Raw genomic sequence first — 57,288 nt, forward strand, 5'->3', positions numbered from 1 at the left:
CAGAAGTCTATTAGGACTGCTCCTAATTTCTTACGAAGGTCGCCCGCGCGCCTCTCGGCTCGCAAACTCCCCCCAACAACCCCTGAGTTTTAAAGAGAAAGCCGAGTCCTTAGGCGTAACTTGCTTTAACTTCCTGTTGTTCCTGCCGACCTCTATGGTGGCGAGACAGCCATTATAGCCATAATTTATGACGCAGCAAGTATTTTTGAAAACTTTTATTCTTTAATCCAGCGCCAGAAAAAAAAGCAACTTAAAAACACAAAAGCATCTTTATAAGCTATTGATATTTAATATTTTTAAATTCACTTAACGCCACCGCTTCCTAAAGCCAACTCATGTAAACCTTGCGAAAAGGAGAGGTTAGCTTGAAATTTCAACATATTATTCAACAGACTAGGGTCGCCAAGCGAGTGCCGGATATCACCGACGCGAGCCTCAGAGTATTCGGCTGGAGGAGCCGTCGCAAAGATTTCGCGATAAATAGATAAAACGTCGTTCAAAGAAACTCCAAGACCGGTGCAAACATTATATCTTCCACTGACGACAGGGTGACCCAGTAAAGCTTGGCCATTCGCACGCGCAACATCTCGTACTGAGATAAAATCTCGAGTCTGTCCGCCATCGCCATAAACAGTCACCGGCAAGCCACGCTGAAATCGGTCGGTAAAAATCGATAGCACCCCTGAATAGGGCGACTTAGGGTCCTGGCGTGGACCGTAGACGTTAAAGTAGCGTAAACATATGGCTTCTAAGCCAAAGCTGGCGGCATACCCTAAGAGCATCACCTCAGCAGCTAGTTTAGCGGCTGCATAGGGAGATTGTGGTTGCGGTGCGGCCGATTCTCGGTTGGGCAGGGTAGCGGCTGAGCCGTACACCGCAGCCGAGGAGGCAAAGACTAGGCGCTTACAGTCAAACTCTAAACAAAGCCGGGCAATCCGCTCGGCGATGACTAGATTCAAGTGGCAGTTAAGGCCTGGATCACGGAAGCTTTCGGGGACACTCACTAAAGCAGCCAGATGCAGCACACCCGAAAAATGATACTGTGCAAACAAGGCACGCATCGCCGCTTCATCCCCAGCATCGGCAAGCACCCACTCGAAATTCGGCGAACTGCGTGCGTTCGCGAGATTCTCCAAATGACCTGTCCGTAAATTGTCGATCCCAATCACGGCATGTCCTTGACCAAGCAACCATTCGACAGAATGGCTACCAATAAAACCGGCTGCACCAGTGACTAAATAATTTGAGGCCATCGACCGCCCTCCAGCCGCTATAGGCAAATATCAAGATGATGTCTGTCGTGTCAGGGCCGTTTACAATAACGGCTCATGCATAACCGTACAATCGCCACTGCACGCTCCAAACTATTCAGTTGGCGCTTCTTGGGACCCGCCTACTGGCTCATCTGGCTGGGGCTGGGCCTCATGAAAATCATGGCAGCCCTGCCATTTCACTGGCAAGTGGCTGCTGGTAAACAAATTGGCCGATTACTGGGAAAAATCGCGCAGCGGCGGCGCCGGATTGCTGCTATCAACCTTGAATTATGCTTTCCAGCACTATCCCCGAACGAACGGGCTGTCCTGCTGGATGAGCATTTTATGGCCCTGGGCGTTGGTTTATTTGAAACGGCCATGGCTTGGTGGGCTTCAGATAAAAAATTGCAGTCCTTAGCACGGGTTGAAGGTGTCGAACACCTCACACACGCTTTAGCGCGTGGCCGTGGGGTTATTCTATTGACGGGGCATTTCACCCTGCTAGAGCTGGGTGCGCGCTTCATCACTTGGCACCATCCGTTTCATGCAATGTATCGATCCCATAAAAATCGGCTTTATGAAATGGTGATGCGTCGTGAACGCGAGCGGCGCTCTGGCTTGCCACCGCTGCCGCACGAAGATCTTCGAGGGCTGTTACGCGCTTTGAAAAAAGGGCGTGCCGTCTGGTACGCTCCTGATCAGAATCACGGCATCCGTAACAGTGTTTTTGTTCCCTTCTTCGGCGTGACCGCTTGTACGGTAATGGCCACTTCGCGGCTAGCCACGATGAGCGGAGCGGCGGTGGTACCTTATTTTCCCAAACGCTTACCCGGAACTGCCGGTTACGAAATCACTATTTTACCGGCCTTAACGGATTTCCCCAGCGGCGACGTGGAAGCCGATACCCGGCGGATCAATACACTGTTGGAAGATTATATCCGGCAAGCGCCTGAGCAATACTTCTGGGTACACCGTCGTTTCAAAACCCAACCACCCGGCAAGACCAGTCCATACTGATAGATCCGTCCTGCCCTCATGTCTGAGCCTGTTCATCTCCCCACCAATCCCACCATTCGCCGTATCCTGATCATCAAATGGAGCGCTATGGGGGATGTGATCATTGCGACCGCGTTGTTTGAGGATATCGCTCAGGCATTTCCCAACCAGGAGATTCACCTCAATACCTTACCAGCCTGGGAAAAACTTTTTCTAGGAGATCCGCGATTTCAGCGAGTTTTCGCTATCAAGCTGCGTGACTCGCGCCATCCGCTCGCTGCCATGCGCCAATGGCTTCATGAAGTGCGCCAAGGCCACTACGATCTGATTATTGATCTCCAGTCGAATGATCGCTCCCGAATCTTGCTCACCCTACTTGAGTTAAGCGGCGTGCGAGTCCCCTATCGGATCGGCAATAATCGACAATGGCCTTACAATATCTTTCCAGAAACATTTCCGCGCTCCACCCACATTTTGACCCGAATGCGTGCCGCCTTACAGGCTGGGGGTATTCCTACCGCAACACCACGACCTGTTTTGCACATCGCAGGCCATCATCGTGAGCGTGCCCGACAACTTCTTGCCACGCATAACTTGCAGCCGAACCGTTATGCGATTTTTCTGCCGGGCTGTAATCCTCATGGGTACCTCAAACGCTGGGGAGCAACGCGCTACGCTACGCTGGCAAATCGGCTACATCACGAGGGAATAGAGCGTATCGCGTTGATCGGCGGTCCCGATGAAATCGAAGAATGTGCGCAGATCACTGCGTTATGTGGTTCCTGGTTAGTGAATCTTTGTGGCCAAACTCAGATTCTTGATATACCACCGTTATGCGAGACGGCGCGCTTCATCGTTGCGAATGATACCGGTACCGCTCACCTAGCTGCCGTGACGACCACGCCAATGACGGTTCTCTGCGGGCCGACTGACCCGAACCGAGTCAAGCCGCTGGGAGACAACGTGACCGCCCTACAAGCAGATTTACCGTGCCGCAACTGCTATTTTAAAAACTGCACTCACCACACTTGTATGGCGATGATCACGCCCGCGCTCGTGTTACGCCACCTACAGCAGACGGTATAGCCAACAGCCTTTAATCCAGCCATCACGCTACCACGCGGCTCTCAGGTCTCTTCGCCAGTACCGGGTTGATATTCGCCTGGTAGGGGTGGAGCATCATCAGGTAACAAGCCCTTGCCGTATTTTGCGAACTGATAATGTTCGTACAGCTTGGCGTATTTGAGAAAAACGTAAAAAGCGGCGATCACCGAGTTGATCAAGCCGGCCCAACCATTTAGAAAGTTACGCTTAAAGAGATAACTACGGATAAAAAAAAGCGGGGGATAAACGATCATGATTAACCGGATTCCCCAGCGGTGTTTCCGTACCTTGTCCGCTACTAAACCACTTGAGTAAGCATTGATCTTTTCAACCTTGGTATGGATATTGGTCTCACCATAATGGTACAGCGGCGAGCTAAGCCGAGTGACGCTACCTTGAATTTTGGGTGCAGCGTGAATCGGCATGTCGTCGATGAGGCCTTTGCGTTTATCAAACAAGCGCAAGTAATAATTCATTCGCGTGCCAGGATGGTACATGCGCCAAAACATTTGTTCCTGGCGTGGCATCTCATAACCATCCGCCACTGGTCCATCCGCAAGAACTTGACGTAACTCCTTTTGCAAGTCAGGCGACAACGCCTCATCCGCATCAAGGAGTAGCACCCAATCATGAGTCGTTGCCGTCAAAGCACTCTGTTTCTGCGGACCATAGCCGATGAACATCTGCTGTGAAATCAATGCGCCATAGCGGCGCGCAACCACAAGCGTATCATCGGTGCTGAACGAATCCAGCACGATGATCTCGTCCGCCCACTTGACGCTCTCCAGACAGGCGGGCAAAGTGCGGCCATTATTGTAAGTGGTGACAAACACTGAAAGCGGCTTATTGGCCATGTAACAACCTAAAGCTCACGCTAATCTGAGCATATTGAGCACCTCTTTCCTCCACGACCTGGCACGACATCGCTTTGCGATAACTCTAGATTGGTTTGGCATGTCCAACGATTCTGCTTGCAACGAGGCCAGCTCGATCAACACCATTCCTTCGGCCCATGTGATCGGCGGTCGGCTGCTGGGTGGTGCCGAGCTTTTTTATGCACGCCTAGTCAACGCTCTGCATCAGCGAGGCCACACTACGCTAGCAATCACCCATCCCGATAGTCTGATCCTCAACGCGCTTTCTCCGGAAATTTCTCGCGCCCCCATACCTATGCGTGGGATTTGGGATCTATGGTCCCGTTGGCAAATCTGCAAAGTAATTCAGCAGTATCGCCCAGAAATCGTGCAAACTTACATGGGACGAGCGACCCGGTTAACGCATTTGCCGGACTATAAACACTGCGTCCATGTCGCCCGGTTAGGAGGTTACTATAACCTCACGGGTTACCGCCACGCCCATGCTTGGATTGGTAATACCCAAGGAATCTGCGACTACCTAATCCGCAACGGCCTGCCCGCCCAACGGGTGTTTCACATCGGTAATTTCATTCTGCCGCGCCAACCCAGTCCAGCAGAGGTACTCATGCACCGCCGCCAAGAACTGGGGGTTCCGAACCATGCCTTGCTGATCGTCGCGGTAGGTCGTTTGCATCCGGTCAAAGGGTTTGAGGATCTAATCACTGCGTTTGCTACGCTACCCACCACGCTCGCTGGGCAGCCCATCTATCTGGCCATCATTGGCGATGGCCCGCTCAAGCGACAACTCAAGCACTTGTGTGGGCAATTAGGCTTGGCTGAGCGCGTGCGTTGGACCGGTTGGCAACAGGATGCTGGCCTCTTCCAGGAATTAGCTGACTTAATCATTTGCCCTTCGCGACATGAACCCTTGGGCAACGTTATCCTCGAAGCGTGGGCTTGGCGCCGCCCGGTTCTGGCGACCCGCACGGTGGGCCTAGTGGAAATTGCGGCACATCAAGAAGATGCTTGGTTAGTCCCGGTTTCCGATCCTGCCGCCCTAGCAGCAGCCATGCAACTGCTACTGACGGATGCCTTGTTGCGGGATTATCTCGCAGCCAACGGTTATCGAAAAGTGCATACCGCTTATAGTGAACAGACCATAGTCAGCGCTTACCTCGATCTATACCACCACCTCCTAGGGAAATGATGCGTCCGAATCAAGCTTTTTAGCAGGCACTTCCCTGGAAGGATCACTCAAGTAAAGCAACCCTCCGAGACAAACAAACAGATAGGAAAAGTGCCGCGATGTGTAAGAGAAACTTAGCATCGCAGTCCCTAAGATCGCCAGAGCGGCGGCCAACAGCACACCAGCCCGTTCCCGGTCCTGCGGTATCAGATAGACCCACCGGCGAACCAGCCGCCAAAAAACCATACTGATGAGCGCCAACAAGCTTCCTGCCCCCAAAATGCCCGTCTCATACCAGGCATCCAGGACAAAATTGTGTAAATGCTGAACGCGCTTTTGGACACCCCCTAACTCGAAGCTGAGCGTTTCTGTAGCGTAGCGGCCATTACCCAACCCCACACCGAGCCAAGGTCGTTCTGGAGGATGCGCCAGTGCTTGCCGCCACAAGGCAGATCGACCAGACGTAAAGGCGTTCAGAGGATGCTGGGGATCTAGGTCCGATCTACGGAACAACCCAGCGTCGGCAACAATGATGATAGTTAACACGACAGCAGCCAACGCAATCAGCCAGCGAAGACGCCAGCCGAGCAGGATCTTACCGAACACGAGCAGTGCGATAACGACCCCCAAAAATGCGGCCCGCCCCCCGGAAATAACCACATAGGCCAACACGGCAGCGACAGATCCCGCCATCCCCAAGTAACGTCGAGAGCCAGCACAGTGCCACCAGAACCAACTCAGCAAGAACGGCAACAGAAATGGCAATTCATCTTCACGCAGTTGGATTCTCGGGTCAAATGGCTGACCGGACCATTCGAACCCGTAGTAGCACAGCGTGATAGACAACCCGGCCAGCGTCAGGCTTCCAAACAGAGCAATGCTATCCAATAAGCGATCAGGCGTGTTGGCAGGTTCCCATAGCGCCACTTGTACTAGCAATAGGGCGAGGCTTGGCGCTAGAAATCCGGCCCAGACTTTCAGGCCCTCCTTGGGATCGACCGCCATGGGGATTCCCAGGAGAAAAATGGCCAACATGGCCACATATAACAGCGTGGTCGTCACATCCAACCGTCGTGCGCAACCCCATAAGCTGAGCAATCCCCAAAGACCGTAAATGCTGGCGAGTACATTAAACAGGGCGCGGCCTCCGAGTTGCGTTAGCGGCAAAACCGCAATCAAAAGCCAACCCCACCTTAAGAAAAACACCGCCAACGCGGTCACAGTCCGTCTTGTATAATGGCTTCCTGTCACTTTCGCTCAGCCTCCATACGTGCCATCATGAGCTTAGATACTCCTGTTTCGCCCGGTGAATTTCTAGACAAACTCACCATTCTGGAAATCAAAGCGGAGCGGATAGAATCCGCCACCAAGCTAACTAACATCCGCCACGAGCTGGCGCTGCTAAGGACCATTTGGTCTGCTTCACGTTACGGTGCAGCAGATCTTGGCGATTTAGCGCGCGAATTGAAAACCGTCAATGAAGCGTTATGGGATATTGAAGATAAAATCCGCCTTAAGGAAGCGATCAGCGCCTTCGATACCGAATTTATTGAGCTGGCCCGCGCGGTCTATCTGACCAATGACCGGCGATCAGCCCTCAAGCGCAGCGTAAACATCCTGTTGGATTCACCTCTACTTGAGGAAAAATCTTATGCCGACTACACGACTCCATTAATAAAAATTGGCCCTCATTAGCCGACTAACAGGCGGGCTGCGCGTTGCACGACGACTTCAACCGCAATTCCTGCCATATTTCGGGAATGATAATCGCACCCTCGCCCGTCACCCGGTGCAATAACATGGATAAAGGGTGAGTAGGACAAGGGTGGCGAACTACCGAATAAACCTAACGCATTGATGCCTAACGCAGCCGCCACATTTAAGAATCCAGTATCATTACCGATATAGAGCCGAGTGCAACTGATCAAGGCGGCAGTTTCGGCAACGGTAAGATCAACGCCATTGAGGATACTCCCTCCGGCGTCTCGTACTTTAGCCTCGATCTGAGTTGCGAGCGAAGCCTCGCGCGGGCCACCGCCGATCAGGATCGGTGATCCCCAGCCGCGCCGATTAATCTCACCGGCAAGTGCCACAAAATTTGCCTCACCCCATTGCTTCCAGGACTCGCTACTCCCGATTCCAAGCGCAATCCAAGGCTGAGGTAGGTGTGCGAATCGGCTGGTAATTTCCTGGCGTTTCTGTATATCAAGACAAAGCTTTTCGTCACCAGCGATTCGGGAAATACCATAGAGATCTAGCAGGGTATTGGCTTTCGTGATCGGATGATCATAGCGGTACTTTGAGGGCAGACCGGGTTTTTTTAGCCATAACCGTTGCGCGCCGAAGCCATAGCCGAAGCGCTCCACAATACCAGCCAGCCAAGCCAACAGGGCGTAACGGGCGCTGTCATGCAACAGCCAAACTTGGCGATAGTCACCACTTCGCAACAAAGCCACCAGGCGCCTAGTACCCATCCAACCCGAATGCAGCCCAGCATCGCGCTCCAGCCATAAAATTCTCCTCACGCTAGAATCTGCCCCCAACAACTGATCAGCACGCGAACGTGGCTTGGCTAGCACATCAATCTGCCCGTCCACAGCAGTTCGCGCCAGGGCATGAATATGTGGTAAGTGCCACACCATATCGCCGATACCCGGTAACGGTTGAATCAGCAATGTTCGTCCCAAAGATGCCAGTTTCATCGGTCGATTATGTTTCGTTAGAAGCCCATCCGCTCATCTGATCCGAGATCATCCGCAAGCAGTGACTGGGTTACTGGTTGATCCGTTAGGTTCATGTTCCGATTGTAACCAGCAATCCTGATAACTGTATGTACTCAATCCAGCTATCATAGCCGCGTCGCCAATCCAGGCGGCGATTCGCGGAGTTCAAAGATATCATGTGCGGGATCGCCGGCTACTACCTGAAAGCACCCAATGGCCATCACGCACGCCTAACAGAAATGGCCCAGCGGCTGGCGCACCGAGGTCCTGATGGCCAGGGTTTTTACAGAGGCGAACGGGTAGGACTCGCACATACGCGACTTTCTATCATTGATCTCGCGGCGGGCGCACAACCCCTTTACAACGAAGATCATAGCCTTTGCCTGGTAGCCAACGGCGAAATCTACAATGCTTTGGAGTTGCGCGAGGAACTGGAGAGGTTAGGCCATCATTTTGCTACTCACTCCGATTCCGAAGTAATTCTGCACGCTTACGAAAGTTGGGGCGAGGATTTTCTCAATCACCTATTGGGGATGTTCGCCTTTGCCCTGCATGACTTGGCAAGTCAGCAACTGCTACTGGTTCGGGATCGGCTGGGCATTAAGCCGCTTTACTTCTCGCTTGACCGGGAAGGGTTGAGTTTCGCCTCAGAGCCGAAAGCGCTGTTGCCCTCATTGACTCGCCCCGAAGTCGATCCAATCGGCCTCGCCCAATATTTGCAAAACAATTTTACCTGCGCTCCCTACACCTTATTAGCGGGCGTTCGCAAAATTGGGCCAGGAGAATTGATAAAAATAGGTTCAGATGGCCTCTTGCACCAACGCCGCTACTGGTCACCCCTACACACGACACCGCTGGATTTATCCTGTAGCGAAGCCCTGGAATATTTTGACCATCTGATTGAACAGGTTATCAAAATTCATTTGCGCAGCGATGTGCCTTTTGGGCTTTTCCTTTCTGGTGGCGTCGATTCTTCCCTCCTGGCAGCGATGATTTCACGCCATACTCAGGAACCTTTGCGGACTTTCTCTATTGGTTTTCCAGGCACCTCAGTTCATAACGAGCTGGCGGCGGCAGCGGCGGTTGCCGCTCAAATCGGCGCCCACCACACAGCCTATGAAGTAAACGCCGAAGATCTGCTGGAATGCTTACCCCATACTGTATGGGCTGCTGATGATCTTACCGCCGACTATGCCAACTTGCCGGTCTCTTTGCTTGCCGAGCGTGCGAGTGCAGAACTTAAGGTGATTTTTTCCGGCGAAGGCGGAGATGAAATCTTTGCCGGGTACGGTCGCTACCGTGTACTCCCGCTCAAACGATTATTAGCTACGCTGAGAAATCCCGGTACAGGCGGTTTCCGCACCACGGGCTTATTTTCCAGTGAGGCCGCGCGCTTATTCAAACCTGAGCTGCTAGAAGCGATGGACCACTGGCGGACACCCTTCGCCCACGCCTGGAATGAGCCACCTGCGAGCTGGACCCGACTGATGCGAATGCAATATGTCGATCTAAGGACCTGGTTGCCGGATGATCTGCTGATTAAGGCTGATCGGATGCTGATGGCCTGGGGTTTGGAAGGGCGAGTTCCTTTTCTTGACCATCGCCTGGTTGAATTCGGTCTCGGCCTGCCGGATTCCCTGAAAATCGAAGGCCGAACCGGTAAACGCTTGCTGCGGCTATGGGGCGAACGCTTTTTTTCCAAAGCACATCTTTGGAGTCGCAAGAAAGGTTTTACCGTCCCGATCAGAGATTGGCTTCAAGGCCAAAGGTTAGATAAATTATCTCAATCTTTGGCAGTTTCACCCGGTATCGCTGCTTGGTTCGAGGCGGATGCTGTCCGCTGCTTGATCAAACGCCAACAACAGCGTGGAGATCGGAGCGGATCGCTTTGGGCCTTGTTCAACTTCGCCCTCTGGCACCGCCTCGTCATCGAAGATAACAGCAGTATAGAACCTCCTAGTTGCCAAGACCCGTTTAGCTATTTCTGCTGACAAGTAAGTCAGATTTTTTGGCAAAAGGCTGAGCCAGACCCTAACAAAAAGCCGACGGGATTACCGTCGGCTTTTTGAGCAAGCAAAAAACGAGTGGCTATGGCGTTGCTGCTGCCTTAGTCGGTTGCACGGTAATCTGGAGGGTCTCGCTGCGGACCTCCGGACCAACGGTAGAGAAATAGAAATCCACGCTGCCATCTGTAGGCAGATCGCTGACTTTCAAAACAGCTTGTACATAACCGTTAGCGCCACTCGCTAAAGGTGTTGGAACCACTGACGCGGTGGGCGTATGCAAATTGGCGACGGCGCGTGCCTGAACCGCAGTGGTCTTTGCAGTATCCAAAGTACTCGCCAAAGCCTTTTGCGTGGCGCATTTTGTCGGATTTCTCTCTACAGGTGTGGGATTATCAGCCGATTGCACGATTAAATCACAGACCCCCGGATTGGCGGCAACGAACACATCAAATGCTACTTGTGCTTTAGCCATCGCTTCTTCCGCAGCAATCGCGCTCGCTTCCGAGGGATCGTTAATCACGACATCCACATTAATCGGAACACCCGGAACAGGGGTACGCACCAGTTTGCCTCCCGACTGCACACCACCATCTAGCAGTTGGAGAGTGATAGGCAATTCAAGCGTACCACCAGCATCCATATTGTGAGTCACTTTAACGACTGGTGGCCATGTTGCATCGCCGACGGTAGGTTGAACCTGCGAGACTAATTCCACAGGCTTAATAAGCGCCAAGATGCTGCCATCGGGAGTTCCCAAATACCAGTGACTCAGCACCGCGCCGACCTTACCACCGGCTGCTTCAGCGGCTACCATGAACCGTCTACCGACCTGGCTGGCCGGATAATTCATAGTTGTGCTAGCCACCCCATTTGCGTCAGTAGATACCGTAACTTCACCGGTACCGAAATTCGCGACATTGCCCTTGTAAGGCGGGCAACCAACCGTATACCAAACATTGGCACCCACATTCTGGCTAACCTGGTTGAATGGGGCATTGACGAAAAGTTTGTTCCCTGCCCGTCCGGTAATCACTCTGCTACCGACGTGATATTCCAAACGGCTTTCCTTGGCAAGAACACTTTCCGGGTCCTGCAACATCAACAAGCACAGTGGATCGGCAATCGCATACGACACGCCATTCGGTACCACAAATGGATTCAGCGTATCTGCGGCGATCCGTTTGGCCACTCGATTAGGAGCAAGAAACTCGACATCCCCTTCTTTCGGATCGCCTGTATAACCAGTAATTGCGAATTGACCATGCCCTTGATCCGGATAGCGGTTTTGTAGCATGTCCAACGGACCATCGATCAAACGGAAGGTAATCGGCGTACCTGCAGGTGGTGGATTACCGAAAGGATCGGCAGCGACAACGGAAACAACGCGGTTATAGACCCCATTCCATACCGTATCACAGGTTTGGCTACCGCATAGACTTCCAGTAATCAAGACCAGATTATTTTGGCGGACAAATACAGCATCAGCTAATGGTCCAGTAAAATTTAGCGACGCAATTTGCCCCGTCCCAATCGCCACCATAGCATAACTGGTAATCGCCATTTGGATGCCGTTATCGACATTGTTATCACGGCGATCAGCAGTTGCTGAAATCAGGACGGTACCAGGTAACGCACCACTGTGAAAGGCTAGCGTAGCCACACCACCCACCAAGTCGGCGAAAACGCTGGCTCCTTCCTGTGCATTACCCTTGGAATCAGTGGCGCTTAACCATTCACCACCATTTGGGCGATTGGAGAGCATCTCCACCCGCAGCGTATGCCCAGCACCGGTCTTAATCGGTTGACCGAAATCATCTTGCACAAAAATCTGAAATAACTTGGAAGTATTCTGGGTTATATCACCAGTGGTACCGATTGGATTGTTCTGGATATAAACTGGCGACCTATCCATGACAAATTTGACGACTCCGGGAGTGCCGCTATTGATAGTTCCAGTACCACCAACTACTTGAATCGTCACATTGGCGCTGGCCACCTGCTGCGTAACCGGGTCCTGTACTGTCGCAGTTAAAACTACTGTTCCAGGGGTACTTTCAGAATGATAATGGGCAGTTACCACACCAGTGGTATTCTCAAAAGTTAAACTGCGAAAGGCTATATCTGCAGGTACTGTGGGAGGACAGGTTGCCCCTGTTGGACATTTCTGATGTTCTGCTTTTCCATCCAAATAGTAGAGCGCGCCACTTGGAAGGCCTGATGAAATAGTGATCGCTATATTAGGTGCAGCATAGAGTTTACCGTTTTTTTTGGTAATGACGGTTACAGTATTTGTATACGTCCCACCAATACTGGGACCGACATTAAAAATATTGGCGGGTAAGGTTGTTTTGTCGGCTGTTATCTCGATAGTGACTGTGGAATTAGGGCTAAAAAAACCACCGGCGCTAGCAGGCCCAGCCCACCAACCAATAGAAACCCCCATCAGCAAAGCAAAGGTCAAAAACCTTTTCATTAAATCCTCACAAAATATTCGCATGGTTTTCAGTCTCCCACGATATTCAAAGCATTCGGTCAACGCTCGGCAACAGCACCATTTTTTAGGATCTGCGGAGTTACGAAAATCAACAACTCGCGTTTGGTGTCACCTTTCTTCGTGTTCTTAAAAAGATACCCTAACAGGGGGACATCACCCAACAACGGCACTTTGCTGACGTTAGTGGTTTTCGTTTGTTCAAATACACCACCTAAAACGACGGTCTCACCGTTATTGACCATGACTTGAGTCGAAACTTCGCGCTTATCAATACTTGCGGATTGCACCCCACTCACTGTTACTAGCGCCCCTTCCTCATCCTTGGACACCAATAGATCCATACGAACACGGTCATCTGGTGTAATCTGTGGTGTCACTTCGAGCTTAAGGAATGCATCCTTCCACTCAATCTTGGTGCCCTGTTGACTTACGGTCGAATAAGGAATCTGACGGCCTTGCAGGATGGTAGCTTTCTTCAAGTCTGCGGTCACCACTTTCGGGTTGGAGACCACTTCACCTTGACCTTCCGCCTGCAAAGCCGACAACTCTAAATCAACCAGATAGTCGGATCTCAAGATCGCGAAAGCTAAGCTAGTACCGCCAGCAGGCAAATTTACGCCAATCCGATCTGCCAAGCCCGGCACTGAAACCGGGAATGGCTGGCCATTACTGCTCAAGTTGCTAACGGCACTGTTCACCATCGTATTAGTGGCAGTGGTGGTACCACTCACCGCATTGATACCACTACCAGCTTGCTGAACGCCACTCACGCCAAACTTTGCTCCCAAATTCCGGCTAAAATCGTCACTAGCGATAACCACACGGGAATCAATCAACACCTGCCGGGTAGGCATATCGAGTTTAGTTACCAAATCGCGAACTTCAGCCAGTTTATCAGGTACATCCTTGACGATCAGGCTATTGGTCCGTTCATCGGCCACTACATCGCCACGCGGTGATAGAACGCTTTGTTCTTGAGTCTTGTCACCACTTTTCCTCTTCAGCAGCTGGGCTATGTCTCCAGCCTTCGCGTAATTAACTTGGATGATCTCAGTACGCAACGGGATCAACTCTTGCACTGTCTTATGCGATTCCAGGTCGAGCTTCTCGCGGGCAGCCACCTCTTCGGTGGGAGCAATATAGACCACGTTACCGTTTTGCCGCATGGCCAAGCCCTTCGTGCGTAAGATAATGTCCAGAGCTTGATCCCAAGGAACATTTTGTAAGCGTAAGGTGAGATTGCCCTTCACGCTGTCACTGACCACAATGTTGAGACCGGTAAAATCCGCCAGGATCTGTAAGATCGCCCGCACTTCGATATCTTGAAAATTCAGCGACAATAGATCCCCCTTGTATTTCTTTTTAGAAGGATCGAACATCGTTTCCTTTTCTTCCGCTTCCGCTGTCTTCTGTGGCGGGCGTACTTCAATTACATAGAGGTCATTGGCTTGATAGGCTAGGTACTCAAATGGCGGGTTGGGTTGGATATTAAGCCGCGCATTATTACCACGATTGAGAGCCTCAACGACTTTCACTGGAGTAGCGAAATCGGTCACATCCAGTCGCCGTTGTTGGCCACGCGGTAGCGCCGCGCCCTGAAAATCGGCCAAAATCTGGTTACCTTCCTGACGAACATCCACCGCAATACCGGGATTGGAAAGTTTGACGGTTATTACCCCTTGTCCAGCCGGCCCACGCCGGAAGTTGACATCCCCAATATTGCGTGGAGTCACCACCGGGGCCTCCACCCGACGCGTTGCTGCCGCCGCTGCCACCGAGGCGGCCGGCGTAGCTGCTGGGGTCTTGGCGACTGTCGTACCAGCATTATCCAACGTCAGCAAGACAGCACTACCTTGAATCTGCACGTTATAATTAACCAAGCGTGCCAAGTTCAGTGAAGCGCGGGTACGGTCCCCCCCTTCGAGAACACTAATCTTATCGGCCACGCCCACATTGATAGACTGTTGGCGAGATTTCAAGCCGTTACTAACACCGATAAAATCCAATACGACCCGAGCCGGATCGTTAATGGTAAAGCTGCTCGGAGGGCCTTTGGGTGGTTCCGATAACCGAAACTTGACCTGTAGCCGATTCCCTGCCAAGGGGCTGATATCCACTCCCTGCAATATGGGCTGGTTGCCGGGCACATCGGCGGCGACCGCCAACGAAGTCCATCCCCCTAAATCTACCAACCCTAAAACCAGGGCCACCCTCTGCAAGCATCGCAGCAACCACCGATTCCCCGACCACCGGTGATGCTGGCCTTCGCTTATGGACCTGCTCGTCATCGCACTTCCCCCTCAATTATTGGGTAAGCGACAGGAACGCATCCCGTTCCTGCCAGCGTCCGGGCCCATCCGGAACGATCTCCTTCAAATCCACCCGCTGCTCCGTAATATTGAGAATCTTGCCGTGATTGGTACCCAAGTAATTATTTTTCTGGACCCTATGCACCACCCCATCTGGAGCAAGAACCAGTCCCCACAACTCCTTAGCACCTCCCATTCGAAAGGTACCCATCATTTTGAGAGAGCCTAGCGAGTACTTTTCCAACTCCTCGCGAACCCGGTTTGGATCAGGCCTAATACCATTATAATTGCCCACCCGTGCCGCCGCTTCCTGAGTAATCTCTAGTTCCTCTTCCTGCGCGAAAGGCGCAATTATAAAGGGATCCTTGATACCCTGTGCAGTATAAGCAAACGGAGTATACGGCTTGATTTCAGGTGGCGGATCGGGTTTTCTGATCGGTGTTTCTCGTTTGGTCTTTTCTACAAACTGCTGTACATCGGTCAAATCCTGCTGTGCGCAACCTGACAAAACCACCAGAGCCGCTATCACTCGGAAAACGCCACGCGAGATGCTGGAATCCAGACGAAAATACGCGCTCATTTTTTGCCGCCTCCCGTTCCTTGGCCCTTTCCTTGCTGCCCGCCGCCAACCGCTCCACCCCCTTCTTCCATGTAGCGATAGGTTTGTAAAGTAGCCTGAATATTCAACTGCCCCGGATTTTGCCCTTTTCCAGTTTTAGGGTCCTTAGAGGATGGAGCAGCAGTAAATATCGCATTATCTAAAGTAACAATACGAGGTAAAGCAGCCACCCCACTTACAAATGCACCGAACTGATGATAACTACCTTTGGCCTTAATCGTGATCGGTTTGGCCGCATAAAAATCTCGCGGTTGTTCATTTTCTGGCTTAAACAGATCAAATTCCAAACCATTCCTTTTGCCCGTATCAGATATATTTTCCAGTAGCTCCGGCATCTCAGTGCCAGTAGGCAACTGACCTAACATGACCTGCAAATCACTTTCGAGCTGCTTGAGCTGAGAGCGGAATGACTCGAGATTAGCGGCAACCCTCTGTTTTTCGGTAAATTCCTGTCGAAGCTGTTGCTCTTCTTGAGTAATCTTGTCCAGTTGCACAAGTTGATCGCTAACGAAAAAATAGTAACCGGCTCCTAACACGGCTGCCATAATCAAAACAGCCAGTATCAATTTACCGACTAGCGGCCAATCGCCTGCTTCCCGCAAATCGATATCATTAAGATTAATCTGGGAAAGATTCATGTCTTACCTCCCGCAACAGCTTTTTCTGCATCCAACTTAAGCGGAAGGATTAGATCGAACACACGCGCTTGGATGTTATTCACATTTCGGGTCTCAATCACCTGTAAGGCTGGCTCACCAAATAATTCAGAATTTCGAATAGTGCGCATGAAATCCGAAATCACATTATCGGACTTAGCCATTCCCTTCAGGACTATCTGATTATTAGACGTTTTGAATTCTGTTAAATAAATATCTTGTGGAACTAACCTCACTAACTTATCCAGCATCCGCACCATGCCGGGCCGGCTGGTTTGTAGCTTTTGAATAACACTCAACCGTTCCACAAGCCGGTTTTTGGTTTTTTGCAGTTCTTGCAATTCCTCAGCTGCTTTTTTAAGACGGGCAATTTCACCACGCAGATAGTCGTTGCGCTCCTGTTGGAACGTAATGCGCCGATCAATCTCGGTATACACCAAGAAACCAATCCCTATCGCGACTAGGGCCGCTGCGATCAGCATGGAAGCTAACGCACGCTGTCGCTGGGCGCGACGCGCCTCTCGCCAAGGCAACAAATTGATGCGGGTCATGTCAGTCGAAGCTCCTTAGAGCGAGCCCCCCAGCAACTGCCAGCATCGGCGCATCACGCAATAGAGCGCTACTGTTAACCTTTGCGGCACTCCCCATGCTCTTAAATGGGCTAGCAACAACTGTCGCTATTCCAAGCACATCGCCTACTACCCGATCCAGTCCCACGATCATGGCACCCCCACCCACTAAAACAATTGTATCTACATTATAGTGGCCTGACACAAACTGATCAGAGGAAAAAAAGAATTGCAGCCCATGGCCGATTTGTTCAGCGAGCATCTGCTTGAAGGGTTCTAAGATGGTGGCAGCGAACTCATCATCGGTTTGGCCCGTACGCTTCATCTGCTCAGCCTGGTCTCGGGGCAGGCCATAGGATTCAGCAATCCGAAGAGTCAACTGATCGGAGCCGAAGTTTTGTTCACGAGCAAAAATGACTCGGCCTCCCTGGAGAACGTACAAATTCGTAATATTAGTGCCAATGTCGACCAATGCCGTGAGACCTTCGCGCGCCTTGGTCAGGCTGATCTGCCCCCCTTCCCCGCCACTCTTTGGCAAACTATCCGCAATCAAGCGAAATAAGTTTTCCAGTGCATAGACCTCAACATCGACGATGACCGGAATCAGGCCAGCCTCTTTAAGCGCGGCCTCGCGTGTGTCCACATTTTCTTTGCGGGAGGCCACCAGCATCACATCCTGCATGTCTCTATTACTTTGAGACGGCCCCTTCACGTCGAAATCCAGATACACCTCTTCAATCGGATAAGGAATATACTGAGATGCCTCGATAGGCATGTTAACTTCAATATCGCTTTCCTTGAACTCCAGCGGCATCGGCACAGCACGGGTGATCACGCTTGACGTGGGCACGGCGACGGCGGCTCGGCGTAGGCGAGTTCCGGATCGGCGCCAAGCCTTTTTAATCACCTCGGCCATTTCCCCCGGATCGGCGATATTCCGATCTTCCATCATACCTTCACCCAACGGTTCAATGGCGAAAGCTTCGACACGAAACCGTGGACCAGAACGGCTCAGTTCGATCAGCTTGACCGCCGAAGGACTGATGTCGATACCCAAAACGGGTTCCTTACGCTTGAACAGAGCCAATTTCGCATCCTCAACTAGTTCAGACTGGACGAACCAAAGGTACCGTATGAATATAGCAAACAACGACCCACATACGTCGGGAAGTTTCACACCATTTTGATGATAATGCGCGACGACCGCATACCATTCGGGGATAGCTGCCCCTTTCTGCCAAGCGCACCGATGCGGGATGGTCGCTGTACCCTTCACGAACCGCCCACACTCCGCCCTGGATATGATCATGGCCCGCCGTTATCACGACCACCATCGACTTAAGATTTTGCTTACTCAGGAATGCGCCCGACTCATGGCTGAAGAAGGCATCAAGGATTTTGGGGTCGCCAAACGCAAGGCCGCGCTACGGTTAGGCGTATCGGATAAAGCCGCCCTACCAGATAACGTTCAGATCCAACAAGCCCTAATCGACTACCAGCGGTTTTTTCACGCGGCCGGCCACGAAATACATTTGCGTAGCTTGCGGCAAACCGCGCTGGAGGCAATGCGCTTCCTCGCAAGATTTCGCCCCAAGTTAGTTGGCTCCGTGTTGATCGGCACCGCCGGCCCGCACACTGACATTCAACTCCACCTGTTTGCCGATACGCCAAAAGATGTTTTGATGTTTCTCATGGATCATGGCATCCCCCTGGAAAGCGCTACACGCCGCCTCAAAGCGAACAACGGTGTCTATGCTTCACGTCCGGTGTTTCGCTTTACGGCTGATGATACATGCATTGAACTTACGGTCTTCGGGCTGCTGGACGAACGCGAGGCACCACGCAGCCCGGTCGATGGCCGACCTCTACGGCGTGCTAACTCCTCTGAAGTACTAGGGCTATTAGGCACCAACCTAGCCCAAGGCAGTTCATAATGCTATCACTACAAAGAAGCCAAGTCCGCTTGATAGGTCGCTTTTGCTCACGCTTCGGCCTGGTTCTTCGGATGGGTTTTCACGAAATGTTTTAGCACTAACTTTAGCTTTAAAGCCCTATCGGGGTGTCCGTGGCGTCGAGCCTCCTCAATATCCTCCAGGATAATACGTTTAATCATCGGGATACCCTCCTGTGTATGCACCAGATAACTACCCATTTCCAATGCCGCCATTTCTGGCAACCGCTCGTGCCGCGCGATAGCATCAATTTCATCTTCAGTGAGATCGCTTAGCTCCATGCAATCTTGATAGGTCAACATGATGTTTGCTCCTACGGTCTGGACCGGTGCTGGATGTACACCCTGTCCAAGAAGATAAGTGGACAACCTCATCATCCTGGATAACAATACTCACTGTAAGGTTAAACTGGTTAAGAACGTCCAACGAGAATAATCCGCATCGCTCATGCGCTTATTTTGACACTTTCCATAACTTATGTGAAAGAACATCTGTAGGGGTTGATCATAGGGGTTTGCCCCTATTTACGACCTTCCGCCGGTTTCGTTATTTTGCGATCATGATGATTTTCAACAATCGTTCCACAAATCCAAGCTGCTTCGATTAACGAACTAGCTCTATCGTAAGCCAATACATTTGGCGGGTGTGCATCCACTATAAATTTTATTCAAAAAATTAGCCGCGAAGATGGCGGGGAGCACTGAACCACCATAGAATCGAGGGTCGGATCACCACCACCCGACCAAAGCGCGCCAGCGCGTGCCTTGACCAGCACACTCGATAACCCATAAAGAAAACTCCCTAAAATCTTCGCGGCTGACCTCATTGCGTAGTTTGCCCATCAGAGCACTTCCAGGGATTTTGAGCCGCGATCTTGCCAGTAAAATCTACCGAAAAATGGCCTTTATCACCGATAGCGCCCACTCCAACAGCAATCCGCCTTCGCCTTGCGTCGGAATCTGTACTATCAACCCCCAAACCCAACTCTGTGATGGCTGTCTGCGAACCTTGGATGAAATCGCGGCATGGTGGGATTACAATCCCGCACAAAAACAGGTCGTACTGGATGACGTAGCAAATCGCTTAGCGCATCTGATGGACGGCACTTATTTTGACTGACCGCGAGAGTTGTTCTGGAGAATACGATGCCCCTCTCCACCCCCGCTGCCCGACAGTTACTCCACAATCGCGTCGTTCAATGCTGGGGTTACCAGCGCGAAGACGGCCTGTGGGACATCGAAGGCCGGATGATCGACACGAAAACCTACGCTTTTCCCAACGAGGATCGCGGCGGGCAAATTCAACCCGGTGAGCCGCTGCACGATATGTGGATTCGGCTAACCGTCGATCCACAATTTCGAATTCACGACATCGAAGCTTGCACCGACAGTTCGCCGTTTAGCCTCTGCCCCACGATCACCCGTCGCTATCGGCTGCTGATCGGTGAGCGTATCGGGCCGGGCTGGTCGCTCAAATTACGAGAATTATTCGCCGGGTTAAACGGCTGCACCCACATGACTGAATTGCTGGGTCCGGTCGCTACCACCATGTTTCAGACCGTATACGGCAAGCGTTACGATGAAGATGAGGCCAAAGCGGCAGAAGATCGCGCACCGCCGCCGGTTCTGAACACCTGCCACGCTTTGGCTAGCGACAGCCCGGTGGTCAAAACACGCTGGCCACAGGCTTATACCGGCTCTGAGGGTGAATCACCGTTAAAAAGCCCACAGCTTTTAGATGACTGCATCACCTAAAAGCAAAGCGGGTCACTCAGAAAAATCTCAAAGTTCTGGTTTTGGATCGCGTGCTAACAGACTCTCCACCGCTCGCCGGGGATCTTGAGCATGGTGCAGAACCCGGTCAACCTGTTCGGCGATAGGCATTTCCACCCCATACTGTTGGGCTAGCCGTACCGTCTCCCGCGCCGTTACCACGCCTTCGACCACTTGGCCAATAGCTATCAGCGCCGCTGCGGCGGTCTCACCACGGCCAATGGCCAATCCGAAGCGGCGGTTGCGTGATTGATCATCCGTGCACGTCAAGACCAGATCGCCAATGCCGGCCAGTCCCATAAAGGTTTCTCGCTGGCCACCGACCGCCAAACCCAGGCGTGCCATTTCCGCCAAACCCCGTGTAATCAAGGCAGCCCGGGCGTTAGCGCCAAACCCCAAGCCATCGGCGATTCCAGCAGCAATGGCTAACACATTCTTAATCGCTCCACCCAACTCGACGCCGATGACATCAATGCTGGTATAGGCGCGCAAATTAGAGCCGTGCAATAAAGCCGCCACTTGACGGGCATACCTATAGTCCCGTGCGGCTACCGTGACAGCGGTCGGTAAACCGAGCGCCACTTCACGAGCGAAACTAGGGCCGGAGATCACTGCCGCCGGCCAACCCTGGCCTAATATTTGCTCAGTCACTTCGTGTAGAAAACGACCCGTACCATGCTCAAGACCTTTGGTCGCCCAAGCAAACCCACCGGCGCTTGACCGGTAGGGTCGTAGCTGGGCAAGGGTTTCTCCATAGGCTTGGCTGGGAACCGCAGCAATCACCAGGTCCGATCCGGTCAGTGTTGCAGCCAGATCGGCTGTGGCACTCAGCGTCACGGGCAAGGGAATCCCCGGCAGATAACGCCGGTTTTCCCGAAACTCAACCAGAGGGGCAACTTCCTTCGGATCGTGGCCCCACAAGCGTACTGTATGCCCATTGCGCGCCAATAACAGTCCCAGCGCGGTACCCCAGGAACCCACTCCCAGGACAGCGACTGTCGCGGCGGTGGTCATGCGTCAATGCGGTGCCGCTGCACCGCCCGCAGTCGCCGCTTGCTGCTGTTGTAGCCGCTGCATGTACAGGCCATCAAAATTGATCGGATTGAGCAACACCCCCGGAAATCCACCTTTGGTGACCAACGAGCTTAGCTCTTCACGAGCGAAAGGAAACAGGATATTTGGGCAAAATGCGTGCAGCATGTGGCCCATTTGTCCATCCTCGAAACCGCGTAAAGTAAATAAACCGGCCTGCTGCACTTCGGCCAAATAGGCGGTGCGCTCACCAAGCTTGGAGGTGATAGTGACGGTCAGCACAACTTCAAATATATCCTGGGTCACTGGGGCCGCTCCCGTGTCCAGTCGTACTTCGGTCTGCGGTTGCCATTGCTCGGTAAAAATCGCTGGAGAATTTGGCGTTTCCAGAGATACATCCTTGAGATAAATCTTCTGAATATCGAAATGCTGGGAAACCTGCGATTGCTCGGTCATGCGGAACGCCTTAAATTAGGTAATCATCATTTTTGAGGTAGGGCAGGCAAGAAAAACCTGACTGGTCGATCATTTTACAGGGCAGATCGCCAGTCTGCCCAACAATCCACTCGTAACGTAAGCTACAGCACACTACGAGCAAAATTCCCAGCACCGTAGCGCTACTTCTTGCGGGTGACCGGCAGATGAGCATCAAGCCAAGCGGTCAACCCTCCGCTCAAGCTGTAAACATTCGCAATCCCGTTCTTTCGCAACAAAGCGCTCGCCGATTCCGAAGTATTCCCGCTACGGCAGTAAACGATGATCGGCCTATCGCCGGCCTTGCTGAGTTCGCCCAGCCGTCCAGTGAGCGCAGCCAAGGGGATATGGTGAGCCTGTGGAATGTGGCTTTCCTTGTAATCAGCGCTTTCCCGCACATCCACGATCCAGGCGTCTTGATCGTTAAGTAGACGCAGCGCCTCAGCAGCGTTAAGTGTTTTAACACCACGGATTTTCCGTAGAATCTCCCCCCCCAGCAACATACCGATGACAGCAAACAACGCGAGAAACAGCAGCCAATTCTGCCCGGCAAACTCAACGAAATCGTTCATAGTTTTCCTTAACGATGCGTTTGAGAGGCAGGATATTCAGGTAGATCCGCAGCTCGTTTGATCCCAAGCTTCCACAAGATCATCTCTGCCGGGCAGAACTGAGTGAAACCGCTTTGAAACAAGTTTAGCCCGACGAATCCGGCAAGCCAAAGCCAATGGCTGCTATGGTAGAGCGGACTGGCCGACACACCCAACAGAAGCGATAACAAGATGAAAGAACCGGCCATAATCCGGATGATCCTTTCGCTGTGCATGAACGACCTCAACTAGGTAGTTTTGGATAGTAGGGAATTAAACTGACCGCTGTTGACCTTAGCGAACTAGACTGCGGCAAGCTCATTCAATCGCGGGCACAAAAAACCTCTCGCATCATACCGATTAGGCGCAGCATACGGACATCACCCATCCGATAATAAACTCGATTGGCGTCTTTTCGGGAGATGAGAATACCTTTGTCGCGCAGAATGGCAAGATGCTGAGAAATATTGCTTTGCGAGGTTCCAACCTCCTCGACAATTTCCTGCACACTGACCTCCTGATCGCCCAAAGTACAAAGAATTTTCAGCCGTAGTGGGTGCGACATCGCCTTGAGCGAGCGAGAAGCCCGCTCAATATCTCCCTGATGGATCATCAAAAAGGTCGTGGGAATAACGCCAACATCGACCGCCTCTCTCGCCATGCCCCCTCCATGCATGTTGGTATTATGAATGACATAACGTTGATCTTTCCAACCCGAATATTAGTATAGACTAATATAACGATAGTGCGAACTTGCGAGCGGTGCCGACTGGCACAATCGGCTAGCGCAGCGTATTATTTCAGAGGAATTTCTATAACATTTAACCCTATCCGCGCGCCGCCACAGTTCGCGGCCCAGGAAAACGGTCGATTACCGCTCTCAACCCGATAACAACAAAAGCCGCTTTGCAATCAGGAGGCATTCTTCGATGTACAAAATCGTGCTCGTCCGTCACGGCGAAAGCCAGTGGAACCTTGAAAACCGCTTCACCGGCTGGGTTGACGTTGACCTTTCGGAAAAAGGCCGCGAGGAGGCGAAAAAAGGCGGTCTGGCTCTTAAAAAAGAAGGGTACATTTTTGATATCGTGTTCACTTCGGTGCTCAAGCGCGCAATCCATACCTCATTGATCGTGCTGGATGAACTCGATCTGGCCTGGATTCCAGTGCAGCGCAGTTGGCGGCTCAATGAACGCCACTACGGCGCTTTAGCCGGCCTCAACAAATCAGAAACCGCCGCCAAGCATGGCGAGGAACAGGTCAAGATCTGGCGACGCAGCTTCGACATTCCGCCTCCGGCACTGGCTGCGGACGATCCAGGACATCCGTCCAAAGATCCACGTTATGCCGAGCTTGATGCGCGCGTGTTGCCCTCGACTGAAAGCCTGAAAACCACCATCGACCGGGTATTACCCTTCTGGCACGATGCCGTGGTTCCCGCAATCCGTTCCGGTAAGCGTGTGCTGATCGCCGCCCACGGCAACAGCCTGCGTGCCCTGGTTAAGTATCTTGATAACATACCTGACGACGAGATTGTCGGGTTAAATATTCCTACCGCCGTACCGCTGGTGTACGAGCTTGATGAAAACCTGCGGCCTATCAAGAATTACTACCTCGCCGATCCCGAAGAACTGAAGAAGTTGATGGATGCTGTTGCCAATCAGGGCAAGGCTAAATAAAACTCCTTTCCAACCGCTCCCTGCCCCGACGCTTTTCATGTCATTCAGCGCCGGGGCGGGCGCGGTCTCTCAATAAACTATCTCTCGAATGTTCTGGCCAAATTGCATTTTTTAGGCCAAACCCGTTGTCTTATTTGAACGATTAAATAAGGTTGTCGTATCTCCCCTCGCCGCATTGAAAGGATTTTTGGAGTGAAGATGAGCGTTGCAAACCGGTACGGTCTGGCGCTGGCCTTAAGTTTTCTGGCAGGCTTCTCGCTGACGGCCGTGCATACTGTCTGGGCCGATAAAGAAGTCCCCCAGGAAAACGGCAAGCTACCGTTAGATGAGCTGCGGGCGTTTACCGGCGTACTCGATGCCGTTAAGCAGGACTATGTGGAGCCGGTCAAGGATAAGGTTCTCTTGGAAAATGCCATCCGTGGCATGTTAAGCAACCTGGACCCCCACTCCGCTTTTCTGGATACCGAGGCGTTTCAGGATTTACAGGTAGGCACCTCTGGCGAATTCGGCGGCTTGGGCATTGAAGTCGGCCAGGAAGACGGCTTTATCAAGGTCATCGCCCCCATCGACGATACTCCGGCCCAACGGGCCGGCATCCGCGCGGGTGATCTCATCATCCGGCTGGATGACACCTCGGTCAAAGGGATGGGCTTATCCGATGCCATTCAACGTATGCGCGGCAAACCCAATACGGCCATCACCTTGACCGTCGTGCGGGAAGGCGTGCGAAAGCCGCTGAAATTCAAGCTGGTTCGTGAAGTAATCCAGGTCAAGAGCGTCAAAAGCCGCCTGCTGGAACCAGGATTTGCGTATCTGCGGGTTACACAATTCCAAGCCAAAACCGCTCAGAGCCTGCAACAGGAATTGCGCACACTCGAACAACAAAATAAAGCCCCCTTAAAAGGTCTGGTGCTTGATCTGCGTAACAACCCCGGCGGTGTTTTGAACGGTGCCGTGGATGTCGCTGACGATTTCCTGGAAGACGGACTGATTGTCGAAACCAAAGGGCGCGGCAACGGTTCTGACCAGAGCTTTAAAGCTACGCCGGGTGATCTGCTAAAAAACGCACCGATGGTGGTCTTAGTGAATGGGGGTTCAGCTTCAGCATCGGAAATTGTCGCCGGTGCCCTGCAAGATCATCACAGAGCGCTCATCTTGGGCGAACGCACCTTCGGTAAAGGATCGGTGCAAACCATCTTGCCCTTGGGCAATGGCACGGCCGTCAAGCTGACGACTGCACGCTATTACACCCCCAGCGGTCGCTCAATCCAGGCCGCTGGCATTGAACCCGACATTAAGCTCAAAGCCCTTAAAGTCGGTAACGGAGACGGTACGGATTCCGATTTCATCAAAGAGTCCGACTTGAGCGGCCATTTGCAAAACGACCGCACCGACCGTATTGAAAAAACGCCATCGGAAACGCCATCGGAAGCGCCAGCCAGCGCCGACAGCAGCTTAGCCCAAAATGATTATCAACTTTATGAAGCCCTCAACCTACTGAAAGGCATGACGCTTATCCAAAACCGTAAGAGCGGCTGATCCCTGTAAAGGAGCAAACCTCATGGCGACTGTTCTCGTCCCGTTGGCCCAAGGCTGTGAAGAGTTGGAGGCTGTCACGATCATCGACTTGCTGCGGCGCGCCAACGTGACTGTGGTCGTAGCCGGCCTGGAAGCAGGCCCGGTGACCGCCTCGCGTGGTGTGGTCCTAGTCCCTGATATGCCACTCGATGCGGTATTGGACCGAGATTTCGATTTGGTGGTGCTACCGGGCGGCTTGGGTGGCGCCCAAAGACTGGAAGCCGATCAACGCATTGCAGCCTTGCTGCGGCGGCAAACCGAACAGGGACGGTATGTCGGTGCCATCTGTGCCGCGCCCAAGGTTCTGGCCAGCGCCGGCTTGCTCAATTATCGAGAAGCGACTGCCTATCCGGGTATTCTGGACGGGCAGACCGAAATACGTCTCAGCAGCGCCGCCGTGGTGCGCGATGGCACCTTCATCACATCACGCGGTCCCGGCACGGCGATGGATTTCGCCTTGGCACTGATTGATCTGCTCTGTGGACGCAAGGCCCGCGATGAGGTTGAAGCCGCTTTACAGCGATCCTGACGCTTTCCTTGACCAGTCAGCAGGAAGCAATTAGGCATCCTTCGGCCAAGCGGCGAGCAAGAGACCGGCGCCAACCCCACCCAGCAGCCATGCCAGCAGCGGAGTATGCCAAGGGTTGGTCGGCAGGCCCAGATCGGGGCCTAGCAGCACAGCGGCGCTAATCACAAGCGCCGCTCCCACCACCGCATGAAAATTGCGCCGATTTGCTCGTCGCACTTCCTGGCGCAATTGTTCCATCTCTTGCTTGTGAAGCCGTAGGGCCAGATCACCGGTATTGGCCTTACGCAGCAAACCATAGACCAGATTCGGCAGATCCGGCGTCTGATCGGCCCAGCGCGGGATGTAATACTTGATGCGTCTGAGAACCGACCATGGCCCTACCCGATCACGCATCCAGCTTTCCAAAAAAGGCTTTGCGGTTTTCCACAAATCCAGATCGGGGTCCAGTTGGCGCCCTAACCCTTCAATATTCAATAAGGTTTTTTGCAACAACACCAGTTGCGGCTGCACTTCCATGTTAAAACGCCGGGCAGTTTGAAACAGCGTCAGCAAGAACCCCCCGAAGGAAATATCCTTGAGGGGCCGGTCGAAAATTGGCTCCGAGACGGTACGAATAGCCGATTCAAACTCATCGACCCGGGTTGCGGCCGGAACCCAACCGGATTCGATATGCAGCTCCGCTACCCGCCGGTAGTCACGCTGAAAAAACGCCAGGAAATTATCGGCCAGATAGTGCTGGTCGGTTGGACTTAAGGTACCGATGATGCCGAAATCCACAGCGATATAGCGCGGATCGGATGGGTCTTCGGCATTGATGAAAATGTTGCCGGGATGCATGTCGGCATGAAAAAAACTATCGCGAAACACCTGAGTGAAGAAAACGACGACACCCCGTTCCGATAGCTTTTTCATATCGACGCCACGGCGCCGCAACTCAGTGATATCACCAACCGGAATGCCGTAAATCCGCTCCATGACCAGGACGTTACGCCGGGTTTCCGGCCAGAACACCTCCGGTACGTAGAGGATCGGTGAATCTTGAAAGTTGTGGCGCAACTGGCTGGCGTTGGCGGCTTCACGGACCAAATCCAGCTCGTCGAAAATAGTTTTTTCATACTCAGCGACCACTTCGACCGGTCGCAATCGGCGGCCTTCCTTCCAGTAACGCTGGGCCAGATTGGCGATGATGTACAAAAGATCGATATCGCGGCGAATGATTTTTTCAATACCCGGCCGTAAGACCTTGACCACGACATCTTGCCCCTCCCGCAAGCGGGCGGCATGTACCTGGGCGATGGAGGCTGACGCCAGCGGCTCGAAGCTGAAGTGATCGAAAACCACTTCGAGCGGATGGCCATAGGCTTTTTCAATAATAGCGCGGGCTTGCTCACCGGGAAATGGCGGTACCCGGTCTTGCAATCTGGCTAATTCGAGCGCGATGTCGTCGGGAAGCAAATCGCGGCGGGTGGATAACATTTGGCCGAATTTGACAAAAATCGGTCCCAAATCTTCCAGCGCAAGCCGAATGCGGGCAGCGTGTGAAAGAGGCAATGGCTGGCGGGGTAACCAGTTCCAAGGCAACAGATGGCGCAGAAAACCGACCGGCCGGAACAGGTGGGTAGCAAAAACGATCTCGTCGAGGCCGTGGCGAACCAACACCCGATTAATATGCAGCAACCGCAATAATTGGGCGGGACCAAACATCTATTTTTGTACCTCGCAGGAGGGTCGTCTTAGCCCAACCCGCCAGGGGCCAGACGTTGGCGTAAGCGTTCAACCCGTACCGCCAACCGATCAGCATCCTCTCGCAAGATATCCACATCGTGCAAAAACCGCTCGACCACATGGCTTGGCGGCAAGGCACCCAGTTCATGCTGGAGATATTCGGTACTGTTGGCTGACACCACCGCAGATACTCGACGGCCCCAACCCCGCAAGCTGCGCCAGACATTGCCTAACTGATGGGCGATGGGATCACCGAATCGTTTGGCAAGCTGCTCCTCCCAATCGATATCCAAACGGGCTAACAACAGTTGCACTTCTCGCGCTACATCGCTATTACCTTCGACCTTGATCTGACGGCTATCCTGCAAGGATTGACGGCGCCACTGCCGAAGCAGCGCCAGAGGCGTGCCGCGAATCCATACCACAGCAGTACCCTCATCGTCATCCATCACCCGGACGCCTTCCGCCGCAAACCGTAGATAAAACCGCTGCTCCAACCCTTCCACCTCAACAGCGACGGTTTTACCATCCAAGGCAGCCAGCCGTGATGCGCTGTCGGGGTCAAGCCGCAAAACCTGGTTCAGCGCAGATTCCAAACCGGTAACGATGACAGGCGATATCATGTGACTATCCTCAAGATAAGCCATCCGATCCGTTTCGGTTTTGCAAGCAGAAGGTCAGGTTTTGAAACTTAGAATTTATAACCGCGATGTACTGCGACAATGCCGCCGGTCAGATTGAAGTACTGACAGCGTTCGAAACCCGCTGTCTCCATCATGCCGCGCAGCGTTTCCTGATCGGGATGCATACGAATGGATTCAGCCAGATAGCGGTAACTGTCGGCATCGTTGGCCACCAGCTTGCCAAGAATCGGCAACAAGGAGAATGAGTATAGATCATAAGCAGGTTTCAAACCGGGCGCGACCGGCTGAGAGAATTCCAGGATCACCACTCGCCCACCCGGTTTGAGCGCCGCATACATTGCAGCTAACGCCCGATCCTTGTAGGTGACGTTGCGTAACCCGAATCCGATGGTGATGCAGTCAAAGCTTTGATCAGGAAATGGCAACGTTTCCGCATCAGCCTGCACGTAAGCGATATTGCTGACCGCACCAGCATCGACCAACCGCCGCCGCCCTTCGACCAACATCGTCGCGTTGATATCGGAGAGTACAATGAAACCCGTCGATCCCAGCAGCGGTAACAACCGGGCCGTCAAATCGCCGGTACCGCCTGCCAAGTCCAGGACTCGCTCACCGGCACGAACACCACTCAAACGCACGGCGAAACGCTTCCATAGCCGATGGACGCCCAGCGACATCAAGTCGTTCATCAAATCGTACTTGTCAGCGACGGAATCGAAGACATCAGCCACCTTGCGGGCTTTTTCGGCGGCGGCCACCTTTTGGTAACCAAAATGCGTGGTTTCAGATTGTTCCATGCGATTCAGCGATCTCGTTGCGACAGGTCGTCAAAATCAAGCTTGGCGCTGATAACCCGCCTCGGCGAGTCGGCGCAGGTAATCTTGCCAGTTGCTTTCCTGCTCTGTACCCAACTCATGCAATACGTTCCAGGAATACAGACCGGTCGAATGGCCATCATCGAACACCAGCTTGACGGCATAATTGCCCACCGGTTCGATGGCGCTAATATTTACCTTTTCCTTGCCGGTCACTAAGGTCGCCGTGCTTGGACCGTGACCCCGTACCTCAGCCGACGGTGAAAACACCCGTAAATACTCGCATGGCAACTCAAAGTGAGTCCCATCTTCAAAAGCGACTTCCAACACACGGGATGCTTGATGCAATTTGATTTCGGTTGGGCGAATGCTCATCGCTGATCCTTACAAGATATAGCGGGTCAGATCTTCATCTTTAACCAGCTCGCCTAAATGGCCATCGACATAAGCGCGGTCCACAGTGACGGTCTGGCCAGCGCGGTCGGGCGCTTCAAAGGAAATGACTTCCAGCAGACGCTCCATGACGGTGTGCAAGCGCCGCGCACCGATATTCTCGGTGCGCTCGTTGACGTGGCAGGCGATCTCAGCGATACGCTGCACTCCATCGGCGGCAAATTCCAGTTTCACTGCCTCGGTTTCCAGCAGCGCTGCGTATTGCTCAGTCAGCGACGCATCGGGTTCAGTCAAAATCCGCACGAAATCCTCGCTACTCAGCGCGCTCAGTTCCACGCGGATCGGTAAACGGCCTTGCAACTCAGGAATGAGATCGGAAGGTTTAGCCAGGTGAAATGCACCCGAGGCGATGAACAGGATGTGATCACTGCGCACCATGCCGTACTTGGTGGAGATGGTGCAACCTTCGACCAATGGCAGCAGATCGCGCTGGACGCCTTCGCGTGATACGTCAGGACCACCATATTCGCCGCGCTTGGCGACTTTATCAATTTCGTCGATGAAGACAATCCCGTTTTGCTCGACCGCCGCCAGCGCCTTTAACTTGAGTTCTTCCTCATTGACCATCTTCGCCGCTTCTTCCTCCTGAAGCAGTTTCAGCGCATCCTTGACCTTGAGTTTGCGGCTGCGAGTACGGTTGCTGGTCAGATTCTGAAACAGGCTTTGCAACTGATTGGTCATCTCCTCCATACCGGGCGGCGCCATGATCTCCACGCCCACGGGTCGAACTGCCACCTCGATTTCGATTTCCCGATCATCCAGATCACCTTTGAGTAGCCGTTCGCGCATCTTTTGCCGAGTCACGGAGTGATCCGCTGGCGGTGGCTCGTTAGCAAACCCGACCGTGCGGGGCCGCGGCAGCAGCGTGTCCAGCACTCGTTCGAAGGCGGCTTCCTCAGCCCGATGGCGCACCTTCTGCATTTCCTCCTCGCGGACCATCTTCACCGCACCATCCATCAGGTCGCGGATGATGGATTCGACATCCCGGCCGACATAACCGACCTCAGTGAATTTGGTCGCCTCAACCTTGATAAACGGTGCATTGGCCAGTTTGGCCAGCCGCCGGGCGATTTCGGTCTTGCCCACGCCGGTCGGGCCAATCATCAGGATATTTTTGGGGGTGATTTCGTTACGCAGATCAGCCTCTACCCGCATCCGCCGCCAACGGTTGCGCAAGGCAATAGCCACAGCGCGTTTGGCAGCGTCTTGGCCGATGATGTGTTTATCCAACTCTTGGGCAATTTCCCGAGGGGTCATATCTGACATGGAGCAGCTACCGTCTGGGCAGGAGGCGAAAACAGCACGGTGGGCGCACCCATCCCGAAGATCAGATTATGCGCCCGCCAATTCTTCAAAGGTCAGGTTCTCGTTGGTGTATATGCAGATGCTGGCCGCGATTTTCAAGGCTTGCTCGACAATAGCGCGCGCATCCAGTTCGGTATGCTCCAGCAACGCCTGAGCAGCAGCTTGCGCGTAACTCCCGCCGGAACCAATCGCCGCCAGATTCCGTTCCGGCTCAATCACGTCGCCATTGCCCGACAAGATGAGAGTGGTCCCCCCATCGGCGACGATCAATAAAGCCTCCAGCCGGCGCAACATCCGGTCCGTACGCCAATCTTTCGCCATCTCAACGGCGGCCCGGGTCAGATTACCGCCGTGCTTCTCCAGTTTGCCTTCGAAGCGCTCAAACAAGGTAAAAGCGTCCGCAGTACCGCCCGCAAAACCGGCAATCACCTTGTTCTGATACAAACGCCGCACCTTGCGGGCGTTGCCCTTCATAACGGTATTGCCCAACGTCACTTGGCCATCACCGCCGATCACGACCCGACCGTTACGGCGCACGGCCAATACCGTGGTGCCATGCATGGATTCCATAGAATGCCTCATCAGTTACAACGGATTGTACACGATAAATTGCTAGGGATTGTGGGCGGCGCTATCTGCCGGAACTAGACAAAAAGAAGCCCCGGTTACAAGGGGGAGTGAAACCGGGGCGAATAGTGTTATCCGGTTTTGCCAACCGGACATAGCCCGCTCAGGGAGGGAAGCGGACAGGCGTAAGGGCTTACGCTTATCACGTAAGATGGGGATGGTTTTAAAAAGTTCAATGGGCCTCAAGGCATCGCAAGAAATCAAAGTCGCTGCGCATACAAGTCATGCTCATCGGCAGCTTCAATATGCACGTTGGCAAACTCACCCACCGGCAGATCAACACCTTGCTCGATATACACCACGCCATCAATCTCCGGCGCATCAGCGCTCGACCGGGCAATGGCCGTGCCATCAGCGTCAATCTCGTCAACCAGCACGCTGAGAGTACGGCCAATTTTGCGGTGCAGACACTCGGCGCTGATGGTGGCTTGCAATTCCATTAATCTAGCCTGCCGCTCCTGCTTGATCTCCTCAGGAACCGGATCAGGCAACTGGTTTGCCGGCGCTCCGGCCACCGGCGAATAAGTAAAACAGCCGACCCGATCCAATTGCGCCTCGGCCAGAAAAGCCAGCAACCGCTCAAAATCGGCCTCCGTTTCTCCCGGAAAACCGACGATGAAGGTACTGCGCAAAGCCAGTTCAGGGCATATCGACCGCCAGTGCTGGATTCGTTTCAGACTATTCTCGGTATTGGCCGGCCGTTTCATGGCCTTCAAAACGCGCGGGCTGGCGTGCTGGAGCGGCACGTCAAGATACGGCAACAGCTTACCCTCCGCCATCAGCGGTATCAGCTCATCAACATGGGGGTACGGATAAACATAATGCAAGCGCACCCATACACCCAGCTCACTGAGCGCGGCGGCCAGCGGGGTTAACCGAGTCTTGAGCGGTCGGCCGTGCCAAAAACCCGTCCGGTAACGGACATCCACCCCATAGGCACTGGTATCTTGAGAAACAACCAGTAATTCCTTAACCCCGGCCCGGACGAGTGTTTCCGCTTCCCGCAGAACATCGCCGACCGGTCGGCTGACCAGATCGCCCCGCAGTTGCGGGATAATGCAGAACGTGCAACGGTGATTACAGCCTTCAGAGATTTTTAGATACGCATAATGGCGCGGCGTTAACTTGATACCCTGCGGCGGCACCAGATCCAGGAAGGGATCATGCGGCCGGGGAAGATGGGTGTGAATCGCTGCTAGTACCTCCGAACAAGCATGTGGCCCAGTTACCGCCAGCACCGTCGGATGCAGGTCGCGCACGAGCGTACCTTTCGCACCCAAACAACCGGTGACGATTACTTTTCCATTCTCGGCGAGCGCTTCGCCGATGGCATCCAGCGACTCGGCCACCGCCGCATCGATAAAACCGCAGGTATTGACCACCACCAAATCGGCCGCTTCATAAGTCGGCACCACACCATAACCTTCAGCCCGTAGCTGAGTGAGAATCTGTTCGGAATCCACCAGCGCCTTGGGGCAACCGAGGCTGACAAAGCCGATCTTGGGTTCTTGACTCACTGTGATGTCCTACACGTTGCCGTATCCCAGGCCCATTAGGCCCAACAGCGAAAAACAAACATGAATTTCTGGATGTACGCTTGCCGGCGAATCCCGAAACTCGGTATATTATATGGTTTATCGGCTCATCAGACATGGGTCCCGGACGCTGATCAAGCGTATCACGGCCAAGCTAATGGCATCATTGGGAAGATTTGGCAGCTATGAAAAAAGGTATTCATCCCGAGTATCGTGAAGTCGTATTTCAGGACATTTCCACCGATTTCACGTTCCTCACCCGCTCTACCATCCATACCAAGGATAAGATTCAGTGGAACGACGGTAAGGAATATCCACTGGTCAAGGTGGAAGTTTCTAGCCACTCGCATCCCTTTTATACCGGTAAACAGAAAATCGTCGATACGGCCGGGCGCGTGGACCGTTTCCGCCGCAAATACGGATTGCGCTGATCGCCGGCTTATCTCTGGATCACCATCACCTCTGCAAACGGCATCAAGCGAAGCGTTGCCGCCAAGCTCATGGGCCTTTTGCTTCAGCGCGCTCTAGAAGCTCCCGAACATAGCGGATCGGAATGGCGTAAGTGATGCCGCTCGGTTTCTCCAAGGCGGCTTCCTTACTTTGCTGGACGAACACCTTGTTCACCACGCCGAGGACGCGCCCAGTGCGAGGCTCGTACAAGGGGCTACCGCTGTTGCCAGGATAAGCTGTGGCATCTAGTTGAAGCACGTCATAAGGCTCTTGGCGCAGGCGTTGGAGCGTGGCGTTGTCTAAGCGGGCCGCTCCGGCGGCCGGTATCGCAACCGGTGCAATGGCGGAAACGATTCCGGTATGAGTAACCGGAAAAAGTCCCAGCACGACCCCCAGCGGAAACCCGGTAAACGCGATATCCTGGCCTTCGCGTGCGGGTCCACCCAGCATTACGGGGGGTAAAGGGGCGCCTTCCACTTTCAGCAAAGCCAGATCATGGACTGGATCAATGGCGACGCGCGTGGCCGCGCGTGACTCAATCTGCTTGCCACGGCTAATGAAAACCGCCAACGTTTCCTTACCCTGCGGATCAAGCAGATCCGGCAATCCATGAGCGTTAGTGACGACATGCCGCCCCTGGCCGACCACAAACCCGGTGGCAAGAAACTGGGCTGCGGGTTGCCGTGTCGGCTGGACAGTCCCAATGCCAACCACGCTGGCCTTGAGCTTACTAAGCACATCCGGTAACTCGGCTGCCTGAACAGATCCGGCGAGGAGGACAGCAGCCAACCCAAGCACTGCCCTCAGCCGCGCATGACAAGAATCAAACCAGTGCCTCAACACAGCCAACCGACTCAATCGATTAAATATAGCTAACGGCAATGATCTCATAACTCTTGAGACCACCCGGCGTTCGTACCTCAACCACGTCACCGACCGACTTGCCGATTAGCGCACGGGCAATGGGCGAGCTGAAGGAAATCTTCCGCTCCTTGATGTCGGCCTCGTCCTCACCAACGATCTGATAGCGACTTTCTTCTCCGCTATCTTCATCGCTAAGCGACACGGTAGAGCCAAACACCACCTTGTCCGACGCTGCTAACGTGGTGACATCAATGATCTGTGCGTTCGCCAATTTGGACTCAATATCGGCGATACGCCCTTCGGCAAAACTCTGCTGCTCACGAGCCGCATGATATTCGGCGTTCTCTTTCAAATCACCGTGGCTGCGCGCTTCGGCGATAGCCGCAGTAATGCGTGGCCGCGCCACCGCTTTCAATTCGTGCAGTTCCGCCCGCAATTTGGCGGCGCCAGAGGTCGTCATCGGTACTCTCATACTCATGCTTGCAATTCTCGGTGCAGATCCTGAAGACAGCTCACGCTTTCATTGTCGATTTCGCGTAGCGCCTGACAAGTCGCCCGCGCGGCGGCCAGGGTCGTGGTATAGCTGACCTTGTGCATCAATGCCTCGCGGCGGATAGAAAACGAATCGGCGATGGCCTGCTTCCCTTCGGTCGTATTGACGATCAGTTGAACCTGTTCGTTTTTGATCATATCGACGATATGCGGCCGACCTTCGCCCACTTTGTGGACGGTTTCACACCGCAAACCCTCGGCACGCAAGGCAGCGGCTGTACCTTTTGTGGCAATCAGGCCAAACCCAAGGCGTTCCAGTTCACGGGCGATCTCCACCGCTTTGGCTTTATCGGCATCACGGACGCTGATAAACGCCTGACCACCGCGCGGTAACTGATCACCAGCCCCCAACTGGGCCTTGGCAAAGGCTTCCCCAAAACTGCGGCCCACGCCCATCACTTCGCCGGTGGATTTCATTTCTGGACCCAGCAACGGATCGACGCCGGGGAACTTGACAAAGGGAAACACGGCTTCCTTGACCGCATAATAGGTCGGAATGACCTCGCCGGAAATGCCTTGCGCCGCCAGCGACCGCCCGACCATGCAGCGAGCGGCAATCTTAGCCAACGGCCGGCCGGTCGCCTTGGACACATAAGGCACGGTGCGGGAAGCGCGCGGATTGACTTCCAAGACAAAAATATCATCGCCCTGGATGGCAAACTGGGTGTTCATCAAACCGACGACGCCCAATTCCAACGCCATAGCGCGCACCTGTTCCCGCAAGCGGTCTTGAATAGCCGGGCTGAGCGAATAGGGCGGCAGGGAACAAGCGGAATCGCCCGAATGCACACCCGCTTCCTCAATATGCTCCATGATGCCACCGATGATGACCTCGCGCCCATCGCAGAGCGCATCCACATCGACCTCGACTGCATCATTGAGAAAGCGATCCAGCAAAACCGGTGAATCGTTGGAGACCTGGACCGCTTCGCGCATATAGCGGCGCAAATCTTCCTCAGCGTGGACAATTTCCATGGCGCGGCCACCCAGCACGTAAGACGGCCGCACCACCAGCGGATAACCGATCTCCCGCGCCAAGCGCACCGCTTCTTCCGGCTCGCGGGCCGTGCGATTGGGTGGCTGCCGCAAACCGAGCCGGTCGATCATCTGCTGGAATCGTTCGCGATCCTCGGCCCGGTCGATAGCCTCCGGACTGGTGCCAATGATGGGTACTCCCGCCGCTTCCAGTGGCCGCGCCAGCTTGAGTGGTGTTTGCCCACCATATTGCACGATAACGCCCTGTGGCTTTTCCTTACGCACGATCTCCAGCACGTCTTCCAGCGTCAGCGGTTCGAAATAGAGCCGGTCGGAAGTATCGAAATCGGTGGACACCGTTTCCGGGTTGCAATTGACCATGATGGTTTCATAGCCGTCTTCGCGCAACGCCAGCGCGGCATGAACGCAGCAGTAATCGAATTCAATGCCTTGGCCGATACGATTGGGACCGCCACCCAAAACCATGACCTTCCGGCGTTCCGTTGGCTCAGCCTCGCATTCTTCCTCATAAGTGGAATACAGATACGCCGTACTGGTGGCGAATTCGGCGGCGCAAGAATCAACCCGTTTGTAAACCGGATGGATAGCCAGCGCCTCACGCAAGCGGCGCACCTCAGCTTCGACAATACCGGTCAAAGTGGCTAACCGGCTGTCGGAAAATCCTTTGCGCTTAAGAAAATAGAGCCGTTCCCGATCCTGCAAAGCGGCTGGACCCGACACACGCACGTCACCGGCAATCTGTACCAATTCCTCGATCTGTGCCAAAAACCAGGGATCGATCCAAGTCAATTCGTAGAGGGATTCCACCGAATACCCAAGCCGCAGCGCTTCGGCCACGAACCAGATCCGCCGAGGACCGGGAACCCCAAGTTCCTGCTTGAGCAACGTATGCGGGTCGGGATGTTCAGCATCCAGGATTTCGGTAAAGCCATCAACGCCAATCTCCAAACCTCGCAGTGCTTTCTGAATCGATTCCTGAAAGGTGCGGCCAATGGCCATCACCTCACCGACGGATTTCATCTGCGTGGTCAGGCGCGGGTCAGCTTGTGGAAACTTTTCGAAATTAAAGCGCGGTACTTTGGTGACCACGTAATCGATGCTTGGCTCAAACGACGCTGGGGTACGCCCGCCGGTGATTTCATTGCGCAACTCGTCGAGGGTATAACCGACCGCCAGTTTGGCGGCGACCTTAGCGATAGGGAAGCCGGTGGCCTTGGACGCCAGCGCTGACGAGCGGGATACGCGCGGATTCATCTCAATGACTACCATGCGCCCATCATCAGGGTTGATGGCGAATTGGACGTTAGACCCACCGGTATCCACGCCGATTTTGCGCAGCACCGCCAGCGAGGCATTGCGCAGAATTTGATATTCCTTGTCCGTTAGAGTCTGGGCGGGAGCGACCGTGATGGAATCGCCAGTATGCACGCCCATTGGGTCGAGGTTCTCGATAGAACATACGATGATGCAATTGTCGGCCCGGTCACGAACCACTTCCATCTCAAACTCTTTCCAGCCCAGCACGGATTCTTCGAGCAGGATCTCGCTGACCGGCGATAAATCAAGGCCCCGTTCGACGATGGCCACCAATTCTTCACGGTTATAGGCGATCCCTCCCCCACTGCCGCCCAAGGTAAACGAAGGTCGGATGATGGTCGGAAAGCCAACCTCGGCCTGCTGAGCTAAGGCTTCTTCCAGGGTGTGAGCGATGACTGAGCGTGGCGTTTGCAGGTCGATCTGGTGCATGGCTTTGCGGAAACGGTCACGATCCTCAGCCATATCGATAGCATCGGGGGAAGCGCCGATCATTTCCACTCCATACTGCGCTAGCACCCCATGACGGAATAAATCCAAAGCGCAATTCAGCGCAGTCTGGCCACCCATGGTTGGCAACAAAGCCTGCGGGCGCTCGCGGGCGATAATCCGGGCCACTGTCTGCCAATGAATCGGCTCAATGTAGATGGCATCAGCCGTATCAGGATCGGTCATGATCGTCGCCGGATTGGAGTTCACCAGGATCACCCGGTAGCCCTCTTCCCGTAACGCCTTGCAAGCTTGCGCGCCGGAGTAATCGAACTCGCACGCTTGGCCGATCACGATAGGACCGGCGCCGATGATCAAAATGCTGCGTAAATCGGTGCGCTTAGGCATACGGTATCCTGCAAAAGAAGGCCACGCGCGGTAACCGACGGCTTAGGCGAGGCCCGTTGGCCGCCGTGCTGCCATCAACGCGATAAAGTGGTCAAACAGTGGGGCGACATCGTGCGGGCCGGGGCTGGCTTCGGGGTGACCCTGAAAGCTGAAAGCCGGCCGATCCGTGCGGGTAATGCCCTGCAATGAACCATCGAATAGCGAACGATGCGTCGGCCGCAGATTGGACGGTAATGTAGCCTCATCGACCGCAAAGCCGTGATTTTGGCTGCTGATCATGACCTGGCCACTGTGTAAATCCAGGACCGGATGATTGCCACCATGATGACCAAACTTCATCTTGATGGTGCGCGCGCCGCTGGCCAACCCTAAGAGTTGATGACCCAGACAGATACCGAAAATCGGCAACCCGCTCTCAAGCAACTCTCGAATAGCAGTAATCGCATAGACGCACGGTTCAGGATCACCGGGGCCGTTGGAGAGAAAAATCCCGTCTGGTCGCAGTGCCAAGGTCGCGCGGGCGGGCGTTTGGGCCGGCACCACGGTGAGCCGGCAACCACGCGCCACCAGCATCCGCAGAATATTGCGCTTCACCCCATAATCGTAGGCGACGACGTGATAGCGTGACTCCAGCGCGGGCGAGAAGCGATTGGTAGCGAGTTCCCAGACACCTTCGTTCCAGGTATAAGGCTCATCTGCGCTGACCACCTGCGCCAGATCCATGCCCTTTAGGCCAGGAAACTCGCGCGCCAGGTGCACAGCCTCTTTGGCATCCAGAGCATCACCGGCCACCAGGCAGCCGCCCAACGCACCCTTTTCACGAAGCAATCGGGTCAAACGGCGCGTGTCGATATCAGCAATAGCGACCAAACCCACATCGGCGAGATAGCGCTCAAGGGATTTTTGGTTGCGCCAGTTGCTGGCGGTGCGCGGACAATCTCTCACCACCAAACCGCTGGCATGAATGCGCGATGCTTCTTCATCACCGGAGTTGGTGCCGACGTTACCGATATGGGGATAGGTCAACGTGACGATCTGCCGACAGTAGGAAGGGTCGGTCAAAATTTCCTGATAACCGGTGATCGAGGTATTGAAAACGACTTCGCCCTGGACGCAGCCATCGGCACCGATGGACTCACCCTTAAACAGACTACCGTCTTCCAGGGCCAGAAGGGCGGATTTCCTCAAGAGAACCTCCAAGATCGCCACACATAAGAAAGGAGCGGTGGCAATCCGCTCCTCTGAGGTAGCGCAAACGGATCTATCTAACTGGAGTTAGCAGTCTATCAAATCGCGCCGCGCCGCTCTAGCCACGTCAAGAAGGTTGGAGAAAACGGAATTCTCAACGCAAACCCAAAACATCCTGCATATCGAACAGGCCAGGAGGGCGCCCAGCCAACCACGTAGCGGCCTGCACCGCCCCTTTGGCGAAGGTCATCCGGCTGGTGGCACGATGGGTGATTTCGATGCGCTCCCCTACATCGGCGAACAGGGCCGTGTGTTCACCAACGATGTCGCCGGCCCGCACGGTCGCGAAGCCGATGGTTGAACGCTCGCGCTCACCGGTGGTCCCTTGTCGGCCATAGACCGCGCACTCCTGCAAATCGCGGCCCAACGCTTTGGCGATCACTTGGCCCATGGCCAGAGCGGTGCCAGAAGGTGCGTCCACTTTATGTCGGTGATGCGCCTCAATGATTTCGATATCAGCGCTATCACCCAAAACCCTTGCTGTCAGTTCCAGCAACTTGAAGCAAAGGTTAACACCAATGCTCATATTCGGGGCGAACACAATCGGAATCCGCTTGGCAGCGAGGGCAATTTCCGCTTTTTGTTCGGCGGAAAAACCCGTGGTACCGATGACCATGGCCTTACCCGCCGCTTGGCAGAGAGCCAAGTACGCCAATGTCGCCGCCGGTCGGGTAAAATCAACCAATACGTCGAACTGTTCCGTTAGCGGAGACAAATCAGTACTTAACGGTACATTTAACCGACCAATGCCGGCTAACTCGCCGGCATCCGCCCCGATAAAGGGACTGTTCTTCGCCTCCGCAGCGGCAGTACACCGAACCTGAGCGGATTGATTACAGGCCTCCAGCAAATGCCGACCCATACGGCCAGCAGCACCGGTGATTGCGACGCCAATCATGGTAACTCTCTCATGTCACAGTCGAGCAGATCCGCTGTTCGGGGTGGCTGTGATCTGCGGGCTTAAATAAATGCGTCTGACAACAATGCGCTGGGAAAAAGAAAGGGTTACGCAATCACGTAACCCAGATGTATTCTTGGAGCGGGTGATGGGAATCGAACCCACGCCATCAGCTTGGGAAGCTGAGGTTCTACCATTGAACTACACCCGCCGCACAAGCCTGCTTATATTTACTCAATAAAACTCATAAGCAAGCGACGCCATTATCCTAACCACAAAACAGGCTCGGAGCAAGGCTCAATTGCGCTGAATAAATTAGGCCAACCTAAATCATTCAGGGATTCGGAAAGACTCTTGATTAGCGCCATTCTCGACAGCCTGCTTAAGCCAGCCCGGCTTTTTGCCGTGGCCGGTCCAGGTTTGTTCTGGATTAGCGGGATTGCGGTACTTGGGCTTTCCGGTAGATTTGCGCTTACGTCCGGTGTATTGCAAAATATCTTCAGGGTTCATTCCAAGCTGGCTGGCTTTAGCGATCCACTCGTTGCGAGTTGTTTCGATCTCATCAACTTTCTTGTATTCGATTTCGTCCTCGGCTCTACTGATTAGTGCTTGGAGTTGTTCGATGGTCGATGATTTGATGATGTCTTCAATAGAATTGCTCATAGTCTCATTATGCCGTATCGATGTTTGTTTGGAATATTCGTGATGAACATCACTGTGGTATTGTAGGGCATTCCTTTTGATATTCGCAATTATTTTGCAATTTTCGTAGCTTCGATTAGCTTGACCAAATGATGCAGCCACTCGCGCAAACGGCCAGGCAAATTGGCCGTTAATCGCCTCAGCCGTTTCAGCTAATGCCAAATCTGCACAAAATCGACTTAAAAAGCTTGTTTGCTACGAATTTTTATTATTTAACGCATTAAAATTTATGGAATTTTAATCAGTTAAATGCAAGCATCTTGACCACAAGCGCATTATTTAAATTATTCTCTAGAGAATATCAATTCACAGAATCCAGGCAAAGTTACCACATGCCCCCTACTCTTGATAATTCCCATATCCCAACGCATTCGATAGGCCACGTCAAAAGTTTCGTGCGCCGGGAAGGCCGCATCACGACAGGACAGGAACGCGCCATCAAAGAATTATGGCAGCGATTCGGGGTGGACATCACTTCTCCATTCGATCCACAACGGCTGTTTGGGCGTCATGCGCCGCTCGTCTTAGAAATCGGTTTTGGGGATGGCGAAGCGTTAGCAACCACCTGCCTCACCCACCCGGAAATGGATTTTCTCGGTATAGAGGTCCATCGGCCAGGATTGGGCCACCTCTTATTAAGGGCATTTGGGATGGAATTGACTAACCTGCGCGTTATTCATTGCGATGCTGTCGAGGTACTGGAGCGCTATCTGCCGGATGAATCGTTGGATCGGGTGCAAATTTTTTTCCCTGATCCTTGGCCCAAACTCCGCCATCACAAACGCCGTCTTATCCAGCCCACTTTTGTTTCAGCGGTCACCAAAAAACTTAAACCGCATGGGCAGTTGCATATAGCCACCGATTGCGATAGCTACGCATATTCTATTCTCGCTATCCTGACCGCTACCACCGAATTGGAAAATACAGCCACCGACGGTGGTTTTGCCAGGGGACCAGCTTATCGACCCATGACAAAATTTGAACGACGCTGTAAACATGCGGGGCGCCCCGTCTGGGAGATACGCTTTGCAAAATGTGCTTAATAGCCAGATCGACAGCCCGCCAAGGGTTTGCAGAAGGCCATGTCCTGCCTGATACCCAATAGTGCATCACAGCCAACGCCCGATACGAAAGACTTGAAAATAGGCCGACAGCTATTCGAGCGATCCCCACTTGAGCACCAAAATTTTTAGCGGCCTGTAGAATAAAGGGATGAAAAAGCCCTACACTTCCTAAAAAATCCTTTTTACCTTCTATCATCAGGATTCAACGCAGTTTTTCCTCAGCGAATCCCCGCCTCTGCCGCTGAGGCTCAGCACAAGACGTCGATATTCCTTACGAGAACGCTAGCAGGCTACTTATTTTTTGCCCAGAATATCGGTTTATGCGTTCGTTTTTTCGAACCCGATGAACGGCGATGATTGCAAACGGCGCTGGGCGATAGGCCCGAATGATAGCTGTGATGAGGTCAAATCAATGTTTTTAAGCAAAAAATTTCGTACCCTTTGGATGGAAAGACCACTTGCCTGGCTTTTAGGGGCACTTTTGGGGCTTACGGTGGCACCCGTCTTTGGACAAGAGAGTTCGGGATCATTTTGGCCGCCTGAAGTGGCCGCCCGTTCCGCCGTGCTGATGAATGCCACCACAGGCGAGCTTTTGTTTGCAAAAGAACCTCATCTCCGTTTACCCCCGGCTAGTACCACCAAGGTGCTAACCGCCATGCTGGCCCTGGAACGCCTCGATCCTAATTCCCGACTGCAAGCAAGCGAGCAAGCGGCCAGTGCCGCTCCCAGTCGAATCGGACTCCATGCTGGGGAAACCGCATCAACCCAAGATCTCCTGTATGGCCTGTTGCTCAAATCCGGCAACGATGCTGCCGAAACACTCGCAGAGGCGGCGGGCGGTTCGATTTACGGATTTGCCGACATGATGAATGCCAAAGCCTGGCAAATCGGTGCCCGCGACAGCCACTTCATGAATCCTCACGGCTTGCCGGATGAGTCTCATTACTCGACTGCGTATGACTTGGCGCTCATCTTCCGTCATGCCATGAACTATCCGATGTTCGCCGATATCGTGCGCACTCGCAGCGCGACCCTGCGTGTCGAATCCAGCCAGGGCACCTATGGGGACTTACGGCTGATACCCGTCTTGAATCACAACCGGCTCTTAGCCTCTTACGAGGGCACCCGGGGCGGTAAAACCGGTTTCACCTTGAAGGCTCGGCGCTGTTTTGTCGGTGAAGTGGATCGCGGTGGTACTCGTCTGATCGTGGCCATTCTGAATAGCCCCAATAGTAATACGCTCTGGGCAGATGCCCGCACGCTGCTCGATTATGGCTTTGCTCATTACGGCTTAGCACCAGCACCCCTACAACCTGATGACGAACCCAGGCCCATTCTGGTCGAACGCGCACCGGTCACGACCCCGGCTTCCTGGCGGGTCGCTACTGCCCAAGCCTCCGAAGAGGATGACATATTCGAACCTGTCACAGCGCGTAGACCAGCAGCCCCTGTGGCGTCAAGCCGCTTCATTACGGCTCGCCGCGATCCTGTAGCCTTAGCGGAGCTTGATCGTCCCACCCCCATCCGGCCCGCAACCAAGGATGATACGCTGGAAGCGCCGCACAGCGCTCAACCCACGTTGGCGGCAAATTCTGCCACCATCGTTCAGCGTACCCCCGCCCCTGTACCACGCTTAGAACCGCTGAACAAGCCTCAGTTGGCTCTTGAGGATGAGTCTCCAGAACCAATGACGGTACAACACCAACCAGAGCTGGCCCGTGCCACTATTGTCCGGCGTACTCCGGTCCCCAAATCTCGACTGGAGCGGGTGGATACGGCTGATCTGGCGTTTGCGGAGGATGCACCGAAAATAGCCTCAACCCAGCAGCCTGTAGCCTCTGGGGCACCTATCGTTGATCGTCCAGCGGTCAGGCTCGTCAGCCAGCCAGCCAGGGCGCGGGTTACGATAACGGAAGACCGGCCCGTCCTTCCCCGCAACAAACCCAAAGCGCTCGTAGAATCGCCGAAAGGCACTTCCACCAGTAAAACCGCACTTAAAACGAAGCCGATGGAATCGGTCGCTGCTAGATCGCCTATGGTTGTAAAACCGTCCTCACTACCAGGAAAGAAAGTCACTGAGACTCTATCGGCGAACAAACCAACTTTAGCGGCCAGCAACTCCAAACCGTCCCCTGCCAAAGGACCTAACGGCCTCAAACCCAGCAAGCCTGAAAAAGTAACAGCAGCGCCTGTCAGCAAACCGGAAAAACCTGTGGTCAGCAGCAAAGTGATCGCGCGCCTGGATTCTCCTCCTGTTGCTAAGCCTGCACAGAAAAATCCTAAACGGCGTATCTGAGCGGGAGCTGACAACCCGCCAACCTAAAATAGAAAAGGCGATTCATCCGAATCGCCTTTTTCGCGTTTGACCGGCAAACCTTTTGAGGCAGCCCACAAAAGCGTTAATCCTTAACTGTACTGCATTACTGGCGTTCGCTTAAAACAGGCACAGTGCGCCGCGAATTGCCAATGTAGAGCTGACGCGGCCGACCGATTTTCTGGTCTTTTTCGGTAATCATCTCAATCCAGTGGCTAATCCAGCCGGCAGCGCGCGCAATCGCGAACATGACCGTAAACATCTCGACTGGGATCTTAAGAGCGCTATAGATGATGCCAGAGTAGAAATCGACATTCGGATACAATTTACGCTCAATGAAGTACGGATCGCTGAGTGCGATCTCTTCCAAGCGCATCGCCAAATCAAGCCGTGGATCATGCCCGAAGCTTTCCAACACTTGATGGCAGATATCTTTGATAATCCGAGCACGCGGGTCGAAATTTTTGTAGACGCGATGCCCGAATCCCATGAGGCGCACACCACTGTTTTTGTCTTTCACCTTGGCAATGAAGCTCTCGACCTTCGAAAGATCACCGATTTCGTCCAACATGCGGATCACAGCCTCATTGGCACCGCCATGCGCCGGCCCCCAAAGACACGCGATACCGGCAGCAACCGCTGCGTAAGGGTTAGTCCCCGAAGAACCGGCCAGGCGCACCGTGGATGTTGAGGCATTCTGCTCGTGATCAGCATGCAGAGTAAACAGCACATCCAACGCTCGCTCCGCGACCGGATTCACCTCGTAGCGCTTGCCAGGGAGGCTGAACATCATGTAAAGCAAATTACCAGTGTAACTGAGATCGTCGCGGGGATAAATCGAGGGATCGCCAATACTGTGCTTATAGCAGGCGGCCGCAATCGTCGGCATCTTGGCAATCAATCGGCGCGCGGTCACCATGCGGTCTTCGTCATCTTTTAGGACGTTAAGACGGTCGTGGAAAAACGCCGAGAGCGAGCTGACCACAGCGGTCATCATCGCCATGGGGTGGGCATCGTAATTGAAGCCATGGAAAAACCGGCGGAGGTTTTCCCGGATGCGATTATGTCGGGTAATGCTGGTTTCAAAAACCTGCTTTTTCTCAGCGTCGGGCAGTTCCCCATACAGCAATAGGTAACATACTTCGAGAAAGTTACACTTCTCAGCTAACTGTTCGATGGGATAGCCGCGATAAAGCAGTTCTCCCTTGTCGCCATCTAGGTAGGTGATTGCGCTCTGGCAACTGGCCGTTGACATAAAACCTGGATCGTAGGTGAAATAACCGAACTCCTTAGCCAGCTTACCGATATCTACGACTCGATGTCCGTAAGTGGGTTCCAAGACCGGCATCTGTACGACTTTGCCACTCGTTTCATCCTTAAAGGTAATCGTTGTCATTGTGTGGGCCTCTAAAGGGGGTTGCTGAAGTGGGAAACATTGGCTGCCGAAACTTTGGACATGCAAAGGACATAGCCGCTGCGCGCCACGCTTTAGACACTTTTGGTAAGGTTAATAGTACCCTAGCCGGTGTTGCTTTGCCGCATTTTTCTGTCAAAAAAGAGGCCTGAACGGTCACCCAAAATGGGCGCCAAAATCACAGGCGATATTGCACTGCAACAATAGATTTGCTATATTGCATTGCAGCATATTCCCATTGGCAAACTCACTTTCCAAGGAATTCCCCATGGTTATCGACCTGTTCAATAAAGCGCTAGAAGCTCCGCCGGTTTTTGCGATGCCGTTTACCAAAGCAAACCAACTTTTCGCCGCCAACCTGGAAAAAATGGTGATATTCCAGATGAGTGCCTTCCAATCCTATCTGGACATTGGCCTCAACCAGATGAAAGCCGCCGCTGAGATCACGGACATCAAAAGCTTGCAGGATTTTTACAACCGCCAGTCCGAGATCGCGCAGACCGTCCAGCAGAAGCTCATGATTGATGCCAAGGCGATGGCCAATATGGCCGCTCGCTTTAAAGTCGAGATGGATAATCTGACACGCGCTACCCTGGAAGACGTGCTACCTAAGGCGGCTTAACGTGCGGGCCACGGTTATCCCGCGTTACGCCACCACGCGGCGACCGGACTGTTGACTCCGCCTACTGCGGAGACTGACCGGTCGGCCAGCCTGGTCCTTTGCGCCGAACCGTCGGTTTGTCCAACCGTAGCCGCTGATTTGGCTCAAGCGCTGGGATTACCACTGGTTAGCGATCCCGCCGCCAGCCAGGTGCATTGCCTCAATTTGACAACCGAGCGCCTGGAATTGCGGGAGCACCGTTATGGTGTTGATCAGTGCGTTTATGTGGATTTCCTGGCAGGCCAAGCCGCCTATCGGCGCCGTTTCGGCGGTGGCCGGAACCAACCATTAGCACGGGCACTAGGGCTAAAAGGCGGGGCCAACCCCACGGTAGTGGACGCTACCGCCGGGCTAGGTCGAGATGCCTTCGTGCTGGCGTGTCTGGGTTGCACGGTCGTTCTGGTGGAACGCTCGCCCGTGGTCGCAGCCCTGCTACGTGATGGGCTGTCGCGTGCCGCGCAGGACCACGAAATCGGCTCCATGGTTAGAGAGCGGCTCCGTTTGGTGCTGAACGATAGCCGAAGCTACCTGACGAATCTGCCGGAAAATGAGCATCCAGAGATTGTCTACTTGGACCCGATGTATCCCCATCGCCGCAAATCTGCGCTGGTGAAAAAGGCAATGCGTGTCCTGCGAAGTGTGATCGGCGATGACGAAGACGGGCCAGATTTGCTGGCCGCCGCCTTGATAGCTGCCAAGCAACGGGTGGTCGTGAAAAGACCTCGCCCAGCCCCACCCCTAGAGGGACCAAAACCGACGTTTCAGATCCTAGCGCCCAACACCCGTTTCGATATCTACCGTACCCAACGCCAATGATCGAGCGCGACCGGCATTCAACGCAGATCCCACACTGGGATCAATAACACGGTACCAGGCGATCCATCGTTGGGCTGCTGTCTATGGGGTCGATGGCATGATGGAATCTGGTCCATTAGGGGCAACACGATTTGGCAGCACAAGCTTTCCTCCCACCACCGACCACGGCGGAACGCTGCGGCCGTCGCCACCCGCCAAATCGACCAGTGGCCTGGATGAAGCCATTGCAGACCCAGCAAGAAACGGCGGTTGGAGCAAAGGACCCGGGCGGGCTACGGGTGCCACTAGCGGATGCGTCAGTTGTCCGTAAGTGCGGGTGATCCGTTCGACATAGGCGCGTGTTTCGGCGTATGGCGGTACACCGCGATAGCGGACCACGGCTCCTTCACCGGCATTGTAACCCGCCAAAGTCAGCCGAACGTCGCCTCGAAAATACGCCAGTAACCAGCGCAAATAGGCCATACCGCCGTGCAGATTCTGCACTGGATCATAGGGGTCTGCCACACCGAATCGCTGAGCAGTTCCCGGAATCAACTGCATGAGTCCTTGGGCATCCTTGACCGAACGAGCCTGGCTGTTAAAACCAGATTCCGCTTCGATTACAGCCAGTACTAAAGATGGCTCCAAACCATAACTCGGCGCGATGTGCTTAACCAGGGCTTCAACCCGTGCGCGGCCGGGCGATGACGGGACAGGACGCCGGGGAGCAACCAAGCGCACAGGCGGTGGTGACGGTCTACGAGTCGGGTCTACCGGCTCCGCGCAAGTAGCCCGCGCCATCTTGGCCGGATTGTTGACCCGTGCCAACATCTGCTTGGACGGACCATCCCCTTTCCCCGCCGCCAGCCGGAACCAAGCCGCTGCTTGCGCATCATCTCGCGCCACCCCGCGACCGTTGGCATACATCCAGCCCAACTGATACAGCGCGGGGACATAGCCACGCCGCGCCGCAGCGCAATACAACTGCATAGCCCGGCCATAATCCTGCGATACGCCCTCGCCGTGCTCATAGCGAGTTGCCCAGTCCGCCTGTACCACCGGTGCCGCTTTAATGAGCTTGAGCCAGTCTGGGCCTGCGCTGGCCGCTTGCGCAGCGGCACCCCAAACAGGAATCAACCCAAACAACACAAGCCGATAGCGTAACTTCATCAATACTTTACCCACTGAAACTGGTTGATTGCTCTCTACATCCTAAGGGCTTTTCTTCGGAAATTCCATGCATTGTTACCAAAAATAGGGATAATTAAGCAAATATAATGCCACTTAACAACAAAGAATTCTTTACAAAATAATGACAGCACTGGCAGAGAAACCGGAGCGGTTCCTGTAGACTTTTTATTCTGGGATTGAGGACCCGAGCGCATTAAATTCGCCGTTTACTAAAAAATTCGACAGGAGGCCATGATGGTCAGCTACCCCACCGAATCCATCCGCAATATTGCCCTGCTCGGTCATGGCGCGGCTGGAAAAACCACGCTGGTGGAATCCATTTTGTACCATGCCGGCAAACTCCCCGCCCCCGGCACCGTGGAAAAGGGCAACACGGTCTGTGATTTTGACCCCCAAGAAAAAACCCATCAACACTCACTCGACTCCGCGCTGGTCAATTTTGACTACAACGGTGCGCACGTTAACTTAATCGACACCCCCGGCTTCCCGGATTTCTTCGGACAAGCCATCGCGGTATTGCCGGCGGTTGAAACCGTCGCCGTAGTCATCAATGCGCAAACCGGTATCGAAGCCGTCACGCAGCGCGCCATGGAGCGCGCCGGCGAGCGCCATCAGTGCCGAATGCTCATCGTCAATAAGATCGATGCTGAAAACATCGATCTGCCTGGCCTCTTGCGCCAGATTCAGGACACGTTTGGCAAAGAATGCCTACCGATCAACTTGCCCGCCGGCGGTGGTACGCGCGTGGTGGACTGCTTCTTCAATCCGGCAGGAGACAGCGATTTTTCCGATGTGGCCGCCGCCCACTCCGCGCTCATCGACCAAGTGGTCGAGGTCGATGAGGACTTGATGGCGCTTTATCTGGAGCAAGGCGCCGATCTGCAACCTGCGCAATTACATGCGCCGTTTGAGAAGGCGTTGCGAGAAGGCCACCTGATTCCGATTTGCTTCGTATCCGCCCGCAGCGGTGCCGGAATCAAGGAGCTGTTGGAGATTTTCGCCAATCTGCTACCCAACCCGACTGAAGGTAGCCCGGAACCATTCTTAAAGGGATCTGGGGATGCGGCTCAGGAAATCTATCCCACTCCCGACCCGCACCAGCACGCCGTGGCGCATGTTTTCAAGGTATTGATCGATCCCTTCATCGGTAAACTCGGCATCTTCCGTATTTACCAAGGCACCATCACCAAGGACAGTCAGCTTTTCATCGGCGACGGGCGCAAACCGTTCAAGGTCAGTCACCTGTTTCACATTCACGGCAAGGAACATCCTGAGGTGACGGTCGGCATTCCGGGGGATCTGTGCGCGGTGGCCAAGGTCGATGAAATCCACCGTAATGTGATCCTGCACGACTCGCACGACGAGGATGAGATACAGCCGCGCCCCATACGGTTTCCTACACCCCTGTTTGGACTGGCTATCCGGGCCGCCACGCGCGGTGACGAACAAAAATTGTCCGATACCGTCAACAAGCTGCTGGAAGAAGATCCCTGCTTGGCCCTGGAGCACAACAGCCACACCAAGGAAACCGTTTTGCGCGGTGTGAGCGATCTGCACTTGCGCATCACGCTGGAAAAGATGCAGCAGCGCTACAACCTGCACGTTGAAACCAAGCCGCCGAAAATCGCCTATAAGGAAACCATCAGCCAAAACGCGGAAGGGCACCATCGCCACAAGAAACAGACGGGTGGCGCCGGACAGTTCGGCGAAGTGTTCATGCGCATTGAGCCACTGCCACGCGATGCCGGCTTCGAGTTCGTCAGCGCTGTGGTCGGCGGCACCATTCCAACCTCTTTCCTGCCTGCTGTGGAAAAGGGGGTCCGCGAGGCGCTGCAAGAAGGCGCTATCGCTGGCTATCCTTTACAAGACGTGCGCGCCATCGCCTACGATGGTAAATACCATCCGGTGGACTCGAAAGAAATCGCATTTGTCACCGCTGGCCGGGAAGCGTTCCTGGATGCAGTGAGCAAGGCCAGACCGCTGATTCTGGAACCCATTGTCAACCTGGAAGTGCGGGCGCCGGCGGATTGTGTGGGGGCAATTACCGGTGATCTATCCAGTCGGCGCGGCCGCATCGCCGGCACCGACGCTGGACCGCGCGGTATGAGCATCATCAACGCACAAGTCCCGCTTGCGGAGTTGGAAGGTTACGAATCGCAGTTGAAATCCATGACCGGTGGCCATGGTTCGTACAATATCGAACTCAGCCATTACGATCCGGTACCGGGTGATATTCAGCAAAAGCTGCAAGCCGCGCACAAGAAGCAACAGCAAGACGGTTGATACCCTGCGCCGCGCAAGCCGGGATCAATCCCGGTTTGCGCGACCCCACAGCGGCGCCGGCACCGAACTGGCTAGCGAATGTTCTGTAACGCCGTCTCGTAGGCTGTGCGCACGTCAGCGCCGAAGCACACCAGAAAAACCGTATCGATCTGCTGATCGTCGGCTACAAACCGTCGGACTTCCCGTACTGCAATACGCGCGGCCTCCTCCAGCGGATAGCCGTAGACGCCACAACTGATCGCCGGAAACGCCAGGGTGTGAATGCCGTTTGCCACCGCTAGCTTCAGGCTATTGCGATAGCAGGCCGCGAGCAGCTCCGGCTCTCCCTGAACGCCACCTTGCCAAACTGGCCCGACCGTATGAATCACGTAACGAGCCGGTAGGCGATAACCTCGCGTGAGCTTGGCCTGGCCGGTGTCACAGCCGCCGAGTGTGCGGCATTCAGCCAGCAGTTCCGGCCCGGCAGCCCGATGGATGGCCCCGTCCACACCACCCCCGCCCAATAATGAGCGGTTGGCAGCATTCACGATGGCATCTACCGCCAGTCTGGTAATGTCATCGGCAATGATCTGGATTCGATCCGCGTTCGCAACCATCCGCATCCACCACCGTTAGATTTCGACCATTTCAAAATCATCCTTGGCGGCGCCGCATTCGGGACAGGTCCACGTTAACGGTACATCATCCCAGGCGGTTCCGGGCGCGATACCATCGTCCGGCCAACCCTTTTCCTCATCATAAATAAAACCACAAATCAAACACATATACTTTTTCATAGGCGTCAGTAATTTTGTTGACCAGGAATTCGGCAAAAGTGCCATGCCGCTATTGTCACATGCCCTTCTATCCTGAAAAAGCCACGGGGTCTGTTAGAATTTCTTTTCGCGATCCTATCCCGGAGTATCCGCATGATATCGGTAAATCCTCCAGCCCTTCCGGTCGTGCTGGCCTGTAGCGGCAACGATCCCAGCGGTGGAGCGGGTATTTGTGCGGATATCACCACGATCAGTAGTCTAGGCTGCCATCCTGCGCCGGTCATCACCGCTCTGACAGTACAAGATACTCATAACGTGCGGGCGTTACTGCCGGTTGAGTCCAAACAGTTACTCGATCAGGCCACGGCGATTTTAGAGGATATGACCGTGGCGGCGTTTAAGATCGGGGTGATTGGCAGCGTCGAAAATGCCGTTGCGCTGCACCGTTTACTGCGCACTCATCCCACTGTACCGGTGGTGCTTGATCCGGTATTAGCGGCCGGCGGCGGCACGGAACTGGCGAGCGCGACGTTGCTTGATGCGATCCGCACCTTGCTGTTGCCGCTCACCACTATCCTGACGCCCAACAGCGTTGAAGCACGCCGGCTGGCGCCCGAAGGCGACTCGTTGAATGCCTGCGCGATGGCCCTGCTGGAACGCGGCTGCCAATATGTGTTGATTACTGGTGGCCATGAACCCACTGAAACCATCACCAATAGCTTGTACGGGAATCATCGCCTGTTGGAGAGCTTTCACTGGCCACGGTTGCCAAACTCGTATCACGGCTCCGGCTGTACATTGGCCGCCGCCATTGCTGCCTTGCTCGCGCAAGGCTACACAAGCCATTCCGGCCCGCCCATTTCCGCTATCGTCCGGGCGCAAGACTATACATGGCGCACACTAGAGGCTGCATATCGGGTCGGCGGTGGACAATGGATTCCTAACCGGTTGTTTTGGGCTAACCCGTCGCAAGAGCCAGAAGGTTTCAATCCACGTCCGTGATCGAGCGAAACGGCATGGCGGAGGTTACCCATCGCCTATGCACGATGATCCCCTGAGGGGGAGGTTTCAAACCGGAGTCTATTTTTGATGAACAAACCTGCCTGTCGCGGTCTTTACGCGATCACCGATGCCCTGCTCTTGCCTGATGACCGGCTGGTTGCCGCTGTCGAACACGCGATCCTGGGCGGCGCCCAATTGGTGCAATACCGCGACAAAAGCGGCGCTGTCGCCCGACGGCTGGCGCAAGCGCAGGCATTAAACCACTTGTGTCGGCATCACCAAATCCCGTTAATCATCAACGATGATGTCGAACTGGCTGTTCAGATCGGTGCAGCGGGAGTACACATCGGCCGGGATGATCCAGCATTCAGCACGGTCCGTGCCCGTTTGGGGGAGAACGCGCTGATTGGCGTATCCTGCTATGATCGGCTGGATCTCGCCCTGAAAGCTGAGCGCGCCGGAGCGGATTACGTGGCTTTCGGCGCGGTGTTTCCTTCGCCGACCAAACCGACTGAGATTCGCGCCCCACTCAGCCTGCTACGCGAAGCCCGCGCTGCCTTGCAGGTACCTATCGTCGCCATCGGCGGAATCACTCCTGAAAATGCCCCCGTGCTGTTGGAGGCCGGCGTCGATGCGCTGGCTGTCATTAGCGCCGTGTTCGCTCAGCCTGACATTCAGGCCGCCGCTCGCCGTTTTGCTCTTTTATTCGCTTGAGGAAGGTTGCCATGAGCCGCTCCGCCCAACTCTTTGCCGAAGCCCAGCGTTATATCCCCGGTGGAGTCAATTCGCCGGTACGCGCCTTTCGCGGCGTCGGCGGTACGCCCATTTTTTTCAAACGCGGCGCCGGTGCTTATCTCTACGATGAAGACGACCGGCGCTACATTGATTACGTCGGCTCGTGGGGGCCGATGATCGCCGGTCACGCTCATCCGGCGGTAGTGCGCGCGGTTCAGGAGGCGGCTGTTAATGGTCTCAGTTTCGGCGCTCCCACTGCGTTAGAAACCGCTATGGCTCACCGAATTCAAGAACTGGTGCCTTCGATGGAACTGGTGCGGATGTGCAATTCCGGCACCGAAGCCACCATGAGCGCCATCCGTCTGGCGCGCGGTTTCACCGCTCGCAACACAATCATCAAATTCGAGGGCTGCTATCACGGCCACTCCGATTCGTTGCTGATCAAGGCCGGCTCCGGCGCGCTAACCTTGGGCGTTCCGACCTCGCCCGGCGTACCGGCGGCGCTGGCGGCTTACACCGTCACCTTGACTTACAACGACTTGTCACAAGCTGAGGACGCATTCGCCCAGCTCGGCGAAGAAATCGCGGGTGTCATCGTCGAACCGGTCGCCGGCAACATGAACTGCATCCCACCCGCACCCGGCTTCTTGGCGGGTCTGCGGGAGCTGTGCGACCGTTACGGCAGCGTGTTGATTTTTGATGAGGTCATGACCGGATTTCGGGTTGCCGCCGGTGGTGCGCAACAGTTATATGGCATCAAGCCTGATCTCACGACGCTGGGCAAAGTCATCGGTGGCGGGATGCCGGTCGGTGCGTTTGGTGGCCGACGGTCGATCATGGAAAAACTGGCCCCGCTCGGGCCGGTTTATCAGGCCGGCACCCTGTCGGGTAATCCGGTGGCGATGGCAGCGGGTTTGGCGACGCTGACATTGATCACCGAGCCGGGCTTCCACGCTCAGCTATCGACCAAAACTCAGCGGTTAAGTGATGGATTGGTCACCGTCGCCCGCGAATCGGGCGTACCGCTGACCGCAAATCAGGTCGGCGGCATGTTTGGCATTTTCTTCACCGAGACACCCGTTAGCAGGTACGCACAAGCGGTGGCGTGCGATGTCGAACGGTTCAAAGCATTCTTTCATGGGATGCTGGCGGAAGGCATCTATCTGGCGCCCTCGGCCTTCGAGGCGGGGTTTGTATCCTCGGCCCACACCGATGGCGACATCAACGAGACTCTGGATGCCGCTCGGCGGGTTTTTTCACGAATCTGACAAGATGGAGAATTCTCATGTCCCGACCTGCTGAATACTTTGTCACTCCCGCTGATTATCTGGCGCTAGAACGCCGTGCGGAAATCAAGAGCGAATATCTGAACGGCACTATTTATGCGATGTCTGGCGCGAGTCGCAACCATAATCGAATTACTGTGAATCTGGCCCGGCGACTCGGCAACCAACTCAGCGGCAAACCATGCGAGCCTTTTATCAATGACATGCGGGTCAAGGTCAGCCCGACCGGCCTCTACACCTACCCTGATGTCGTGATCGTTTGTGGCGATCCTCGATTTGAAGACAACCAGGTTGATACGCTGCTGAACCCAACCGTCATTATCGAGGTTTTATCCGATAGTACCGAGGCTTACGACCGGGGCGAGAAATTTGCGCATTATCGGGCGCTGGAATCATTGACCGATTACCTGCTGGTGGCACAGGACAAACCGCGTATCGAACATTACCAACGGCAATCGGACGGCCAATGGCTCTATTCCGTCGCGGATGGGATGGAAGCTCAGACCGAGATCGCCGCTATCAGTAGCGTCCTGCGGCTGATCGAGATCTACGACCGAGTGGAGTTTTCGGACTCTGGGGATGTAGCCGAGCACAGTGCTTCGTCAAAATAGCCTGGCGGACCTTTACAGCGCCACCGAACTTTCAGCGCCGTAGCCGCCAATTAGCTATCAGGCCAAAGGCTCCCAAGCTGAAAAATAGCAAAATATTCCACACGGGCATACTCAAACCCAACAAGGTCCAATCGACCTTGGCACACTCGCCGGAACCGGTCAGCACTTCGCGCAGTGCCTCGCCGAGCGGAAAATTTTGTAGCATATAATCCAGCCCTGGCCCACAGCGCGGTGCCTCCTCCGGCGGCAAATTCTGAATCCACACATGCCGACCAGCGATGAGAAGACCAACCGTCGCCGCCAAGTTAATCAATACGCCATAAACCTTAGCACCCCAATCTTGGGGGTTATGCAGTGCAGCCAGCAAAAACAACAGCCCAACAGCCAGCAAGGCCAGCCGCTGAAAAATACACAGCGGACACGGCTCCACCCCCTGCCCGACCTGGACAAAATAGGCATACCCCAAACCAAGCGCACACACCATAAAGCCCAAACCGTTGGTCGAGCGCCGAGACCAGTCTCGAAAACCGGTGGAGCTGGCAATAACTTTCAGATCAGCATCCGACATAAGCAATTCCAAAACACGTTCAATTTAAGGAAGTTAGGGAATTAGCGATCCGAATGGCCCAGTGACCGATCCGGTGCCACCTGGTCACGCACACGCTGTTTAACCTCTTTCGCTTCTGGAAAACGGCCCTCCTCCTTGCGGGACCAAATCAGCGCATCATTGACTCGAATCTCGAATACGCCGCCAGTACCCGGCCGCAGCGCAACTTCCCCCAGTTCTTCCTCAAAGGTTGTTAGGAGTTCCTGGGCTAACCAGGCCGCGCGCAGCAGCCAACGGTATTGGGTGCAATAGGTGATACTGACTTGCGCTTTTGGTTCCATAGCGTCCGGGTCACAATTTATCGAGATACGCGATACCGCCCAATTGCGCCATCTGGCGCTCGATCCACTGCTGGCGCTTGAGCACATAGCCAGAGGGTTTATCAACCCGATAGCGGAGCGGATTAGGCAATACCGCTGCCAAGCGAGCGGCTTGATCGCCGGTCAAACGTGCAGCGGGCTTATTGAAAAAACGGCGGCTGGCCGCTTCCACCCCAAATGTGTGTTCACCAAATTCGGCGATATTCAAATAGACTTCCAGAATTCGCTGCTTGGGCCAGAGCAGCTCCAGCAGAAAAGTAAACCATACTTCCAAGCCCTTGCGGATAAAACTCCGCCCCGGCCAAAGAAACAGATTCTTGGCGACCTGCTGGCTGATGGTACTGGCGCCGCGTAGCGGTTTACCGCCTTCTTGCTCATCCAGCACGTTTTGAATTTCGATGAAATCGAAGCCACGATGATCAGGAAAGCGCTGATCTTCGGCCGCCAGCACCGCCAACGCAGCTTCGGGGGCAATCTTGGCATACGGCGCCCAGGCGTAGCGAACCGAAGGCGCCTTACTGTCCCACAAGGTCTTGATCCAATGTTGAGTGATCACGCTGGAGGTCGGCAACGGCAAGCCGCGCAACCCCGCGACCAGCAGTACCGAGCCGATCACCAACAGCCAACACAGTCGCCACAGGAGCCGCCGGAGCCTGCGCCATAGGCCAGGTTTGGCGACCGGTTGGCCTTGCGCCGTTTTCGGCCCGAAAAGCCGACGCCACAGCGGCCACTTCAGAAAATACCCCACGCCAGCCCCGACGCCATGGTTTCCCCCAATTCCTCGCATTGTTGCAAAATACCAGTGGTAACGTCTCCCCGCGCGATGATCGGATCGCAAACCGGCTTGAAGGGATAGCCGCGCGCGATGCGCTCAATGCTATTCAACGCGCCGGTTCCATCATTGCCGGCG

At 54.4% G+C, this 57,288-nt stretch carries 58 protein-coding genes and 1 tRNA gene (1 of these 59 only partly in view); 21 read left to right on the forward strand and 38 right to left on the reverse strand.

Annotation, left to right across the window (positions count from 1 at the left end; all coding sequences use genetic code 11):
- Positions 1-302 precede the first annotated feature (302 nt).
- Positions 303-1,253: an NAD-dependent epimerase/dehydratase family protein gene (locus BN873_RS06190; RefSeq protein WP_048671787.1), complete on the reverse strand. Its 951-nt coding sequence runs from the start codon at positions 1,251-1,253 to the stop codon at positions 303-305.
- 75 nt (positions 1,254-1,328) lie between these two features.
- On the opposite strand from BN873_RS06190, the gene lpxL reads away from it, so the two are divergent.
- Both lpxL and BN873_RS06200 read left to right on the forward strand, forming a co-directional pair.
- A complete protein-coding gene (gene lpxL, locus BN873_RS06195; RefSeq protein WP_048671789.1) occupies positions 1,329-2,270 on the forward strand; it encodes an LpxL/LpxP family Kdo(2)-lipid IV(A) lauroyl/palmitoleoyl acyltransferase in 942 nt (313 codons plus the stop codon).
- Between the two features lie 18 nt (positions 2,271-2,288).
- Positions 2,289-3,335 (forward strand): glycosyltransferase family 9 protein, encoded by a 1,047-nt coding sequence (locus BN873_RS06200; RefSeq protein ID WP_053085253.1) that lies wholly within the window; start codon positions 2,289-2,291, stop codon positions 3,333-3,335.
- 41 nt (positions 3,336-3,376) lie between these two features.
- Here BN873_RS06200 and BN873_RS06205 read toward each other — a convergent pair whose 3' ends face one another.
- Complete coding sequence (locus BN873_RS06205; protein WP_071244029.1) at positions 3,377-4,207, reverse strand: glycosyltransferase family 2 protein; 831 nt, start codon at positions 4,205-4,207, stop codon at positions 3,377-3,379.
- 100 nt (positions 4,208-4,307) lie between these two features.
- Here BN873_RS06205 and BN873_RS06210 point away from each other — a divergent pair, with 100 nt between their 5' ends.
- A complete protein-coding gene (locus BN873_RS06210; RefSeq protein ID WP_048671795.1) occupies positions 4,308-5,417 on the forward strand; it encodes a glycosyltransferase in 1,110 nt (369 codons plus the stop codon).
- Here the strand turns inward: BN873_RS06210 and BN873_RS06215 are convergent.
- Positions 5,406-6,575, reverse strand: a complete 1,170-nt coding sequence (locus BN873_RS06215) for an O-antigen ligase family protein (protein ID WP_139031652.1) — start codon at positions 6,573-6,575, stop codon at positions 5,406-5,408. The two genes, BN873_RS06210 and BN873_RS06215, sit on opposite strands and share 12 nt — an antisense overlap.
- 99 nt (positions 6,576-6,674) lie before the next feature.
- Here BN873_RS06215 and BN873_RS06220 point away from each other — a divergent pair, with 99 nt between their 5' ends.
- Entirely contained in the window at positions 6,675-7,091 is a 417-nt protein-coding gene (locus tag BN873_RS06220) for a DUF6165 family protein (protein ID WP_048671946.1), read from the forward strand.
- On the opposite strand, the gene BN873_RS06225 is transcribed toward BN873_RS06220, so the two are convergent.
- On the reverse strand, positions 7,088-8,098 hold the full coding sequence (locus BN873_RS06225; protein WP_048671800.1) for a glycosyltransferase family 9 protein: 1,011 nt from the start codon (positions 8,096-8,098) through the stop codon (positions 7,088-7,090). The two genes, BN873_RS06220 and BN873_RS06225, sit on opposite strands and share 4 nt — an antisense overlap.
- A 197-nt stretch (positions 8,099-8,295) precedes the next feature.
- On the opposite strand from BN873_RS06225, the gene asnB reads away from it, so the two are divergent.
- Complete coding sequence (gene asnB, locus BN873_RS06230; protein ID WP_048671803.1) at positions 8,296-10,110, forward strand: asparagine synthase (glutamine-hydrolyzing); 1,815 nt, start codon at positions 8,296-8,298, stop codon at positions 10,108-10,110.
- Positions 10,111-10,207: 97 nt separating this feature from the next.
- Here the strand turns inward: asnB and BN873_RS06235 are convergent, their stop codons facing one another.
- The 6 genes from BN873_RS06235 to pilM form a co-directional block, all read right to left on the reverse strand.
- Entirely contained in the window at positions 10,208-12,598 is a 2,391-nt protein-coding gene (locus tag BN873_RS06235) for a hypothetical protein (RefSeq protein WP_139031653.1), read from the reverse strand.
- A gap of 59 nt (positions 12,599-12,657) precedes the next feature.
- Positions 12,658-14,784, reverse strand: coding sequence for a type IV pilus secretin PilQ (locus BN873_RS06240; protein ID WP_048671807.1), 2,127 nt, complete (start codon positions 14,782-14,784; stop codon positions 12,658-12,660).
- A gap of 139 nt (positions 14,785-14,923) precedes the next feature.
- Complete coding sequence (locus BN873_RS06245) at positions 14,924-15,508, reverse strand: pilus assembly protein PilP (RefSeq protein ID WP_048671810.1); 585 nt, start codon at positions 15,506-15,508, stop codon at positions 14,924-14,926.
- The gene (locus BN873_RS06250) at positions 15,505-16,185 is read right to left on the reverse strand and encodes a type IV pilus inner membrane component PilO (protein ID WP_053085254.1); all 681 of its coding nucleotides are present in this window, start codon (positions 16,183-16,185) and stop codon (positions 15,505-15,507) included. The genes BN873_RS06245 and BN873_RS06250 overlap by 4 nt, the downstream gene beginning before the upstream one ends.
- A complete protein-coding gene (locus BN873_RS06255; RefSeq protein WP_048671812.1) occupies positions 16,182-16,754 on the reverse strand; it encodes a PilN domain-containing protein in 573 nt (190 codons plus the stop codon). Before BN873_RS06255 ends, BN873_RS06250 begins: the two co-directional genes overlap by 4 nt.
- A gap of 1 nt (position 16,755) precedes the next feature.
- Positions 16,756-17,859 carry a type IV pilus assembly protein PilM gene (pilM, locus tag BN873_RS06260; protein WP_071244039.1) on the reverse strand — a complete coding sequence of 368 codons (1,104 nt, stop codon included), beginning with the start codon at positions 17,857-17,859 and terminating at the stop codon, positions 16,756-16,758.
- 220 nt (positions 17,860-18,079) lie between these two features.
- Between pilM and BN873_RS06265 the strand changes: the two genes are divergently transcribed.
- Positions 18,080-18,706: a hypothetical protein gene (locus BN873_RS06265; RefSeq protein ID WP_048671819.1), complete on the forward strand. Its 627-nt coding sequence runs from the start codon at positions 18,080-18,082 to the stop codon at positions 18,704-18,706.
- A 47-nt stretch (positions 18,707-18,753) separates the two neighbouring features.
- Here BN873_RS06265 and BN873_RS06270 read toward each other — a convergent pair whose 3' ends face one another.
- Positions 18,754-19,026, reverse strand: a complete 273-nt coding sequence (locus BN873_RS06270) for a hypothetical protein (RefSeq protein WP_048671822.1) — start codon at positions 19,024-19,026, stop codon at positions 18,754-18,756.
- Positions 19,027-19,621: 595 nt separating this feature from the next.
- On the opposite strand from BN873_RS06270, the gene BN873_RS06275 reads away from it, so the two are divergent.
- Both BN873_RS06275 and BN873_RS06280 read left to right on the forward strand, forming a co-directional pair.
- The gene (locus tag BN873_RS06275; protein ID WP_048671951.1) at positions 19,622-19,843 is read left to right on the forward strand and encodes a DUF1289 domain-containing protein; all 222 of its coding nucleotides are present in this window, start codon (positions 19,622-19,624) and stop codon (positions 19,841-19,843) included.
- A 26-nt stretch (positions 19,844-19,869) separates the two neighbouring features.
- Positions 19,870-20,478 (forward strand): DUF2889 domain-containing protein, encoded by a 609-nt coding sequence (locus BN873_RS06280; RefSeq protein ID WP_048671824.1) that lies wholly within the window; start codon positions 19,870-19,872, stop codon positions 20,476-20,478.
- Between the two features lie 27 nt (positions 20,479-20,505).
- On the opposite strand, the gene BN873_RS06285 is transcribed toward BN873_RS06280, so the two are convergent.
- The 5 genes from BN873_RS06285 to BN873_RS06305 all read right to left on the reverse strand — a co-directional run bounded on the left by BN873_RS06285 (position 20,506) and on the right by BN873_RS06305 (position 23,205).
- Positions 20,506-21,510: an NAD(P)H-dependent glycerol-3-phosphate dehydrogenase gene (locus BN873_RS06285; protein ID WP_048671826.1), complete on the reverse strand. Its 1,005-nt coding sequence runs from the start codon at positions 21,508-21,510 to the stop codon at positions 20,506-20,508.
- Positions 21,511-21,513: 3 nt separating this feature from the next.
- Positions 21,514-21,984, reverse strand: a complete 471-nt coding sequence (gene secB / locus BN873_RS06290) for a protein-export chaperone SecB (protein WP_048671828.1) — start codon at positions 21,982-21,984, stop codon at positions 21,514-21,516.
- Positions 21,985-22,145: 161 nt separating this feature from the next.
- Entirely contained in the window at positions 22,146-22,574 is a 429-nt protein-coding gene (locus BN873_RS06295) for a rhodanese-like domain-containing protein (RefSeq protein WP_048671830.1), read from the reverse strand.
- An 8-nt stretch (positions 22,575-22,582) separates the two neighbouring features.
- On the reverse strand, positions 22,583-22,828 hold the full coding sequence (locus BN873_RS06300) for a YgaP family membrane protein (protein WP_048671833.1): 246 nt from the start codon (positions 22,826-22,828) through the stop codon (positions 22,583-22,585).
- Between the two features lie 86 nt (positions 22,829-22,914).
- Entirely contained in the window at positions 22,915-23,205 is a 291-nt protein-coding gene (locus tag BN873_RS06305) for an ArsR/SmtB family transcription factor (RefSeq protein ID WP_082161134.1), read from the reverse strand.
- Between the two features lie 316 nt (positions 23,206-23,521).
- On the opposite strand from BN873_RS06305, the gene gpmA reads away from it, so the two are divergent.
- The 3 genes from gpmA (at position 23,522) to BN873_RS06320 (ending at position 26,375) form a co-directional block, all read left to right on the forward strand.
- Positions 23,522-24,268, forward strand: a complete 747-nt coding sequence (gene gpmA / locus BN873_RS06310; RefSeq protein WP_048671839.1) for a 2,3-diphosphoglycerate-dependent phosphoglycerate mutase — start codon at positions 23,522-23,524, stop codon at positions 24,266-24,268.
- Positions 24,269-24,466: 198 nt separating this feature from the next.
- Positions 24,467-25,807, forward strand: a complete 1,341-nt coding sequence (locus BN873_RS06315; RefSeq protein ID WP_048671841.1) for a S41 family peptidase — start codon at positions 24,467-24,469, stop codon at positions 25,805-25,807.
- 22 nt (positions 25,808-25,829) lie between these two features.
- Positions 25,830-26,375 (forward strand): DJ-1 family glyoxalase III, encoded by a 546-nt coding sequence (locus tag BN873_RS06320; RefSeq protein WP_048671844.1) that lies wholly within the window; start codon positions 25,830-25,832, stop codon positions 26,373-26,375.
- A 30-nt stretch (positions 26,376-26,405) separates the two neighbouring features.
- On the opposite strand, the gene ubiB is transcribed toward BN873_RS06320, so the two are convergent.
- The 7 genes from ubiB to rimO all read right to left on the reverse strand — a co-directional run bounded on the left by ubiB (position 26,406) and on the right by rimO (position 33,461).
- Entirely contained in the window at positions 26,406-28,079 is a 1,674-nt protein-coding gene (gene ubiB, locus BN873_RS06325; protein ID WP_048671846.1) for a ubiquinone biosynthesis regulatory protein kinase UbiB, read from the reverse strand.
- 29 nt (positions 28,080-28,108) lie between these two features.
- Complete coding sequence (locus BN873_RS06330; RefSeq protein WP_048671850.1) at positions 28,109-28,723, reverse strand: ubiquinone biosynthesis accessory factor UbiJ; 615 nt, start codon at positions 28,721-28,723, stop codon at positions 28,109-28,111.
- Positions 28,724-28,791: 68 nt separating this feature from the next.
- The gene (gene ubiE, locus BN873_RS06335; protein ID WP_048671852.1) at positions 28,792-29,541 is read right to left on the reverse strand and encodes a bifunctional demethylmenaquinone methyltransferase/2-methoxy-6-polyprenyl-1,4-benzoquinol methylase UbiE; all 750 of its coding nucleotides are present in this window, start codon (positions 29,539-29,541) and stop codon (positions 28,792-28,794) included.
- A gap of 36 nt (positions 29,542-29,577) precedes the next feature.
- A complete protein-coding gene (locus BN873_RS06340) occupies positions 29,578-29,934 on the reverse strand; it encodes a gamma-butyrobetaine hydroxylase family protein (RefSeq protein WP_048671854.1) in 357 nt (118 codons plus the stop codon).
- A 9-nt stretch (positions 29,935-29,943) separates the two neighbouring features.
- Positions 29,944-31,278 carry an ATP-dependent protease ATPase subunit HslU gene (gene hslU, locus BN873_RS06345; RefSeq protein ID WP_048671855.1) on the reverse strand — a complete coding sequence of 445 codons (1,335 nt, stop codon included), beginning with the start codon at positions 31,276-31,278 and terminating at the stop codon, positions 29,944-29,946.
- A 66-nt stretch (positions 31,279-31,344) separates the two neighbouring features.
- Positions 31,345-31,887 (reverse strand): ATP-dependent protease subunit HslV, encoded by a 543-nt coding sequence (hslV, locus tag BN873_RS06350; protein WP_048671857.1) that lies wholly within the window; start codon positions 31,885-31,887, stop codon positions 31,345-31,347.
- Positions 31,888-32,144: 257 nt separating this feature from the next.
- Entirely contained in the window at positions 32,145-33,461 is a 1,317-nt protein-coding gene (gene rimO, locus BN873_RS06355; protein WP_082161127.1) for a 30S ribosomal protein S12 methylthiotransferase RimO, read from the reverse strand.
- A gap of 203 nt (positions 33,462-33,664) precedes the next feature.
- Between rimO and BN873_RS06360 the strand changes: the two genes are divergently transcribed.
- The gene (locus tag BN873_RS06360; protein ID WP_048671863.1) at positions 33,665-33,910 is read left to right on the forward strand and encodes a type B 50S ribosomal protein L31; all 246 of its coding nucleotides are present in this window, start codon (positions 33,665-33,667) and stop codon (positions 33,908-33,910) included.
- 67 nt (positions 33,911-33,977) lie between these two features.
- Here BN873_RS06360 and BN873_RS06365 read toward each other — a convergent pair whose 3' ends face one another.
- The 7 genes from BN873_RS06365 to BN873_RS20035 form a co-directional block, all read right to left on the reverse strand.
- A complete protein-coding gene (locus BN873_RS06365; protein WP_374727155.1) occupies positions 33,978-34,727 on the reverse strand; it encodes a S1 family peptidase in 750 nt (249 codons plus the stop codon).
- Between the two features lie 64 nt (positions 34,728-34,791).
- Entirely contained in the window at positions 34,792-35,265 is a 474-nt protein-coding gene (gene greA / locus BN873_RS06370) for a transcription elongation factor GreA (protein ID WP_048671865.1), read from the reverse strand.
- A gap of 2 nt (positions 35,266-35,267) precedes the next feature.
- Positions 35,268-38,492: a carbamoyl-phosphate synthase large subunit gene (gene carB, locus BN873_RS06375; RefSeq protein ID WP_048671867.1), complete on the reverse strand. Its 3,225-nt coding sequence runs from the start codon at positions 38,490-38,492 to the stop codon at positions 35,268-35,270.
- Between the two features lie 42 nt (positions 38,493-38,534).
- Positions 38,535-39,680: a glutamine-hydrolyzing carbamoyl-phosphate synthase small subunit gene (carA, locus tag BN873_RS06380; protein ID WP_048671957.1), complete on the reverse strand. Its 1,146-nt coding sequence runs from the start codon at positions 39,678-39,680 to the stop codon at positions 38,535-38,537.
- 154 nt (positions 39,681-39,834) lie between these two features.
- Positions 39,835-40,638: a 4-hydroxy-tetrahydrodipicolinate reductase gene (dapB, locus tag BN873_RS06385; RefSeq protein WP_048671870.1), complete on the reverse strand. Its 804-nt coding sequence runs from the start codon at positions 40,636-40,638 to the stop codon at positions 39,835-39,837.
- A gap of 137 nt (positions 40,639-40,775) precedes the next feature.
- Positions 40,776-40,849: transfer RNA gene (locus BN873_RS06390), tRNA-Gly, on the reverse strand.
- Positions 40,850-40,968: 119 nt separating this feature from the next.
- Positions 40,969-41,502, reverse strand: a complete 534-nt coding sequence (locus tag BN873_RS20035; protein WP_139031654.1) for an H-NS histone family protein — start codon at positions 41,500-41,502, stop codon at positions 40,969-40,971.
- A gap of 98 nt (positions 41,503-41,600) precedes the next feature.
- Between BN873_RS20035 and trmB the strand changes: the two genes are divergently transcribed.
- Positions 41,601-42,383 carry a tRNA (guanosine(46)-N7)-methyltransferase TrmB gene (gene trmB / locus BN873_RS06400; RefSeq protein WP_242434382.1) on the forward strand — a complete coding sequence of 261 codons (783 nt, stop codon included), beginning with the start codon at positions 41,601-41,603 and terminating at the stop codon, positions 42,381-42,383.
- A gap of 514 nt (positions 42,384-42,897) precedes the next feature.
- On the forward strand, positions 42,898-44,700 hold the full coding sequence (locus BN873_RS06405; protein WP_171820424.1) for a D-alanyl-D-alanine carboxypeptidase family protein: 1,803 nt from the start codon (positions 42,898-42,900) through the stop codon (positions 44,698-44,700).
- A gap of 124 nt (positions 44,701-44,824) precedes the next feature.
- Here BN873_RS06405 and BN873_RS06410 read toward each other — a convergent pair whose 3' ends face one another.
- Complete coding sequence (locus BN873_RS06410) at positions 44,825-46,114, reverse strand: citrate synthase (protein WP_048671881.1); 1,290 nt, start codon at positions 46,112-46,114, stop codon at positions 44,825-44,827.
- A 286-nt stretch (positions 46,115-46,400) separates the two neighbouring features.
- On the opposite strand from BN873_RS06410, the gene BN873_RS06415 reads away from it, so the two are divergent.
- Both BN873_RS06415 and BN873_RS06420 read left to right on the forward strand, forming a co-directional pair.
- Positions 46,401-46,754, forward strand: coding sequence for a phasin family protein (locus BN873_RS06415; protein ID WP_048671883.1), 354 nt, complete (start codon positions 46,401-46,403; stop codon positions 46,752-46,754).
- 138 nt (positions 46,755-46,892) lie between these two features.
- Entirely contained in the window at positions 46,893-47,609 is a 717-nt protein-coding gene (locus tag BN873_RS06420; RefSeq protein ID WP_102046999.1) for a class I SAM-dependent methyltransferase, read from the forward strand.
- Between the two features lie 81 nt (positions 47,610-47,690).
- Here BN873_RS06420 and BN873_RS06425 read toward each other — a convergent pair whose 3' ends face one another.
- Entirely contained in the window at positions 47,691-48,758 is a 1,068-nt protein-coding gene (locus tag BN873_RS06425; protein ID WP_071244034.1) for a transglycosylase SLT domain-containing protein, read from the reverse strand.
- A 255-nt stretch (positions 48,759-49,013) separates the two neighbouring features.
- On the opposite strand from BN873_RS06425, the gene fusA reads away from it, so the two are divergent.
- Complete coding sequence (fusA, locus tag BN873_RS06430; protein ID WP_048671886.1) at positions 49,014-51,062, forward strand: elongation factor G; 2,049 nt, start codon at positions 49,014-49,016, stop codon at positions 51,060-51,062.
- A 71-nt stretch (positions 51,063-51,133) separates the two neighbouring features.
- On the opposite strand, the gene BN873_RS06435 is transcribed toward fusA, so the two are convergent.
- Positions 51,134-51,658 (reverse strand): O-acetyl-ADP-ribose deacetylase, encoded by a 525-nt coding sequence (locus tag BN873_RS06435; RefSeq protein ID WP_048671963.1) that lies wholly within the window; start codon positions 51,656-51,658, stop codon positions 51,134-51,136.
- Between the two features lie 15 nt (positions 51,659-51,673).
- Complete coding sequence (locus tag BN873_RS06440) at positions 51,674-51,838, reverse strand: rubredoxin (protein ID WP_048671966.1); 165 nt, start codon at positions 51,836-51,838, stop codon at positions 51,674-51,676.
- Between the two features lie 132 nt (positions 51,839-51,970).
- Between BN873_RS06440 and thiD the strand changes: the two genes are divergently transcribed.
- The 4 genes from thiD (at position 51,971) to BN873_RS06460 (ending at position 55,451) form a co-directional block, all read left to right on the forward strand.
- The gene (gene thiD / locus BN873_RS06445; protein WP_048671888.1) at positions 51,971-52,819 is read left to right on the forward strand and encodes a bifunctional hydroxymethylpyrimidine kinase/phosphomethylpyrimidine kinase; all 849 of its coding nucleotides are present in this window, start codon (positions 51,971-51,973) and stop codon (positions 52,817-52,819) included.
- Positions 52,820-52,906: 87 nt separating this feature from the next.
- The gene (thiE, locus tag BN873_RS06450) at positions 52,907-53,533 is read left to right on the forward strand and encodes a thiamine phosphate synthase (protein WP_048671890.1); all 627 of its coding nucleotides are present in this window, start codon (positions 52,907-52,909) and stop codon (positions 53,531-53,533) included.
- A gap of 11 nt (positions 53,534-53,544) precedes the next feature.
- A complete protein-coding gene (gene hemL / locus BN873_RS06455) occupies positions 53,545-54,822 on the forward strand; it encodes a glutamate-1-semialdehyde 2,1-aminomutase (protein ID WP_048671892.1) in 1,278 nt (425 codons plus the stop codon).
- 17 nt (positions 54,823-54,839) lie between these two features.
- Complete coding sequence (locus tag BN873_RS06460; RefSeq protein WP_048671894.1) at positions 54,840-55,451, forward strand: Uma2 family endonuclease; 612 nt, start codon at positions 54,840-54,842, stop codon at positions 55,449-55,451.
- Positions 55,452-55,482: 31 nt separating this feature from the next.
- On the opposite strand, the gene BN873_RS06465 is transcribed toward BN873_RS06460, so the two are convergent.
- The 4 genes in view from BN873_RS06465 to BN873_RS06480 are tightly spaced (at most 41 nt apart) and all read right to left on the reverse strand, a layout consistent with a single transcriptional unit that may run on beyond the window.
- Positions 55,483-56,019 carry a disulfide bond formation protein B gene (locus BN873_RS06465; RefSeq protein ID WP_082161130.1) on the reverse strand — a complete coding sequence of 179 codons (537 nt, stop codon included), beginning with the start codon at positions 56,017-56,019 and terminating at the stop codon, positions 55,483-55,485.
- 41 nt (positions 56,020-56,060) lie between these two features.
- Positions 56,061-56,339 (reverse strand): Rdx family protein, encoded by a 279-nt coding sequence (locus BN873_RS06470; protein ID WP_048671896.1) that lies wholly within the window; start codon positions 56,337-56,339, stop codon positions 56,061-56,063.
- Between the two features lie 10 nt (positions 56,340-56,349).
- Positions 56,350-57,126 carry a monofunctional biosynthetic peptidoglycan transglycosylase gene (mtgA, locus tag BN873_RS06475; RefSeq protein WP_242434384.1) on the reverse strand — a complete coding sequence of 259 codons (777 nt, stop codon included), beginning with the start codon at positions 57,124-57,126 and terminating at the stop codon, positions 56,350-56,352.
- On the reverse strand, positions 57,111-57,288 hold the end of the coding sequence (locus BN873_RS06480; protein ID WP_048671899.1) for a flavodoxin family protein. It continues 290 nt past the right edge of the window; only the last 178 of its 468 coding nucleotides appear in the window; its start codon lies beyond the right edge, outside the window; its stop codon occupies positions 57,111-57,113. The genes mtgA and BN873_RS06480 overlap by 16 nt, the downstream gene beginning before the upstream one ends.

Source organism: Candidatus Competibacter denitrificans Run_A_D11 (genome assembly GCF_001051235.1).
Taxonomy (GTDB): Bacteria; Pseudomonadota; Gammaproteobacteria; order Competibacterales; family Competibacteraceae; genus Competibacter_A; species Competibacter_A denitrificans.

Bases quoted from the DNA above. Each gene is read 5' to 3' on its own strand.
- BN873_RS06190 (WP_048671787.1), bottom strand. From the start codon at position 1,253: ATGGCCTCAAATTATTTAGTCACTGGTGCAGCCGGTTTTATTGGTAGC.
- lpxL (WP_048671789.1), top strand. From the start codon at position 1,329: ATGCATAACCGTACAATCGCCACTGCACGCTCCAAACTATTCAGTTGG.
- BN873_RS06200 (WP_053085253.1), top strand. From the start codon at position 2,289: ATGTCTGAGCCTGTTCATCTCCCCACCAATCCCACCATTCGCCGTATC.
- BN873_RS06205 (WP_071244029.1), bottom strand. From the start codon at position 4,207: ATGGCCAATAAGCCGCTTTCAGTGTTTGTCACCACTTACAATAATGGC.
- BN873_RS06210 (WP_048671795.1), top strand. From the start codon at position 4,308: ATGTCCAACGATTCTGCTTGCAACGAGGCCAGCTCGATCAACACCATT.
- BN873_RS06220 (WP_048671946.1), top strand. From the start codon at position 6,675: ATGAGCTTAGATACTCCTGTTTCGCCCGGTGAATTTCTAGACAAACTC.
- BN873_RS06225 (WP_048671800.1), bottom strand. From the start codon at position 8,098: ATGAAACTGGCATCTTTGGGACGAACATTGCTGATTCAACCGTTACCG.
- asnB (WP_048671803.1), top strand. From the start codon at position 8,296: ATGTGCGGGATCGCCGGCTACTACCTGAAAGCACCCAATGGCCATCAC.
- BN873_RS06235 (WP_139031653.1), bottom strand. From the start codon at position 12,598: ATGAAAAGGTTTTTGACCTTTGCTTTGCTGATGGGGGTTTCTATTGGT.
- BN873_RS06245 (WP_048671810.1), bottom strand. From the start codon at position 15,508: ATGAGCGCGTATTTTCGTCTGGATTCCAGCATCTCGCGTGGCGTTTTC.
- BN873_RS06250 (WP_053085254.1), bottom strand. From the start codon at position 16,185: ATGAATCTTTCCCAGATTAATCTTAATGATATCGATTTGCGGGAAGCA.
- BN873_RS06255 (WP_048671812.1), bottom strand. From the start codon at position 16,754: ATGACCCGCATCAATTTGTTGCCTTGGCGAGAGGCGCGTCGCGCCCAG.
- BN873_RS06265 (WP_048671819.1), top strand. From the start codon at position 18,080: ATGGCCCGCCGTTATCACGACCACCATCGACTTAAGATTTTGCTTACT.
- BN873_RS06270 (WP_048671822.1), bottom strand. From the start codon at position 19,026: ATGTTGACCTATCAAGATTGCATGGAGCTAAGCGATCTCACTGAAGAT.
- BN873_RS06275 (WP_048671951.1), top strand. From the start codon at position 19,622: ATGGCCTTTATCACCGATAGCGCCCACTCCAACAGCAATCCGCCTTCG.
- BN873_RS06280 (WP_048671824.1), top strand. From the start codon at position 19,870: ATGCCCCTCTCCACCCCCGCTGCCCGACAGTTACTCCACAATCGCGTC.
- BN873_RS06285 (WP_048671826.1), bottom strand. From the start codon at position 21,510: ATGACCACCGCCGCGACAGTCGCTGTCCTGGGAGTGGGTTCCTGGGGT.
- secB (WP_048671828.1), bottom strand. From the start codon at position 21,984: ATGACCGAGCAATCGCAGGTTTCCCAGCATTTCGATATTCAGAAGATT.
- BN873_RS06295 (WP_048671830.1), bottom strand. From the start codon at position 22,574: ATGAACGATTTCGTTGAGTTTGCCGGGCAGAATTGGCTGCTGTTTCTC.
- BN873_RS06300 (WP_048671833.1), bottom strand. From the start codon at position 22,828: ATGCACAGCGAAAGGATCATCCGGATTATGGCCGGTTCTTTCATCTTG.
- BN873_RS06305 (WP_082161134.1), bottom strand. From the start codon at position 23,205: ATGATCCATCAGGGAGATATTGAGCGGGCTTCTCGCTCGCTCAAGGCG.
- gpmA (WP_048671839.1), top strand. From the start codon at position 23,522: ATGTACAAAATCGTGCTCGTCCGTCACGGCGAAAGCCAGTGGAACCTT.
- BN873_RS06315 (WP_048671841.1), top strand. From the start codon at position 24,467: ATGAGCGTTGCAAACCGGTACGGTCTGGCGCTGGCCTTAAGTTTTCTG.
- BN873_RS06320 (WP_048671844.1), top strand. From the start codon at position 25,830: ATGGCGACTGTTCTCGTCCCGTTGGCCCAAGGCTGTGAAGAGTTGGAG.
- ubiB (WP_048671846.1), bottom strand. From the start codon at position 28,079: ATGTTTGGTCCCGCCCAATTATTGCGGTTGCTGCATATTAATCGGGTG.
- BN873_RS06330 (WP_048671850.1), bottom strand. From the start codon at position 28,723: ATGATATCGCCTGTCATCGTTACCGGTTTGGAATCTGCGCTGAACCAG.
- ubiE (WP_048671852.1), bottom strand. From the start codon at position 29,541: ATGGAACAATCTGAAACCACGCATTTTGGTTACCAAAAGGTGGCCGCC.
- BN873_RS06340 (WP_048671854.1), bottom strand. From the start codon at position 29,934: ATGAGCATTCGCCCAACCGAAATCAAATTGCATCAAGCATCCCGTGTG.
- hslU (WP_048671855.1), bottom strand. From the start codon at position 31,278: ATGTCAGATATGACCCCTCGGGAAATTGCCCAAGAGTTGGATAAACAC.
- hslV (WP_048671857.1), bottom strand. From the start codon at position 31,887: ATGGAATCCATGCATGGCACCACGGTATTGGCCGTGCGCCGTAACGGT.
- BN873_RS06360 (WP_048671863.1), top strand. From the start codon at position 33,665: ATGAAAAAAGGTATTCATCCCGAGTATCGTGAAGTCGTATTTCAGGAC.
- greA (WP_048671865.1), bottom strand. From the start codon at position 35,265: ATGAGAGTACCGATGACGACCTCTGGCGCCGCCAAATTGCGGGCGGAA.
- carB (WP_048671867.1), bottom strand. From the start codon at position 38,492: ATGCCTAAGCGCACCGATTTACGCAGCATTTTGATCATCGGCGCCGGT.
- dapB (WP_048671870.1), bottom strand. From the start codon at position 40,638: ATGATTGGCGTCGCAATCACCGGTGCTGCTGGCCGTATGGGTCGGCAT.
- BN873_RS06410 (WP_048671881.1), bottom strand. From the start codon at position 46,114: ATGACAACGATTACCTTTAAGGATGAAACGAGTGGCAAAGTCGTACAG.
- BN873_RS06415 (WP_048671883.1), top strand. From the start codon at position 46,401: ATGGTTATCGACCTGTTCAATAAAGCGCTAGAAGCTCCGCCGGTTTTT.
- BN873_RS06425 (WP_071244034.1), bottom strand. From the start codon at position 48,758: ATGAAGTTACGCTATCGGCTTGTGTTGTTTGGGTTGATTCCTGTTTGG.
- fusA (WP_048671886.1), top strand. From the start codon at position 49,014: ATGGTCAGCTACCCCACCGAATCCATCCGCAATATTGCCCTGCTCGGT.
- BN873_RS06435 (WP_048671963.1), bottom strand. From the start codon at position 51,658: ATGGTTGCGAACGCGGATCGAATCCAGATCATTGCCGATGACATTACC.
- BN873_RS06440 (WP_048671966.1), bottom strand. From the start codon at position 51,838: ATGAAAAAGTATATGTGTTTGATTTGTGGTTTTATTTATGATGAGGAA.
- thiD (WP_048671888.1), top strand. From the start codon at position 51,971: ATGATATCGGTAAATCCTCCAGCCCTTCCGGTCGTGCTGGCCTGTAGC.
- thiE (WP_048671890.1), top strand. From the start codon at position 52,907: ATGAACAAACCTGCCTGTCGCGGTCTTTACGCGATCACCGATGCCCTG.
- hemL (WP_048671892.1), top strand. From the start codon at position 53,545: ATGAGCCGCTCCGCCCAACTCTTTGCCGAAGCCCAGCGTTATATCCCC.
- BN873_RS06460 (WP_048671894.1), top strand. From the start codon at position 54,840: ATGTCCCGACCTGCTGAATACTTTGTCACTCCCGCTGATTATCTGGCG.
- BN873_RS06465 (WP_082161130.1), bottom strand. From the start codon at position 56,019: ATGTCGGATGCTGATCTGAAAGTTATTGCCAGCTCCACCGGTTTTCGA.
- BN873_RS06470 (WP_048671896.1), bottom strand. From the start codon at position 56,339: ATGGAACCAAAAGCGCAAGTCAGTATCACCTATTGCACCCAATACCGT.